At 39.0% G+C, this 57,671-nt stretch carries 54 protein-coding genes, 2 pseudogenes and 1 other annotated feature (1 of these 57 running past the window's edge); of the genes and pseudogenes, 44 read left to right on the forward strand and 12 right to left on the reverse strand.

Annotated elements, in window-relative coordinates:
• Positions 1-19 precede the first annotated feature (19 nt).
• The 3 genes from AX662_RS01430 to AX662_RS01440 all read left to right on the forward strand — a co-directional run bounded on the left by AX662_RS01430 (position 20) and on the right by AX662_RS01440 (position 2,199).
• A complete protein-coding gene (locus tag AX662_RS01430) occupies positions 20-499 on the forward strand; it encodes a hypothetical protein (protein ID WP_002885961.1) in 480 nt (159 codons plus the stop codon).
• A 320-nt stretch (positions 500-819) separates the two neighbouring features.
• On the forward strand, positions 820-1,722 hold the full coding sequence (locus AX662_RS01435) for an HAD family hydrolase (RefSeq protein ID WP_060971412.1): 903 nt from the start codon (positions 820-822) through the stop codon (positions 1,720-1,722).
• A gap of 57 nt (positions 1,723-1,779) precedes the next feature.
• Positions 1,780-2,199, forward strand: coding sequence for a hypothetical protein (locus tag AX662_RS01440; protein WP_060971413.1), 420 nt, complete (start codon positions 1,780-1,782; stop codon positions 2,197-2,199).
• 99 nt (positions 2,200-2,298) lie between these two features.
• Here AX662_RS01440 and AX662_RS01445 read toward each other — a convergent pair whose 3' ends face one another.
• From AX662_RS01445 to AX662_RS01460, 4 genes are all read right to left on the reverse strand, one after another.
• Entirely contained in the window at positions 2,299-2,937 is a 639-nt protein-coding gene (locus AX662_RS01445) for a histidine phosphatase family protein (RefSeq protein WP_002890596.1), read from the reverse strand.
• Positions 2,938-2,939: 2 nt separating this feature from the next.
• On the reverse strand, positions 2,940-3,413 hold the full coding sequence (locus AX662_RS01450; protein WP_022495771.1) for an aminoacyl-tRNA deacylase: 474 nt from the start codon (positions 3,411-3,413) through the stop codon (positions 2,940-2,942).
• Positions 3,414-3,525: 112 nt separating this feature from the next.
• Positions 3,526-4,428 (reverse strand): glycoside hydrolase family 25 protein, encoded by a 903-nt coding sequence (locus AX662_RS01455; RefSeq protein ID WP_060971414.1) that lies wholly within the window; start codon positions 4,426-4,428, stop codon positions 3,526-3,528.
• A gap of 190 nt (positions 4,429-4,618) precedes the next feature.
• Positions 4,619-5,008 carry a hypothetical protein gene (locus AX662_RS01460; RefSeq protein WP_060971415.1) on the reverse strand — a complete coding sequence of 130 codons (390 nt, stop codon included), beginning with the start codon at positions 5,006-5,008 and terminating at the stop codon, positions 4,619-4,621.
• Between the two features lie 151 nt (positions 5,009-5,159).
• Here AX662_RS01460 and AX662_RS01465 point away from each other — a divergent pair, with 151 nt between their 5' ends.
• Positions 5,160-6,002 carry a Cof-type HAD-IIB family hydrolase gene (locus AX662_RS01465; protein ID WP_060971416.1) on the forward strand — a complete coding sequence of 281 codons (843 nt, stop codon included), beginning with the start codon at positions 5,160-5,162 and terminating at the stop codon, positions 6,000-6,002.
• 35 nt (positions 6,003-6,037) lie between these two features.
• On the opposite strand, the gene AX662_RS01470 is transcribed toward AX662_RS01465, so the two are convergent.
• Positions 6,038-6,664 (reverse strand): Pr6Pr family membrane protein, encoded by a 627-nt coding sequence (locus tag AX662_RS01470; RefSeq protein ID WP_021144400.1) that lies wholly within the window; start codon positions 6,662-6,664, stop codon positions 6,038-6,040.
• 110 nt (positions 6,665-6,774) lie between these two features.
• Between AX662_RS01470 and AX662_RS01475 the strand changes: the two genes are divergently transcribed.
• The 16 genes from AX662_RS01475 (at position 6,775) to htpX (ending at position 25,454) form a co-directional block, all read left to right on the forward strand.
• Positions 6,775-7,932, forward strand: a complete 1,158-nt coding sequence (locus AX662_RS01475) for an Mbeg1-like protein (protein WP_060971417.1) — start codon at positions 6,775-6,777, stop codon at positions 7,930-7,932.
• A gap of 31 nt (positions 7,933-7,963) precedes the next feature.
• Positions 7,964-8,728, forward strand: coding sequence for an SDR family NAD(P)-dependent oxidoreductase (locus tag AX662_RS01480; protein WP_060971418.1), 765 nt, complete (start codon positions 7,964-7,966; stop codon positions 8,726-8,728).
• Positions 8,729-8,744: 16 nt separating this feature from the next.
• Positions 8,745-8,876: a hypothetical protein gene (locus AX662_RS11030; protein WP_267472008.1), complete on the forward strand. Its 132-nt coding sequence runs from the start codon at positions 8,745-8,747 to the stop codon at positions 8,874-8,876.
• A 117-nt stretch (positions 8,877-8,993) separates the two neighbouring features.
• Complete coding sequence (locus AX662_RS01485; RefSeq protein ID WP_060971419.1) at positions 8,994-11,984, forward strand: type I restriction endonuclease subunit R; 2,991 nt, start codon at positions 8,994-8,996, stop codon at positions 11,982-11,984.
• 67 nt (positions 11,985-12,051) lie between these two features.
• On the forward strand, positions 12,052-12,474 hold the full coding sequence (locus tag AX662_RS01490; RefSeq protein WP_060971420.1) for a hypothetical protein: 423 nt from the start codon (positions 12,052-12,054) through the stop codon (positions 12,472-12,474).
• 10 nt (positions 12,475-12,484) lie between these two features.
• On the forward strand, positions 12,485-12,973 hold the full coding sequence (locus tag AX662_RS01495) for an ImmA/IrrE family metallo-endopeptidase (RefSeq protein ID WP_060971421.1): 489 nt from the start codon (positions 12,485-12,487) through the stop codon (positions 12,971-12,973).
• Entirely contained in the window at positions 12,964-14,310 is a 1,347-nt protein-coding gene (locus tag AX662_RS01500; protein WP_060971422.1) for a hypothetical protein, read from the forward strand. The genes AX662_RS01495 and AX662_RS01500 overlap by 10 nt, the downstream gene beginning before the upstream one ends.
• Before the next feature lie 60 nt (positions 14,311-14,370).
• Complete coding sequence (locus AX662_RS01505; RefSeq protein ID WP_060971423.1) at positions 14,371-15,594, forward strand: restriction endonuclease subunit S; 1,224 nt, start codon at positions 14,371-14,373, stop codon at positions 15,592-15,594.
• 164 nt (positions 15,595-15,758) lie between these two features.
• Positions 15,759-16,124, forward strand: coding sequence for a type II toxin-antitoxin system RelE/ParE family toxin (locus AX662_RS01510; protein ID WP_060971424.1), 366 nt, complete (start codon positions 15,759-15,761; stop codon positions 16,122-16,124).
• Positions 16,114-16,407 (forward strand): helix-turn-helix domain-containing protein, encoded by a 294-nt coding sequence (locus AX662_RS01515; protein ID WP_021144391.1) that lies wholly within the window; start codon positions 16,114-16,116, stop codon positions 16,405-16,407. Before AX662_RS01510 ends, AX662_RS01515 begins: the two co-directional genes overlap by 11 nt.
• A 21-nt stretch (positions 16,408-16,428) precedes the next feature.
• A complete protein-coding gene (locus tag AX662_RS01520; RefSeq protein WP_060971425.1) occupies positions 16,429-18,030 on the forward strand; it encodes a type I restriction-modification system subunit M in 1,602 nt (533 codons plus the stop codon).
• Positions 18,031-18,107: 77 nt separating this feature from the next.
• The gene (locus AX662_RS01525; RefSeq protein ID WP_060971426.1) at positions 18,108-19,007 is read left to right on the forward strand and encodes an Rpn family recombination-promoting nuclease/putative transposase; all 900 of its coding nucleotides are present in this window, start codon (positions 18,108-18,110) and stop codon (positions 19,005-19,007) included.
• 532 nt (positions 19,008-19,539) lie between these two features.
• Positions 19,540-22,695 (forward strand): YSIRK-type signal peptide-containing protein, encoded by a 3,156-nt coding sequence (locus AX662_RS01530; protein ID WP_060971427.1) that lies wholly within the window; start codon positions 19,540-19,542, stop codon positions 22,693-22,695.
• A 147-nt stretch (positions 22,696-22,842) separates the two neighbouring features.
• A complete protein-coding gene (locus AX662_RS01535; protein ID WP_060971428.1) occupies positions 22,843-23,844 on the forward strand; it encodes a DNA/RNA non-specific endonuclease in 1,002 nt (333 codons plus the stop codon).
• Positions 23,845-23,992: 148 nt separating this feature from the next.
• Positions 23,993-24,553, forward strand: a complete 561-nt coding sequence (locus AX662_RS01540) for a LemA family protein (protein ID WP_060971429.1) — start codon at positions 23,993-23,995, stop codon at positions 24,551-24,553.
• A gap of 1 nt (position 24,554) precedes the next feature.
• Positions 24,555-25,454, forward strand: coding sequence for a zinc metalloprotease HtpX (gene htpX, locus AX662_RS01545; protein WP_048790736.1), 900 nt, complete (start codon positions 24,555-24,557; stop codon positions 25,452-25,454).
• A gap of 50 nt (positions 25,455-25,504) precedes the next feature.
• On the opposite strand, the gene AX662_RS01550 is transcribed toward htpX, so the two are convergent.
• The 4 genes from AX662_RS01550 to AX662_RS01565 form a co-directional block, all read right to left on the reverse strand.
• Positions 25,505-26,152 (reverse strand): metal-dependent transcriptional regulator, encoded by a 648-nt coding sequence (locus AX662_RS01550; protein WP_048790737.1) that lies wholly within the window; start codon positions 26,150-26,152, stop codon positions 25,505-25,507.
• A gap of 79 nt (positions 26,153-26,231) precedes the next feature.
• Positions 26,232-27,158, reverse strand: a complete 927-nt coding sequence (locus AX662_RS01555; protein ID WP_048790738.1) for a metal ABC transporter substrate-binding protein — start codon at positions 27,156-27,158, stop codon at positions 26,232-26,234.
• A gap of 19 nt (positions 27,159-27,177) precedes the next feature.
• The gene (locus AX662_RS01560) at positions 27,178-28,017 is read right to left on the reverse strand and encodes a metal ABC transporter permease (RefSeq protein WP_021147014.1); all 840 of its coding nucleotides are present in this window, start codon (positions 28,015-28,017) and stop codon (positions 27,178-27,180) included.
• Complete coding sequence (locus AX662_RS01565) at positions 28,007-28,735, reverse strand: metal ABC transporter ATP-binding protein (RefSeq protein WP_002890643.1); 729 nt, start codon at positions 28,733-28,735, stop codon at positions 28,007-28,009. The genes AX662_RS01560 and AX662_RS01565 overlap by 11 nt, the downstream gene beginning before the upstream one ends.
• Positions 28,736-29,023: 288 nt before the next feature.
• Here AX662_RS01565 and AX662_RS01570 point away from each other — a divergent pair, with 288 nt between their 5' ends.
• The 6 genes from AX662_RS01570 (at position 29,024) to AX662_RS01595 (ending at position 36,179) form a co-directional block, all read left to right on the forward strand.
• Entirely contained in the window at positions 29,024-29,497 is a 474-nt protein-coding gene (locus AX662_RS01570) for a substrate-specific component CbrT of cobalamin ECF transporter (protein WP_021147012.1), read from the forward strand.
• Positions 29,494-29,889, forward strand: coding sequence for a DUF4430 domain-containing protein (locus AX662_RS01575; protein ID WP_048790740.1), 396 nt, complete (start codon positions 29,494-29,496; stop codon positions 29,887-29,889). The genes AX662_RS01570 and AX662_RS01575 overlap by 4 nt, the downstream gene beginning before the upstream one ends.
• Positions 29,890-30,063: 174 nt before the next feature.
• Positions 30,064-32,886: a phosphoenolpyruvate carboxylase gene (gene ppc, locus AX662_RS01580; RefSeq protein WP_002890650.1), complete on the forward strand. Its 2,823-nt coding sequence runs from the start codon at positions 30,064-30,066 to the stop codon at positions 32,884-32,886.
• Positions 32,887-32,953: 67 nt separating this feature from the next.
• Positions 32,954-33,988, forward strand: coding sequence for a DNA polymerase III subunit delta (holA, locus tag AX662_RS01585; protein WP_037597662.1), 1,035 nt, complete (start codon positions 32,954-32,956; stop codon positions 33,986-33,988).
• 95 nt (positions 33,989-34,083) lie between these two features.
• The gene (gene sodA, locus AX662_RS01590; RefSeq protein ID WP_049545964.1) at positions 34,084-34,689 is read left to right on the forward strand and encodes a superoxide dismutase SodA; all 606 of its coding nucleotides are present in this window, start codon (positions 34,084-34,086) and stop codon (positions 34,687-34,689) included.
• Positions 34,690-34,787: 98 nt separating this feature from the next.
• Positions 34,788-36,179 (forward strand): serine hydrolase, encoded by a 1,392-nt coding sequence (locus AX662_RS01595; protein WP_082757383.1) that lies wholly within the window; start codon positions 34,788-34,790, stop codon positions 36,177-36,179.
• Between the two features lie 29 nt (positions 36,180-36,208).
• Here AX662_RS01595 and AX662_RS01600 read toward each other — a convergent pair whose 3' ends face one another.
• Complete coding sequence (locus AX662_RS01600) at positions 36,209-36,865, reverse strand: prepilin peptidase (RefSeq protein WP_060971430.1); 657 nt, start codon at positions 36,863-36,865, stop codon at positions 36,209-36,211.
• Positions 36,866-36,974: 109 nt separating this feature from the next.
• On the opposite strand from AX662_RS01600, the gene AX662_RS01605 reads away from it, so the two are divergent.
• The 18 genes and pseudogenes from AX662_RS01605 to ileS all read left to right on the forward strand — a co-directional run bounded on the left by AX662_RS01605 (position 36,975) and on the right by ileS (position 54,464).
• A complete protein-coding gene (locus tag AX662_RS01605) occupies positions 36,975-37,496 on the forward strand; it encodes a Dps family protein (RefSeq protein WP_002890656.1) in 522 nt (173 codons plus the stop codon).
• Between the two features lie 88 nt (positions 37,497-37,584).
• On the forward strand, positions 37,585-38,022 hold the full coding sequence (locus AX662_RS01610) for a Fur family transcriptional regulator (protein ID WP_060971431.1): 438 nt from the start codon (positions 37,585-37,587) through the stop codon (positions 38,020-38,022).
• A gap of 107 nt (positions 38,023-38,129) precedes the next feature.
• Positions 38,130-38,336 (forward strand): YqgQ family protein, encoded by a 207-nt coding sequence (locus AX662_RS01615; RefSeq protein WP_002890657.1) that lies wholly within the window; start codon positions 38,130-38,132, stop codon positions 38,334-38,336.
• On the forward strand, positions 38,329-39,297 hold the full coding sequence (locus AX662_RS01620; protein WP_037600464.1) for an ROK family glucokinase: 969 nt from the start codon (positions 38,329-38,331) through the stop codon (positions 39,295-39,297). Before AX662_RS01615 ends, AX662_RS01620 begins: the two co-directional genes overlap by 8 nt.
• A 140-nt stretch (positions 39,298-39,437) precedes the next feature.
• Positions 39,438-41,288, forward strand: coding sequence for a translational GTPase TypA (gene typA / locus AX662_RS01625; protein WP_060971432.1), 1,851 nt, complete (start codon positions 39,438-39,440; stop codon positions 41,286-41,288).
• Positions 41,289-41,307: 19 nt separating this feature from the next.
• Complete coding sequence (locus tag AX662_RS01630; RefSeq protein WP_002890660.1) at positions 41,308-41,577, forward strand: DUF3165 family protein; 270 nt, start codon at positions 41,308-41,310, stop codon at positions 41,575-41,577.
• 127 nt (positions 41,578-41,704) lie between these two features.
• The gene (murD, locus tag AX662_RS01635) at positions 41,705-43,057 is read left to right on the forward strand and encodes a UDP-N-acetylmuramoyl-L-alanine--D-glutamate ligase (RefSeq protein ID WP_060971433.1); all 1,353 of its coding nucleotides are present in this window, start codon (positions 41,705-41,707) and stop codon (positions 43,055-43,057) included.
• A 3-nt stretch (positions 43,058-43,060) separates the two neighbouring features.
• Complete coding sequence (locus AX662_RS01640) at positions 43,061-44,131, forward strand: UDP-N-acetylglucosamine--N-acetylmuramyl-(pentapeptide) pyrophosphoryl-undecaprenol N-acetylglucosamine transferase (RefSeq protein WP_060971434.1); 1,071 nt, start codon at positions 43,061-43,063, stop codon at positions 44,129-44,131.
• 9 nt (positions 44,132-44,140) lie between these two features.
• Positions 44,141-45,283 (forward strand): cell division protein FtsQ/DivIB, encoded by a 1,143-nt coding sequence (locus AX662_RS01645; protein ID WP_060971435.1) that lies wholly within the window; start codon positions 44,141-44,143, stop codon positions 45,281-45,283.
• A 126-nt stretch (positions 45,284-45,409) separates the two neighbouring features.
• Positions 45,410-46,786, forward strand: a complete 1,377-nt coding sequence (gene ftsA, locus AX662_RS01650; RefSeq protein ID WP_060971436.1) for a cell division protein FtsA — start codon at positions 45,410-45,412, stop codon at positions 46,784-46,786.
• A gap of 28 nt (positions 46,787-46,814) precedes the next feature.
• Positions 46,815-47,904, forward strand: a pseudogene (gene ftsZ, locus AX662_RS01655) (cell division protein FtsZ); the annotation flags it as partial.
• Between the two features lie 74 nt (positions 47,905-47,978).
• A pseudogene (locus AX662_RS11105) lies at positions 47,979-48,137 on the forward strand (cell division protein FtsZ); the annotation flags it as partial.
• Between the two features lie 2 nt (positions 48,138-48,139).
• A complete protein-coding gene (locus tag AX662_RS01660; RefSeq protein WP_002890668.1) occupies positions 48,140-48,823 on the forward strand; it encodes a YggS family pyridoxal phosphate-dependent enzyme in 684 nt (227 codons plus the stop codon).
• 4 nt (positions 48,824-48,827) lie between these two features.
• Complete coding sequence (locus tag AX662_RS01665) at positions 48,828-49,427, forward strand: cell division protein SepF (RefSeq protein ID WP_060971438.1); 600 nt, start codon at positions 48,828-48,830, stop codon at positions 49,425-49,427.
• 3 nt (positions 49,428-49,430) lie between these two features.
• Positions 49,431-49,688 (forward strand): YggT family protein, encoded by a 258-nt coding sequence (locus tag AX662_RS01670; RefSeq protein WP_002890670.1) that lies wholly within the window; start codon positions 49,431-49,433, stop codon positions 49,686-49,688.
• Positions 49,688-50,491: a YlmH family RNA-binding protein gene (locus AX662_RS01675; RefSeq protein ID WP_060971439.1), complete on the forward strand. Its 804-nt coding sequence runs from the start codon at positions 49,688-49,690 to the stop codon at positions 50,489-50,491. Before AX662_RS01670 ends, AX662_RS01675 begins: the two co-directional genes overlap by 1 nt.
• Positions 50,492-50,543: 52 nt before the next feature.
• Positions 50,544-51,419: a DivIVA domain-containing protein gene (locus AX662_RS01680; RefSeq protein WP_060971440.1), complete on the forward strand. Its 876-nt coding sequence runs from the start codon at positions 50,544-50,546 to the stop codon at positions 51,417-51,419.
• Positions 51,406-51,618, forward strand: a binding site (T-box leader). Its footprint overlaps the gene before it by 14 nt.
• Positions 51,619-51,665: 47 nt before the next feature.
• The gene (gene ileS / locus AX662_RS01685; protein ID WP_060971441.1) at positions 51,666-54,464 is read left to right on the forward strand and encodes an isoleucine--tRNA ligase; all 2,799 of its coding nucleotides are present in this window, start codon (positions 51,666-51,668) and stop codon (positions 54,462-54,464) included.
• A gap of 91 nt (positions 54,465-54,555) precedes the next feature.
• On the opposite strand, the gene nrdF is transcribed toward ileS, so the two are convergent.
• Together nrdF and nrdE are read right to left on the reverse strand one after the other, a co-directional pair.
• A complete protein-coding gene (gene nrdF / locus AX662_RS01690) occupies positions 54,556-55,515 on the reverse strand; it encodes a class 1b ribonucleoside-diphosphate reductase subunit beta (protein WP_014633295.1) in 960 nt (319 codons plus the stop codon).
• A 157-nt stretch (positions 55,516-55,672) separates the two neighbouring features.
• Positions 55,673-57,671, reverse strand: partial view of a class 1b ribonucleoside-diphosphate reductase subunit alpha gene (gene nrdE / locus AX662_RS01695; RefSeq protein WP_002890676.1) — the 3' portion only. The gene runs 161 nt beyond the window's last position; only the last 1,999 of its 2,160 coding nucleotides appear in the window; its start codon lies beyond the right edge, outside the window; the stop codon is at positions 55,673-55,675.

Here is a 57,671-nt window from a genome sequence, read left to right on the forward strand (position 1 = left end):
GAATAGAGAGGGGCAAGACATGTCAAAGAGAAATATCATTATTAGTGTTGTTCTTGCTTGTCTCTTGGTTACGGGAGCTGGATTTGGTGCCTTCTATTACTGGGGAACACACCATTTAGATAGTGTTGTACCTGGTAAGGTTTACCAATACTCAAGTACACTAAACGGTGAGGTCAATAATCGTGTCATGTATGTAGCCTTCCAAGAAGGTGGGAACAAGGCACTTGTGAGTCAAGATCGTACGACAGTGGTTAATGCCGCTAAGAGCCAGACTGATTTTGACAAGGCCTATAATGACCAAACAGCTAAGTGGGAATACAGTGTGACAAAAACAACATTGACTCTTGGTAAAAAAGAGGATGATCAATTGTCACAATGGCAGTACAACAAGGTCTTTGCTTATGGTGACCACTTCACTTCAAAGGATTTCTATTACCAGATTGCTAAAGGTGGTCAGGGTGAAGTCAAACAAAAAATGACCTTTAAAGAAATTAAATAAGCGTCTAAATATGACAAGATGCATTAGGTTTGGGACAAATTGTTCCAAACCTTTTTTCTATCTTCAAAACGCGAATAATCTTTCCTTAAGTGGGGTCGAAAATTGAAAAGAAAGGGTAAAAACGGTATAATAAGACTGTTTGGGCAATTGCATCTTAGTTAAAAAACAGACGAGTAAGATTGCCCTAGACAGTTGACTAAAAGCTTACTTTTGCAAGACTGAAGATTAAATTAAGAGCTGACTCATGTAGTAGTTTAGTTGTTAGTTTCCTAATTTATTTAAGTCTCTGACAAGAGAATGATATAAGAAAGAACGGACAGATGATTACTTCTATTGTTTTTGACGTTGACGATACTATTTATGACCAACAGGCACCTTATCGTATTGCCATGGAAAAATGTTTCCCTGACTTTGATATGAGCCACCTGAATCAAGCCTACATTCGTTTCCGCCACTATTCTGATGTTGGTTTTCCACGTGTAATGGCCGGTGAGTGGACAACTGAGTATTTCCGTTTTTGGCGCTGTAAAGAGACTCTTTTGGAGTTTGGCTACCGTGAAATTGATGAAGAAACGGGTAACCATTTCCAAGAGGTTTACGAGCATGAGTTGGAGAATATCACCATGCTTGATGAGATGCGCATGACCCTTGATTTTCTCAAGGAAAAAAATGTTCCTATGGGTATTATTACCAATGGACCAACAGAGCACCAACTTAAGAAAGTCAAGAAATTGGGGCTTTATGATTATGTGGACCCTAAGCGTGTCATCGTCAGTCAGGCAACAGGTTTCCAAAAGCCTGAGAAGGAAATCTTCAACCTCGCAGCTGAGCAATTTGATATGAATCCATCGACGACGCTCTACGTTGGAGATTCTTATGACAATGATGTCATGGGTGCCTTCAATGGTGGCTGGCATTCTATGTGGTTTAACCACCGTGGACGTAGCCTCAAACCAGGTACTAAGCCAGTCTTCGACTTGGAAATCGACAATTTTGAGCAACTCTTTGGAGCGGTAAAAGTCCTTTTCGATCTTCCAAATAATAAATATATCTTTGATATCAATGATAATGAAAATCCAGTCCTTCAACTAGGTATCAATAATGGTCTTATGATGGCGGCTGAACGTCTTCTTGAGAGCAATATGAGTATTGATAAAGTGGTTATCCTTCTTCGTTTGAATGCGAACCAGGAAAAAATCCTTCGTATGAAATATGGAAGATAATAGAGCGGCCTCGTATGGCCGTTTTATTGTCTAGAACGTGAGATAAGGAGTTTGAAAATGGTAGAAATCAACAACTTAAAACATGATATTGAAGCACTGAGTGCTGAACGTGATGCTTTGAGAAAAGAGTTAGAAGCACTCGAAGCCAAACGTGACGATCTCTTCGAAGGTATTAGAGATGCAGAGCAGATGAAGGGCGTTGCTTGGGATTCCTATTATGCATTAGCGGACCACCTTAATGCTGAGGAAAAGCAAAGAGGGTTTGCTAACAACTATTGGGAACATGTCCATAGAACTGCCAAAATAGACGTGGAATTTATCTTGAGTCGTGGTCTCCGTTTTAAGCGTTTATTGTCTGAAGGACAGTATGATCTTGTCTCACAGGAACTAGACGATTTTGAAAATGAACTAGAGGACTTGGCCCGAGACTTTGGTGTCGAATTAAATCGTTTGCCAGATGAACCGAAGTGGAAATAATGGAAGTGAAGCTCTTAAAGTAATAGATTTAAGGGCTTTTTGACTGCTAAAAAGCGACCCTTTTTAAGGATCGCTTGTCTTATGAAGTCAGTCGCTGATTTAGCTGATCTTGTTTTGTTCATCCATATAGGACGTATCATTCCAACATTTAAGAGTGAAGTGCTCGAAATCATTGGTTTCGAGAATAGTGACAGAAGCATTGTCAAGACCGCCTGCCTTACGAAGAAGACCAGGTTCAAAACCAAGGAGTGTACGGATAGAAGCCGTTAAGTTAGCTCCGTGACCGACGATGAGGACATTTTTAGCATCACTATCTTTAAGTGTTTTAACAAATTCGGCCACACGTTTGGTTGTCTGGTAGACAGACTCAGCTTGGAAGTCATTAGCACGGAAGTTGGCTAGGTTATGACGGAATGCATCCATTTCTTTTGGATAGATGGCCTGAACGAGTGCAATTTTTTGCCCTTCCAGTTTACCAAGTTGCCATTCACGCAGAGCTTTAGTGTAGGTAACTTTAGCTTTAGGCTTTTGAGACTCCATGATGAGTTCAGTGGTTTTTTTAGCACGTGGTAGGTCACTTGAGAAGATCAAGTCAAAATGTGTGTCACTGAGATAGTGACCTAACTCACGTACTTGTTCGATAGATTCTTTAAGCAAAGGCGAGTCTCCCTTGGCGCCTTGAAGTCGGCCTTCCAAGTTCCACTCAGTTTTACCGTGACGTACAAAATACAGTTTCATGATTACTCCTTAATATCAGCAAATTCAGCATTAACAAAATCAGCAAGATCTTGACTATTGATACGGATAGAACGCCCAATTTCCCCCGCTGAGACAATAAGGAAGCCAGCTTCTTGGGCAGATTGATCGATATAAATAGGGAAATTGTGCTTTTGGCGAATTCCCACTGGGTTGTTAGCTCCGTGAACATAGCCAGTTGTTTTTTGGAGATCCTTTTGTGGAATCATTTGAACTTTCTTGTTCCCTGAAATTTTAGCTAATTTCTTTTCAGACAGGTGTTCGGTGATAGGGACGATGCCGATGACCGGTCCTGTCTTATCTCCCTTAAGGGCGAGGGTTTTATAAATGCTCTCACGCGCCACATCTTCTGGAAGCTCCCCTTCTAAACCATTGAAGGATAAGCTATCATGGTCAATATTAGCTTTATCAAGAATTTGGTCAACCAAGGTCTTCTTGACTTTGCCTTTCTTAGCCATTGTCATATCTCCTTTTAAAGTTATACATTTCTACCATCCATTATAACACATTCATCCGAGCACGCCTAAGCCAATTTGACAAGAAGAAAACCAGTGTCTAAGGCACTGGTTTTTACTGACTACTAGATGAACTTGTCGAAGTAGTCTTCTTATTTTTAGTTGGTTTTTGCTTAATCTTACCAAAGAGTTTTTCAAAGGTTTTACGTTTGTTTTTCTCAGGATTGATTTGGTTAAGATCTAGGATATTATCGAAACCAGGCAGGCTTCCTTGTGATGTATACTGGTGAAGGTCATAGTCGATTTCAGTATTTGGTAGAGCCTCATAATAACCAGAATCGGTACCGTAGGCTGGAATCCAAACAGCATCAAAGTTTTTAGTTGAAACTTCTTGCTCAAGCATGAAATAAGCACCAATATAGAGACCAACGTTTTCAGCTCCTAGACGTTTGAGCTCAGCGAGAAAGGCTTGGACACCTTGCTCCATGTTGGACATGGTTTCTTCTTCAACGTCGATCCAGTAATAAGTAGGTTTGTATGGAGAAGCATTTTTGTAGAAAATACGAGCTTCTTCCTTCATCTCTTTAACAGAAGTACCTTGAGCGTAGGAATAGACGGCAACTGGAATATCACGTTTTTTGAGTTCTTTGATATGTGTTTTAAAAGATTTGTCGACCCCATTCGAACTAGCGGCATTGCTATCCTTACTAATCTGTGATCCACCGAAGACGCGGATAATAGCACCAGAAATATGATTTGACAAGACATCGTAATCGATATCCTGAGGTAGTTGCCACCCCGAAAGGTCGATAATGGGATTGAGTATCAGCTCCTCGTCGGAACTGCTAGATGTACTACTGGTTGTTGTTTTTGGTGTAGTAGCATAAGGAAGAGCAGATTTCACGTTTTGGAGATGCGCCTGCTGTTTGGACGTATTGTGAATATTTGCAATAACTAATGCTAATCCTAAAAGAGCTAGAACCACGTAAACAACGATCGGTTTTATTCTTTTTCTCATTACTCCCATTTTACCTTAAATAGTGCAAAAATGCAAAATAGAGTGTTTATAAATTCTGTGAGAGATATTAAAGTGACTGATTTCCAAAAAGCCTTTGTAGTACTGACTTAGGCACATTTTATGAATAAGGGTGTTCTGAGCTAGTCTTGAATTAAGTGAATTTTTCATTTATTAAAGTAAGAAATTTAGCTTAAAAGTCAGTTTCCTCCTTGAAACTAGCGCCACTAGTGGCATCCGACCAGGCTACAAGAGCTTGAGCAGAGTTATCTAGATAGGTTTTGAGAGGCTGCTTCAAATCATAGATGGTCTCCCAAAATCCCAAGACATTTCCATCTTTGTCTATAGCAGCTTGGTAGGTTTGGATGAGGACTTGATCAAAACTGTCTGTTGGAATCTGATAACTTCTTTCTTTGGTAGGAGAGGCTAGCACTTCAGACATGATCCAATCAGGCAGATTTTCAGACTCACGGGAGAAGAAACTACCGTCAGCGCCACCATTGTCATAGAGAAAGTTTCCTTGAGCATCATAGGCTGCTAATTTATAGGGCAGGTGATTCAGTAGTGTTTTTAAATCATTCATACTTTCATCATAGCTTCTTTCATGCAAAATGGCAATGCATTGGATTGAGAAGCATACTATCGTAGGATAGTATCAGTTTGTCCAAGGATAGTAGTATCTCTTGTCGCATTATCAGGGTATAATAAAGTAAAAGAAGACTCGAGGTGAAAACATGTCAAAACTTATTTTTCTAGATGTTGATGGGACCTTGGTGGATTATCATAATCGCATTCCAGAATCAGCAGTAAAGGCTATTCGTCAGGCCCGTAAAAAGGGTCATCTGGTCTATGTTTGTACTGGTCGTAGCAAGGCAGAAATGCAACCAGAATTATGGGAAATTGGCTTGGATGGGATGATTGGTGGTAATGGCTCTTATGTAGAGCATCATGGCCAAGTCCTCATGCATGAGCTGATTTCTAAGGAAGATGCGGCTAAGATTGTGGATTGGTTGACCCAACGTCATCTAGCTTTTTATCTTGAGAGCAATAATGGTCTCTTTGCCAGTCCTGATTTTCGGGAGCGGGCACGTGAGATGCTTAAGACTTACGCTATTCAAAAGGGGCAGTCAGAAGAGTCTGTCGCTGGTAAGGAACCAGAAGATTTTCTTCATGGCCTTCAGTATGGTGGGGAACTCTACCGTGATGACCTAAACAAGGTCAGTTTCGTTTTAGAATCCTATCAGGACCATCTAGATTCAAAAGAAGCTTTTTCACAGCTTGAAGCCCATACTTGGGGAGGTCGAGGTGAAACAGCCTTGTTTGGTGATCTAGGTGTTAAGGATATTAACAAGGCCCATGCCATCGATGTCCTTTTGGAACATTTGGGGGCTGAGCGTTCGGAGACCATTGCTTTTGGCGATGCCAAGATTGATATCCCTATGTTGGAATACTGTGAGGTTGGGGTTGCCATGGGAAATGGTGGGCCAGAAATCTTAGCTATGGCAGACCTAATCACAGACGATGTTGAAGCAGATGGCCTCTACAAGGCTTTTGATAAATTAGGCTTGTTGAAATAGAAAAACTGAGTTCCTTTTGGAGCTCAGTTTGTGTTTTATGCTGGTTTACGACCGATAAATTTTTTCAAGAGGTACAAGAGATAGCCAACAGCGATATACCCGACACTGATGACTAGGACATTTACCAAGACCTTGTTCCAACCAAATTTATTGACATTGATAAAGAAGTAGGCGAAGGGGCTATCTTTGGCACCTGGGATTGGGAGTTTTAGAACCAAGCCATTTAGAAGGGCAAAGGCAAAGTAAGACAGAGGGACCACTGACCAGTAAATTGGTTCACGGAGACGGTAGGCTTTCTTAGCATCGAAAATGAGGGTATCAAGCACCAATCCCCAAGGGACAATATAGTGAACCAAGAAATTGCGGAGGGTCCAGAATTTCTCAGGTTCTGTAATAGGAGCCAAGAGGATGTGATAGATGACTCCAGTGATGAGGATGGCCATGGTTACGCCCCCCTTGTAACGCAAGAGTTTTGTGTTAGTCGTCGCATCCCCTTTTTTGAAGTCATAGATGATAAAGAAAATCAAACTAGAAAAGACGAGGATATTGGACAAAACGGTGTAGTAGAGCAACATGCCCCAACCATCGTCATGGATTTGGATAGAGACTCCTACCAGTCCACAAAGAGCTAGTAAGATACGGTAAAATCGTGAAATAGTCATAAGCTTCCTTTTCCTAATAAATAATCTCTCTTATCATATCACATTTTTCACTAACAATTTTTTGAAAATTCTAGTAAAATCAAAGTAAGAAAGACTTCAAGGAGATTACTATGTCCAATCTAATCGATTATCTTGAAAAGGTTAAGGATATGCCTTTTGACCAAGAGCCACTTAATATCTTGGATAAGGTTTGCATCAATGAAATTGGCTACCTGACTTATGAAAAATGCCTCACAGCAAGTGATTTACAGAAAACCATCAATTTACATGACTATGCCGAGGGTAAAGAGCTAAATCCTGAGTATACCTTCATGGTGACTAAGGAACGGGTAGATTTGGCTGAAGCCATGGTCAGGTCGAAGCGTTTCGCTGGACTTAATCTAAGTGACTACTGTAGTGTCTTGGACAAGGAAGTCGAAAAGCAGTTTGCAGCCATGATTTTTAGCCTACCTGAACTGGACTACCAGCAGATTGTTTTTCGTGGGACAGATGATAGTGTTATTGGCTGGAAGGAGGATTTTCAGCTGACCTACAGTAGGGAAATTCCAGCCCATCGCTCAGCTATTGCCTTTCTGTCTGAGCACTTGCCAAAACTCAGTGGCCATATCGCTGTTTCCGGACATTCCAAGGGTGGTAATCTTGCCCTCTATGCGGCTGTCCAAGGCTCAACTGCTCTACGTGAGCAAATAGCAGAGCTCTTGCTCCTGGATTCACCAGGCTTGATGAAGTCCCTCTTAGAGAAGCCTTCTTACCAAGAGTTAAAAGCCAGGATGACAGTTATTAGACCTCAAGATTCTGTTGTGGGGGTTATGCTCTATTGGGATAGGCCTGCCCAGCTAGTCGCAGCAGAAGGCATTGGATTTGCTCAACATAACGCCTTGACTTGGGAGGTTGATTTAGTGGCAAATGATTTTGTTTATGAGGACCAGCCAACAGAGTTGAGTCAACGTTTGGAAGAAACCTTCCAAGAGTGGATTGAGACTTTGCCCAATCAAGAACTCAAGCAAGTTTGCGATTTGGTTTTTGATACCATCCTTGATTCAGGTATTGAAAGCCTCGATGATATTGGCATCCAAGCCTTGCCACAGATAGGTCAGATGCTGCAAGAATTTGGCAATCTCTCGGACAAACAAAAGAAGGTCTTGCAAGATGGTTTCAACCAATTACTCTGGATATTTTGGAAGTCAGGGGACAAGAAATCTAGCCTGCCCAAGCTAGAACTTCCTGATTTTATCAAGAAGTTGGGTGAATTGACAAATAACGATTAGGGGCAGCTGGACTATAGGAGTGGAGGATATCATGCCTAAAAACGTACTTATTACAGGAGCAACATCAGGAATTGGTGAAGCAACGGCGCGTGCCTTTGCTAAAGAGGGAGAAAATCTCATCCTAACAGGTCGCCGTGTGGAGCGTCTTCAAGCCTTGAAAGAAGAGCTCCAAGCAACCTATCCCAATCAAAAAGTTTGGACTTTTGCACTGGATGTTACCGATATGGATATGGTCAAGGATGTTTGCCAAGCCATTCTCAAAGATGTGGGTCAAGTCCATGTTTTAGTCAATAATGCAGGTCTAGCACTAGGTCTAACAGCTTATCAAGACTATGAGGAGTGGGACATTCTGACTATGCTCGACACCAATGTCAAGGGCTTGATGATGGTGACACGTCAGATTTTGCCAAGCATGGTAGCTGCCAATGAGGGCCATATCATCAATATGGGCTCTACGGCGGGTATCTATGCCTATGCAGGTGCAGCTGTGTATTCAGCTACAAAAGCCGCAGTGAAAACTTTCAGCGATGGTTTGCGTATTGATACCATTGCCACAGATATCAAGGTGACAACCATTCAGCCCGGTATCGTTGAGACGGATTTTTCTCAAGTTCGCTTTCACGGTGACAAGGACAAGGCAGCCAAGGTTTATCAAGGTTTGGAAGCCCTCCAAGCCCAAGATATTGCGGAGGCAGTCCTCTACGTTACCAAGCAACCACGACGCGTTCAGATTTCAGACATGACCATCATGGCAAACCAACAAGCCACAGGGTTTACGATTCATAGGGGGGAATAAAAAGAGAAACTAACTTATGAAGAATCAAACTAATCCAGCCATCGGCAGTAGCTGGGAAGACTTGCAATCAACACTCTTTAGCAAGGAAGAAATTGAAGCCACTCACCAAAGAGTAGAAAAACTCATTAAGGAAAAAATGAGTAAATAGATGATAAAAACATGACCTTCGGGCCGTGTTTTTTTGTTTGAATTTTCCCAAAACTATGAAAGAAACCGTGAAAATGCTATAATGTAAGGGATTACGACAATGTTGAAAGGATAAGTCATGCCAGCAGTTACTCCAGAACTTGAGATAGAACGTCAATTAATCGAGCAATTAACCTCTGGTGAGAGCCAGTGGACCTATCGCTCAGACTTAAAAAATGAAGGTCAATTATGGGATAACTTTTTTGAGAAGTTAGCGCAAAATAACGTTGCTCTACTAGCTGACCATCCCTTGACAGACCAAGAGAAGCGCCAAATCAAGAACCAGCTTAACTTCGTTAACTATTATGAAGCTGCTAAGTGGTTGGCTGGTGAAAATGGTATTACTAAAGTCGAGGTACAGCGTGAAGATGCTAGCCTTGGGACTATCCGACTTTCTGTCATCTGGCGTGATAATATCGCTGCTGGAAAATCCAGTTACGAAGTGGTCAATCAAGTTGAACGTGACAAGGCCTATCCACAAGATCAGGACCGTCGTTTAGATACAACCCTGATGATTAATGGACTTCCTCTTATCCATATCGAGCTCAAGAGTCCTCGTGTGGCCTTTTTGGATGCCTTTCATCAAATCAAAAAGTATGACCGTGAAGGAAAGTTACGTGGTATCTATTCTGCCCTTCAGATGTTTGTTGTGACTAATAAAGTAGACACACGTTATATCGCAGCCGCACGAGAGGATAAGCTTAATAAACAATTCTTGACATCTTGGGTGGATAAAGATAATAAACCCATGACCAGTCTCATGGACTTTGCCCACGAAGTCCTGTCTATTCCACGTGCCCATCAGATGGTGATGCAGTACTCCGTTATTGATGATAGTAAGAAAGCTCTCATCCTCTTACGTCCTTATCAAATCCATGCCATCGAGTCTGTTCAGGATGCCTCTCGTCGTCAGGAATCCGGCTACATCTGGCATACCACGGGTTCTGGTAAGACTCTGACCTCCTACAAGGTGGCTCGCAACCTCTTGCAGATTCCAGCCATTCAAAAGACAATCTTCGTCGTGGACCGTAGGGACCTTGACCAGCAGACGACCTCGTCCTTTCTCTCTTATGCGGCCAATGATGTCATTGACATCGACGAAACAGACAATACCCATGATTTGGTCAAGCGTTTGGCCGGAAATGATAAGCGTGTAATTGTGACGACTATCCAGAAAATCACAACCATGATGCGTAAGTTTGGAGAAGGTAAATACCAAAAGGATTCGGGAAAAATCAAGGACCTTCGTGTAGCTTTCGTTGTGGATGAGTGTCACCGTGCGGTCACACCTCAGACCCAAAAAGACATCAAAGGCTTTTTCCACAATTCGCTCTGGTATGGCTTTACAGGCACACCGATTTTCAAGGAAAATAAACGCAAGCAATTAGGCGATTTGGCACAAACCACCCACCAACAATATGGCGAACGCCTACACGAGTATACGGTCAAAGAAGCCATCCATGACGGAGCAGTTCTGGGATTCAAGGTAGACTATCGGAATACCATTATTTCGCCGATTCTTGAAAAAGATCTTCCTGACTCTGTCTATGAAGATAAAGAGCACATGCTAGAAGTCTTGGATGCTATCCTAAACAAAAGTTATCAACAGTTGGGCTTTCCAAATGGTGTGGGCAAGACCTACGAGGCTATCTTAACCGTTAAGTCTATTCCACAAGCTCAGGCCTATTACAATCTGCTCAAGAGTATCAAGGCAGGACAAGAACGTGTCAAGGTTTCAGAGCGAGTTAAGCGAGTGCTACCTGATTTTCCAAAGGTGACGGTCACTTACTCAGTGTCGGAAAATGAAGAAGAGTCTATCGGCTACCAAGACCACATGAAGCAGGTCATGGACGACTACAATCAAGAGTTCGGTACCCATTTCAATATGGCTGATTTGCGTGGCTTTAACACGGATATCAATAATCGTTTAGCTAGAAAGTTAGACAAATACATTCCTCGTGAAGAGCAGTTGGATTTGGTCATCGTCGTTGACCGTCTTTTGACCGGTTTTGATGCCCCATGTCTATCCACTCTCTTTATTGACCGTAAGCCCATGCGTCCACAGGATTTGATTCAAGCCTTTAGTCGCACCAACCGCATCTTTGACAGTAAAAAGCGCTATGGCCATATCATCACCTTCCAAAGACCAGAAGCCTTTAAAGAGGCTGTGGATAACGCCCTCAAACTCTACTCAAACGGTGGTGAAAATGATGTTACTGCCCCAGACTGGGCAGAAGAAAAAGCCAATTTCATCCAAGCCTGGATAGACTTCCAAGTAAAAGTGGAAGATGTGGAAAACTATGTCATCACGATTGAGCAGGCTACTAGCCCACAACTCCGTCGCATTGCCAAGGGTTATCAAACTTTTGACAAGTATCTGGCGTCTATCCGTGTCTATAGTGAATATGATGAAGCGGCTATCTATGCGGAAACAGGACTATCAGATGAAAAGCTCGAAACCTATCTAGGAATCTATCAAAATATCCTAGCAGAGCTCAAAAGCAGAGCAGAAGACGATGGTGATGATAATCTCTTTGATATCCACTACGAACTGGAATCCGTCCAAGTCGATGAGATTAACTATGCTTACATCCTGACCCTGATTCAAAGTATGATTCAGCAGGAAGAAGATAATCCACATGCCCTCAGTGACAAGGATATCGAAACTGTTGATAACTATATCAAGAGTCTGGAACGTACCAATCCTAAACTAGCCGAAATCATCCGAAACCTGTGGAAAGAAGTCCAATCCAATCCTAAAGATTACCAAGGACAATCTATCACTGGTGTCTTGGACACTATGATTGAAGCCATTATCGACGACCATCTCAAACGCTTTGCCAGAGAATGGTATGTCGGACTCGATGAACTTCGTTACTATGTCCAACACTATCGTAAGGGTGCAAAGAAGCAATCTGGCGAAAGTCAGCTCACCAAGAGCCAACGCTACAAAGACTACAAAGCAGAAACAGCTGATGCCCTCAACCCGCTCAGCTACAAAAAACACATCAAAGAAGCCTACACCAAACTCATTGAAGAGGTCATTGAACCGCTGAGAGTGGGGAGGTAGTCTGAATTAAATATTTTCAAATTTAACAATTTTAAATAAAAAAATGATATAATAGGGGTTAATAGATTTGACAAAAGAACAATTTGAATTTTTGTATAAAGATGTTTGTGATTGGTTGAAATTTATCGAGACAAAAATCACTGTATTATTGACTTTTGAAACAGGGTTATTTTATTTTGTTTTAAAAGAGTTTGTTAGTAGTAGAAAGAATTGTTTATATTATTTAGGTATTTTTGGAACTGTAATTTCGTTAGCCTTCCTTATATATACTTTAATTCCAAGAATTAATAAATCTAATACTAACCCATTTTACTTTATGAACTGGGCAGATAAAAACTTTAATCCGACTAATAAGATTGATATTTCGAAATGTTATGAAAATCAAATAAGAGATTTAGCAATTGTTGCGAAACGAAAATCTGATATGATGACTAAATCTATTGTCATATTTATTTTATCAATAATTGTTACTATAATTAGTATTTTATAGAGGGGAAATTATGGAACGTGATAAAATAGAGGCAATTGTAAGTAATTTACAACGTAGCCTAGAATTAGAAGTACCAATTGATTTTAATAAATTTGATAATATTTTATCTGATTTAACAATTCAATATAATTGTAAAGATTTAGATGTCGACGGTCGAATCTCTAAAGATGAAATTGGAAATTATGTAGTTCAATTAAAAAATGATGGTCAGAGTCCGCGTGATAGATTTACTCTAGCTCATGAATTGGGACATCTTTTTTTAGGACATGTTGACCAGTATGAAACTTTATATCGTAGAGGGGCTAACGAACTTGAGTATGCTGCAAATGAGTTTGCAGCAGATTTGTTGATGCCGAAAGATATCTTTAATACAAAGGTGGATGAATATACAAATTCTGATAATATTTGTAATATTACGGAAGTTAGTAATTTCTTTGGGGTTTCGGAGTCGGCAATATTAACTCGAGGCAGATTTTTAGGGCGTTTTCCATGGAAATAAAAACTCAAGATTTAATTAATAATTCAATTGATACTAAAGAAACAAAGTCTTTCGTATACCTTTTTTGTTCATTTGATATTGTAGAGTCAACTTATTTGAAATCTATTAATCCACAATGGGCAAAGCTTTTCAATCAGTTTTATGACAGTAGTGTAAGGGACCTAGAGAAGCAAGGATTTGAGTTTTGGAAGTATGTAGGGGATGAAGTTCTTTTTTATAAAAAGTTAGAAAATAAGGATTTGAAAGATTTTCATTTAATTCCAAACAATGTATTTAATTCCATGAATGCAATCCAGAACGAACTACATAAAGAATATCCGAATACGAAAATGTTTTTAGCACTAAAAGGTACACTATGGATTTCAAAAGTTAATGAACCTAATCTACAAGACTTAAATAATAGTTCTTTTGTCAACGATAATATTGTGATAAAAAAAATGCCTAAACTTTCATATTCAGATTTACCTCAAATTTTTATTGATTTTTTAGGACCCGAAATTGATTTAGGTTTTAGAATAAGTAAATATTCAATGAAAAATCAACTCATTGTAAGTGCTGAATTTGTTCAATTACACATTGAAATTGGTAGAATTTTGGATAAACATTCTGCTGTGCTTAATGAGGGTAACTACAGGTTGTTAACACAAACTAAGTTAAAGGGAATTTGGCATAAAAGAGAGTATCCGATTATACTTTATAGACCATCTTGGGATGGAAAAGTTTTTGAGTATGATGAAAAAGAATATAAAGAAGAAAATTTGGATGAAGATGTATTTGAATATTTAAAGTATGTGTTTTCTAGTATTGGAAAAATAGATGAGATTAAAGATTATTATCAAATAATAGAAAGTACAGAAATTAAAATTGAAACACAGCTGAAGATAGAATCTCCAGTTGATATACACTTAGCCGCAATTTTCTTTAATGATAGTAAAGTTCTTTTAATGAAGCGTGGTTTACATAAATCGTCTCCCAATAAATGGGATTTTGGGTGTACGAATCTAAAAATGAATCAAAGAGTTGAAGATGCCTTAAAAGACTATTATAATTTTCAAAACGCAGAGATAGAAATTATACTTAATGACAAGACAAATAAACCTATACCAGTAGCACTTTATGAATACGAAAAAACACAAGGAAAAGTTATAAATGGATTACTTTTTGTAGGGAAAATTATTCCAAATGAAGAATTTGAAGATAATTTCAATGGTTATGAAAAAACTGAATTCTTTGATATGGATGAATTATTTACACAAGGAGGAATCGAACTATTTCCGGATAGTGAACCTAATATAAAGCGAGCATATGAGATATTGAACGATGAAATTAAAAAGTGATTTAGTTATTAAATCACTTTTTAACTGTTTTAATTATTCGTGAATAAAAGAGAGAATGATATGAATAAGAAACCTAAAGTTGTGTTTTCTAATTTCAAAAACAATTGGAAAATTTTTTCATTTTATAATCTGGCTAACATGTTTCTAAGTGGAGGAACTCCGAGTACAAAAGAGCCAACTTTTTGGGGTGGCTCTATACCGTGGATTCAGTCATCTGATATCCAAAAGGATATACTATCTGGTGTTATACCGCAAAAATTTATTTCAGAGGAAGGATTACAAAATTCGTCAGCGAAATTAATTCCTAAAAATTCTATTGCTATTGTTACCAGAGTTGGTGTTGGTAAATTAGCTATCATAGATCAAGATTATGCAACAAGCCAAGATTTTTTGTCTCTCTCAGATATTAATGGAGATACTCAATTTATAGTCTATAGTATCTATAGAATGCTCCAAAAAGAAAGTACACAACTACAAGGAACTTCTATTAAAGGAATTACCAAAGAAGACATACTTTCGAAGAAAATAAGTCTCCCAGAGATTGAAGAACAATCCGCCATTGGCTCCCTTTTCCGTACCCTCGACGACCTTTTGGCTAGTTACAAGGACAATCTCGTCAACTACCAATCACTCAAGACGACCATGCTCTCTAAGATGTTCCCTAAAGCTGGAGAGGCAGTTCCTGAAATTCGTTTAGATGGGTTTAAAAGTGAGTGGGAAATAAATAAACTAAATAAATATTTGACTGTTTCTAAGCAGAAAAATACTCAGCTGAAATTTGACAAAGAAGACGTTTTATCTGTATCTGGGGAGTTTGGAATTATCAATCAAATACAATTTCAAGGACGATCTTTTGCAGGTGCATCCGTAGAGATGTATTCAATTGTTGATACGGGAAATATTGTGTATACAAAAAGTCCTTTAAAAGCTAATCCGTATGGAATCATAAAAACAAATTATGGAATACCAGGAATAGTATCTACTTTGTACGCTGTTTATTTACCTAATGAAAATGTATTTCCAGGATTTGTTGAGAGATATTTTGAAAATGATTTAAGATTGAACTCATATTTGAAACCATTAGTTAATAAAGGTGCTAAGAATGATATGAAGGTTTCTGACGAAAATGCATTGTTAGGAGCTGTCATTTTTCCTCAATTAGAGGAACAGGTAGCTATTTCAGATTATTTTACAAATCTTGATAAATTTATTCAATCACACAAGGATAAAATTTCTCAGCTAGAAACACTTAAAAAGAAACTCTTGCAAGATATGTTTATCTAATCTTCAAAAATTCCCTTATCACCACCCATAAGCACACCATTTTTCGAATAGTATTAGCGAGCCCCTTTTATCCTTTCAAAGGGTGCTTCTTGGTATTTAATAACTTAAAAGTATTTACTTTTAATAACTTTAGAGTTATAATTAATTCGAAAAGAGGTTGCTTTGTGCACGCTATTTATTTTTATAAGGACAAACAGGGGAATCAACCGGTCTTGGACTACATGAGAGAGCTAGCTCGTCACGATAGCAAGGACAGCAGGATTAAACTCAACAAGCTCAATGACTATATCGAACTGTTGAGCCAGCATGGAACCCGTGCTGGCCAACCCTACATCAAGCATCTGGATGCAGAGATCTGGGAGTTGAGACCCTTGCGGGATCGGATTTTATTCGTGGCTTGGTGGGATGGGAGCTTTGTCTTACTGCATCATTTTGTCAAAAAGACGCAAAAGACACCTAGACGAGAAATCGAGAAAGCCAAGCGGGAGTTGCAAGATTTGAAGGAAAGAGGGCTAAGAGATGAAGAATAGTGCCATCGGCAGCAATTGGAAAGATGTGAGAGCAGAGCTCTTCACCAAGGAAGAAATCCTGGAAAGTGATCTGCGGGTCGCGATTATGACAGAGCTGATCGAAGCCCGGCATGAAAAGGGCATTAGCCAAAAGAAACTAGAAGAACTCAGTGGGGTCAGTCAACCGGTCATCGCTCGGATGGAGACGGGCAAGACCAGTCCTCAATTGGACACGGTCTTGAAAGTCTTAGCCAGTCTGGGCAAGACCCTCGCTGTCGTCCCACTGGAACAAGAAAAGGTCTAAACGAAATCAGAAAGAATTACTATGGATACAACACAAACCTCCCAGTCGCTCTACCAAGCCCTGTGGAACTCAGCGGATGTGCTCCGCTCTAAGATGGATGCCAATGACTATAAGTCCTATCTATTGGGGATGATCTTTTACAAGTACCTCTCAGATAAGTTGCTCTTCTTCGTGGCAGAGACCATGGAGGAGGATACAGAGAGCTTGGAAGAGGCACTAGCGGTCTATCGCAAATACTACGAAGATGAGGAGACTCACGAAGACCTCTTGGCGGTCATCACTGATGAGATGAGCTATGCCATTCATCCTGACTTGACCTTTACAGCCTTGGTAGAGCGAGTGAATGATGGAAGCTTCCAGCTAGAGGACTTGGCTCAGGGTTTCCGTGATATTGAGCAGAGTGACGAGCTTTATGAAAATCTTTTTGAAGACATTGACCTCTACTCTAAGAAACTTGGGGCGACTCCTCAAAAGCAAAACCAGACGGTTGCGGCTGTGATGAAAGAGTTGGCTGTCCTAGATGTGGCAGGTCATGCTGGTGATATGCTTGGTGATGCTTATGAGTACCTGATTGGTCAGTTTGCGACGGATTCGGGTAAAAAAGCTGGTGAGTTCTATACGCCGCAACCTGTTGCCAAACTTATGACTCAGATTGCCTTTTTAGGTCGTGAGGACAAGCAAGGCTTTACCCTCTACGATGCGACTATGGGGTCAGGCTCGCTCTTGCTTAATGCCAAACGCTATTCACGTCAACCACAGACAGTGGTTTACTTTGGTCAAGAGTTGAACACCTCAACTTATAACCTGGCACGTATGAACATGATTCTGCATGGGGTGCCGATTGAAAACCAGTTTTTACACAATGCTGATACCTTGGATGAGGATTGGCCAACTCAAGAGCCGACTAACTTTGACGGTGTTCTCATGAACCCACCTTATTCAGCCAAGTGGTCTGCTAGCTCAGGTTTCATGGATGACCCTCGTTTCTCACCATTTGGAAAACTGGCACCTAAGTCTAAGGCTGATTTTGCCTTTCTCTTGCATGGTTACTATCACTTGAAGCAAGACAATGGTGTTATGGCCATCGTCCTACCTCATGGGGTGCTCTTCCGTGGTAATGCTGAAGGGACCATTCGTAAGGCTTTGTTGGAAGAAGGTGCTATTGATACGGTAATCGGACTGCCTGCTAATATTTTCTTTAACACCAGTATTCCGACGACGGTTATCATTCTCAAAAAGAACCGCACTAATCGTGATGTTTACTTTATCGATGCCTCTAAGGAGTTTGATAAGGGGAAAAATCAGAACATCATGACAGATGCCCATATTGAAAAGATTCTCAATGCCTATAAGAGCCGTGAGGATATGGACAAGTTTGCCCATCTGGCTAGTTTTGAAGAGATTGTGGAAAATGACTACAACCTTAATATTCCTCGCTATGTAGATACCTTTGAGGAAGAGGAAGTGGGGCCCTTGACCGAGATTGTGGCTAAGATTAATCAGACCAATGCGACGATTGAAAGTCAGACAGCATCCCTTCTCGACATGCTTGGTCAGCTTCATGGAACGACCAAAGAAGCAGACGAAGAACTCAAGGCTTTTGTGAAAGCATTTAAGGGGTAGTTGCAAGCTTTCATTTATTTTTTCCGAATAATAGAAGTAGAGGGGCCAACCCTCTATTTTTTCTTAAGGAGAGGTAAATGGAAAAAAGACACAAGCATGTCTCACCGACCTTGGATATCATGGCTAAGAAGATTTTTAGCCTGCCTGAGGTGACGGTGGCTTTCATTCGAGATATTTTGAATTTGGATGTTGTGGATGCCCAGATTTTGGAGGGGACACAGCTTCATAAAAAGGACTTTGACGAGGATGAGCTCTTTTCAACCTCGGTGGATGTTCGGGCTAAGTTGAATGATGGAACTGAGGTCATTATTGAGATTCAGGTGCGTAAGCAGCATTATTTTCTCAATCGTTTTCATTATTATTTGGCTAACCAGCTGGTGGAAAATGTGCAACAATTACGTCAACAAGGACAGACGCATAAGATGTATGAGCAGATGGAGCCGGTCTATGGTATAGCTATCTTGGAGAAGACCTTGTTGCCAGATGAGGAGTCTCCGATTAATACTTATTGGATGGCCAATAGTCGGACGGGCAAGCCTTTGTATTCTTTCTATAAGGATGGGAAACGGCAAAACCTTCTTCAGATTGCCTTTTTAGAGTTGGATAAGTATAATAAAGGTAAACATATTACGGATGAAGGGCGGCAGTGGCTAGAGTTTTTTGGAAATCTCCCATTTTCTAAGGAACCTAGTCAAGCGGTCACGCATGCCGATTCATTACTGGATTCATCCAGCTGGACACAGGAGGAAAAGGCGATGATTGATGAACGCATACGTATTCAAGAAAATTATGACATGACTATGGAAACAGCTATCGATGAAGCACGTGAAGAAGGGTTAGAGAAAGGGTTGGAACGAGGCCGTCATGAGGGACAATTAGAACTGATTCGCAAGATGCTCTCAAAAGGCCTGTCACTAGAGGTAGTATCAGATGTGACTGGTTTATCGGTTGAAGAATTAGAGACCTTGTTATCGTAAGAATCAGTTAGGAATAAACATTTATTTGAAAAGTCAGAGGCAGTTTTTGTCTCTGTTTTTATTTTTAGTCGTTTAACATTTGTAATACTTAAACATTCGGAAAATAATACTTTGAATCGTAAAATTAAAAAAGACTATCAAACGTTTGACATAAATCTGAGAAAACAGATTTAATACAATTTGATTGTTTTAGCCGATAAATCTTGCTAAATAAGCCTTTATGGAAATTTAGAGTTTTCTCTTTCTTACACGTGAAAGAAATTACCTTTTTGTGCGACATTTTTAGACTATAATTTAGAAATGAATGACTGAACTTTCTAATATGACAATTTTGTTAAGGCCTTGTTAAACTAGATTACTTAGCCTTTTATTTTGTTTTCTCATCCCTTATAATTTACTTTGGTTTGTTTTTAATAAGAAAAACAACAGAATTATTAACAATTTTTAATATGAGGGAATCTTTATTTTCTTTCAAAGGACGGCTTGGTCCTAAGATAGAGAGATTGTGAAAAAAAGTATCAGGAGAATAGACTTGTTTAAAGAAAGAAAAACGAAACCAAAGTACAGTATCCGTAAATATTCCATTGGGGCAGCATCAGCCTTGATTGGGTTCATGGCTCTTGCCAATGGGCAAGCAGCTCAGGCTGATGAGGCGCAATCGATTAGTGAGTTGACTGATGCCTCAAATCAGGCACAGACACCTCAAATAGCCTCAACGGCCCAATTGGCGACTTCAGAGCCAGCGTCAGCAGAGACAGTGCAAGTGTTGCAACCTGCCAATATTGCTCCAGTTCAACCTCAGGTTACCACTGTTCAAGCAGCTGAACAGACTCCGACCATTGATCAATTGGTTGAGGCAAGCAACCCAGAAACTCAAGAAACCTCAGCAAACGTTTTAACCAATGCGACTGATGATCAAACTCAAGGCAAGGAGTATAGCACAGATACCTACGGTGCCAAAATGCCTTACACGACTCATGAAGCAGAAAATGCAACTGTTGAAAATGGCGCTATAATCCAACAGTCAACGGATATGGAATCTACGGCTGTGGAAGCGACTAATCAAACTTATGTCGAGCTTCCTAAAAAGGATGCGGCAGTGACTTTCAATGTTACTGAGCCAGCCAATGCTTTGAATGTGCGTTATACAATACCTGATGGTGCGTCAGGTCAGTTGGATGTCCAGGTTAATGGATCAAGCGTTGGTAATCTTGATTTGTCATCTCATTCAGCATGGCAGTACCTTAAAGGTGACCATGAGTATGATCAAGCTATTGATGGGTCAAGTGCACGTTTTCGTTTTGATGAGACACGTCTCCTCCTCAAGGATATCCAATTAAAATCTGGTGATAAGATTTCTCTCGTTAAGAAGAAGGATGACAATGTCCCTTATGGTATTGACTTTATCGAGTTAGAACATGCTCCAGCGCCAGTTGCCCAAAGTGAAAATAGTATCAGTATAGTGGATAAGGGGGCATCTGCTAATGATGATAGTGACGACACAGCTGCCCTACTTGAGGCTGTTGAAGAAGCTAAAGCCAGTGGAAAATCTGTCTATATTCCAGAGGGACGTTTCAATTTTGATAAACAAGTTAATATCGAAGCGGATAATCTAAAAATTTCAGGTGCCGGTGTTTGGCATACGCAACTACAGTTCACAAGTGACAAACGCTATGGTGGTGGTATTGTCTTTGGTCATAACAGTAATGGTATTGAGTTGAGCAATCTCTATATGGATTCCAACTTGACTTCTCGTTACAATGAGGATGCACAATACAAGGCTATTTCGGGAACATTTGGTAAGGATTCTAAAATTCACGACATCTGGGTTCAGCATTTTGAAGTTGGTATGTGGATTGGAGATTACGACCAGACGGGAAATATGAAGTACACGGATGGTCTTGTTGTTGAAAACGCTCGTATCCGTAATAACTTGGCTGATGGTATTAACTTTGCTCAAGGAACCAAGAATTCAATGGTTAAAAACTCTAACATCCGTGGGAATGGTGATGATGGTTTGGCTATCTGGTCAAGTATTTCAGATGGGACAAATGCCACAGCCGAGGAAAATAATAAATTCCTCAACAACACCATTGAATCAGGCTGGCGTGCGGCTGGTATCGGTATTTTTGGTGGTAAGGGTCATGAAATCTCAGGAAACCTCATCAAGGACGTCTTTGCTGGAGCAGGTATCCGTGTAAACACAGTCTTTGCAGGCCACAATTTTGACCTCAATGATTCTGGAATTAAGATTCATGACAATACCATTCTACGTTCAGGGACAACTAATGACCTCTATAACCTCCATCGTGGTGCCATTGATTTCCAACAAGTTCGTGGAACAATCAAGAATGTTGATATCTACGATAATAAGCTATTAAATACCTTGGCTGAGCCGGTGATTACCAAAAACTTTGAGATGGGTGACAATGGTAATGGAGAAATCCGTTTATCAAATAATACGATTGACAATAAGGCGACGATTGTTGGAGCTGTTTCAACAGTTTCTCCAACAAAGCCTGAGCCAAAGCCAGTCAATAATCCAGTATCTGAGACTTCAGTATCAGAAACAGCAGAGAGTGAAGCAGTATCAAGCACCGCAGTTTCCGAAGCATCAAACAGTGAAGTGGTCTCTGAGACTTCAGCATCAGAAACACCGAAGAGTGAAGCAGATTCAAGTACTCCAGTTTCCGAAGCATCAAACAGTGAAGTGGTCTCTGAGACTTCAGTTTCTGAGTCACCAAAGAGTGAAGTAGATTCAAGTACTCCAGTCTCCGAAGCATCAATTAGTGAAGTAGTTTCCGAGACTTCAGCATCAGAAACACCGAAGAGTGAAGTAGATTCAAGTACTCCAGTTTCCGAAGCATCAAACAGTGAAGTGATATCTGAGACTTCAGTATCAGAAACACCAAAGAGTGAAGCAGATTCAAGTACTCCAGTCTCCGAAGCATCTAATAGTGAAGTAGTTTCCGAAACGCCAAAGAGTGAAGCCAGCTCGACTGCTCCAGCCTCTGAGTCACCAAAGAGTGAGGAAACACCAGTAGCTTCATCTACCAGTCAGGTTGACGTAGTAATTACTTCTGACAGCCCAGAGAAATCTCCAACTTCAGAAAGTACACAAAAAGATCCGATAAGCGAGGTTTCTTCAGAAGTTATTGAAAAAGGTTCAACAAGTCAGGTTGACGTCAAAGTTTCCGAAGCACCAACAACAGCAAGTACATCTGAAGTTGTCAGCATTTCGCCAAATAGTCAGATCGCTTATAACAACGACCTAAAAACCCCTGTAACAAGCAGTCAGTTTGCCTCAGAAGCTATTCGCTTTAATTCTCTGTTGAATGAGAAATCTGTGGATGTGATTGCAAGTAAAGTCATGGCGGTTATGGCATCTGAAACATTAGCCTCAGAAGCGGCATCACTTACAAGCTCTGAAGGTGTAGCCAAAGAGATTAGCAATGATTTGTTAGAATGGGCGGAGAGCAAGAAGGATGAGACACCTAAGAATGTCGCCCGTATTGATAAAACAACTGAGGCAAATCAGGTTGCTAAGGGTTCTGAAAGTCAAGCTAGCACCTCAAAAGAAAAAGGTAAGTCTAATACTACAACGGTCTTCCTTCTTGTCGGAGTTGCTGCGGCACTAAGTATATCTACAGTTTATCTTACAAAACAAGGTAAAAAAGCAGGTAAATAATAGGTAAGAAGCATCCAATAAAATGGATGTTTCTTGTTTTTTTAAGCAAGTTCTAAGATGGCTAATATCATTATTCTTTATTTTTAATCATCCACTTTGATTTGGTCCTGTATAATTAAAGTGATAAAAAATTAAGGAGTTAAGATAATGAAAGAAAAAAGAAATAGTAGGATTCGTTTATTTGCTCTTCTTGTTTTAGTATTTACTTTAGGTTTCGGATTTTCAGTAGATACTAGCAAACAATCGTTGACTGTAAGCTCTCCAGTAGCTCAAGCGGATGAGAACAATGGTATATTAGCTTTTAATGGTCAAAAGCAGTTTGTCATGGAGGAAAAGGACCAGTTAGGACGTGCCCACAGTGCTCATATACAGTTACAAGATAAGGACGAGCCAAAGAATAAACGCCCCGGTAAAATAAAATATGATCCTGTAGGATGGCATAACTATAAGTTTTATTATGGTGATGGTAAATCAAAATCTTGGTTAATGAATCGAGGACATTTGATTGGCTATCAGTTTTCTGGTGTCAATGACGAGGGCAAGAATTTAGTACCTATGACTGCCTGGTTGAACTCTGGAAATTATAAAGGAACCGACGAAGGTAATCAGTCAGGCATGCTTTATTACGAGAATCGCTTGGATAACTGGCTGGCACTCCACCCTAACTATTGGTTAGATTATAAGGTAACAGCTATCTACAGTGGAGACGAGTTGTTGCCTCGTCAAGTGGAACTTCAGTATGTCGGTATTGATAGTTCTGGAAATCTCTTAGAAATTAAACTTGGTGGAGATAAGGAGACTCTTGACAGTCAGGGAGTTACGCATGTTATCTTGGATAACCAATCACCAAATGCAGAAATCAATTATGCAGATGGGACAGCGACAAATACGGTTACTGAATTTACTGAAGCACCATCTGAGCCTAGTTCTGAGAGTTCACAGGTGACTGAACAACCGAGTTCTGAGCTAGAGCCTGTGCAACCTACACAAGAAGAAAGTAGAACAGTTTATGTGGCGCGTCATGGAACAGCAGATGTTTATTGGTATGACATCAACAGTATGCCTAGCAATACCAACAAAGCAAATGTCGTTACTATGACAGAAGCAGATGCCCTAGCCCAAGGTAAACGACACACGTCTAAAGAGTAGTACAAAAGCTGGACATCTTGTCCAGTTTTTTTGTAAAACGGCTCACATTTTACCACTTTTATCTGAAAATTTGATATACTGAGACTATCAAAATACTTGTAAGAGAAGTCGTACCGACTCTTTTTAAGTATAAGAAAGGAAACTAAATATGATTTGGATTATTATTGCCATTATTGTTGTTCTTGTGATTTTTGTTATTACAAGTTATAACGGCTTGGTTAAAAGCCGTATGCAAACCAAGGAGGCTTGGAGTCAAATTGATGTTCAATTGAAACGTCGTAATGATCTCCTTCCTAACTTGATTGAAACAGTTAAAGGTTACGCTAAATATGAAGGTTCAACGCTTGAAAAAGTAGCAGAACTTCGTAATCAAGTAGCAGCTGCGACTTCTCCTGCAGCAGCTATGCGTGCCAGTGATGAATTGACTCGTCAGGTTTCTGGAATCTTTGCCGTAGCTGAAAGTTACCCTGATCTTAAGGCTAGTGCCAACTTCAGCCAGCTTCAAGAAGAGTTGACGAACACTGAAAATAAAATTGCCTATTCGCGCCAACTCTATAACAGTGTGACAAGTAACTACAATGTGAAATTGGAAACTTTCCCAAGCAATGTTATTGCTAAAATGTTTAGCTTTAAGACTGCTGAATTCCTTGAAACACCAGAAGAAGAAAAAGCTGTTCCTAAGGTTGATTTCAGTGGACTAGGTAACTAATATGTTATTTGATCAGATTGCTCGAAATAAGAGAAAGACTTGGCTTTTGCTCCTGGTCTTTTTCCTCTTGTTGGGTCTTGTTGGTTACGGTGTCGGCTATCTTTGGTTAGGTTCAGGCTTCGGTGGTCTGATTCTTGCTCTAGTTATCGGTTTTATCTATGCTGTTACCATGATTTTCCAATCAACCAATGTCGTTATGGCTATGAATGGTGCACGAGAGGTTGATGAACAAACCGCTCCGAACCTTTATCATGTGGTCGAGGACATGGCTATGGTGGCTCAAATCCCAATGCCACGTGTCTTTATTGTCAATGATCCTTCAATGAATGCTTTTGCAACGGGATCTAGCCCTAAAAATGCTGCTGTAGCTGCTACAACAGGTCTTCTTGCGGTTATGAATCGTGAGGAACTTGAAGGAGTTATTGGACATGAAGTGAGTCATATTCGCAACTACGATATCCGAATCTCTACCATAGCAGTTGCCTTAGCATCTGCCATTACCATGCTAGCTGGGATGGCTCGTAATATGATGTTCTGGGGTGGAGGCCGTCGTAGAAATGATGATGACCGTAATGGAAGCAGCGGTTTGGAAATTATTCTTCTCATTATTTCCTTGATTGCCATTATTCTTGCGCCTTTGGCAGCTACCTTGGTTCAGTTGGCTATTTCACGCCAGCGTGAATTTTTAGCTGATGCTTCTAGCGTCGAATTGACACGTAACCCACAAGGTATGATTAATGCTCTGCTTAAACTTGATAATAGTGCGCCAATGCAACATCATGTGGATGATGCTAGCGCAGCCCTCTTTATCAATGACCCTAAAAAAGAATCTGGTTTGCAGAAGCTCTTTTATACCCACCCCCCAATTTCAGAACGGGTGGAACGCTTGAAACAAATGTAAAAAAAGTGAGGCTGATGACACTTCTAAGTGTGTTCATCAGCCTCGCTTTTTTAGTTTGATTCAATATAAAGGTTGCTAGCAACAGTTTCTGGAATTTGAATTTCTTTTCCATCAATATTCAGGCGGTATAGTAGTGTAAAAGGGTCAAAGCCTTCAAAGGTAAAAGGTGTTCCAATTTTAAGACCGACAGTCTTCAAATAATGGAGTAGATCAATTTGATCTTGAACTCGACGAAGGACATAGTCTCCAGGAGCAAGGTCTTGTGTAAAAGTCTGGTTGTAGATTTCCTCTATGAGCTGACCTGATTTAGGAATCTGCCCACCGTGTGGACAGGTTTTGGGGTAATTGAGTAGGCGGTCAAGGGCATTGATAAAGTGATCAGAGACAGTATGCTCTAAAATTTCTGCCTCTTGATGAATTTGATCACAAGTGTATTGCAAGTGGTCCACCAAAAAGGCTTCGATGAGGCGATGTTTCCGATAGAGTTCAGCAACGTTGATTGTACCTGTTTCCGTTAGGAGGTAGCCCTTGGCTTTATCTTTGATGATAAGGCCTTCTGAAATCAATTTCTTAATCATTTCTGTCACAGCAGGTGGAGACACCTGCATGCGGTTCGCAATTTCCTTATTACTAATTTTGCCTTCTTCAGTACCAATCTCATAGATACATTTGAGGTAGTCTTCTTTATTAGGTGTCATTTCTCTTCCTTTGAAAATAGTCTCATCTTAGTATAACAGATTTATCAGAAGAATACAGAACATATCTTAGATAAGATTTTTACTGATTCAAGCCTTGGGTGATTTTATCCAGATTATATTTCATCATGTTGTAGTAGCTGTCACCGTTTTGCCCTTTTTCAGCAATAGAATCTGTAAAGATCTTTGCATAGATAGGAATATTGGTATCCTTAGATACTGTTTTCATAGGGCGTTCATCGACACTAGATTCGACAAAGAGAGCTGGTACCTTTGTTTGACGTAGTTTTTCCACGAGTGTTTTGATTTGGTCTGGTGTGCCTTCTTCTTCTGTATTGATTTCCCAGATGTAGGCAGATGGTACGCCATAGGCTTTTGAGAAGTATTTGAAGCATCCTTCACTAGTGACAATCAGTTTTTTCTCATCGGGAATCTTGTTAAATGTTTCTTTAGCTTCTTGGTCCAGTTTACTAAGTTTGTCAGTATAGGATTTTAGATTCTTTTCGTAGTAGGTCTTGTTTTTAGGGTCCTTAGCAATCAGTTGCTTGGCAATATTTTGAGCATAAATAATCCCATTTTCCAGATTAAGCCAAGCGTGGGGATCCTCTTTACCTTTTTCTGACTGACCTTCAAGATAAATCACCTCAACACCATCACTAACTGCAAAATAATCTTTATTTTCTGTCTTATGAGCATTCTTGACTAACTTAGTAAACCAAGCATTTCCACCAGTTTCTAAATTGATACCGTTGTAAAAAATCAAGTCAGCTTGCGATGTCTTCTTTACATCATCAGGAAGGGGTTCGTATTCGTGAGGATCCTTACCAACGGGGACAATACTGTGGAGAGTGATTTTATCTCCGGCAATATTTTTGGTGATATCAGCAATAATGGAATTGGTCGTAACGACTCGTAATTTATCCTTGTTACTGCCTTGTTTATTGGTACAAGCTGTTAGAGTAACTACCGCTAAAAGTAGTAGTACTATTGTTGATAGTATTTTTTTCATATTATTTTCATCCTATTTTTTATTGTTTAGAAGTTTTATTCATGCCACTTTGTTTTGGGGCGATGAAAAAGCTGATGAGAAAGAGTAGAGCAGACGTTAATACAATGCTCGAACCAGCTGCAATATTAAAACTATAGCCGATAAAAAGACCTAGAACAGATGCCAGAGCCCCCAATCCTGATGAGAGAAGAATCATTGTTTTTAGGCTATGAACATAAAGGTAGGCAGTGGCAGCCGGTGTAATTAAAAGTGCCACAATAAGAATAGTGCCAACACTCTGCATGGCAGTTACAGAAACCAAAGTTAGAATAACCATAAGTAAGTAGTGGTAGAAGGTGACCTTAACTCCCATAGACTTGGCCAAAATTGGATCAAAGGATGTTAGGAGTAGAGGGCGAAAGAAGATTGTAATAGTTGCTAGTACGAGAAGTGAAACGATAATCGTTATCCACATATCCATGTCTTGTACAGCTAGAATATTCCCGAAGAGAATATGAAAGAGATCTGTGGAACTATTAGCAACACCGATGAGAATAATACCGAGAGCTAGAAAGCTCGAAAAGGTAATCCCAATTGCCGTGTCACTCTTAATAATGGAATTGCTTTTGATATAGGTAATCATTGTAGAAGCTAAAAGTCCAAAGATGATGGCTCCTATGAAAAAGTTAATACCCAAGATAAAGGAAGTAGCTACGCCGGGTAAAACCGCATGTGAAATCGCATCACCCATAAGCGACATGCCTCTTAGAATAATAAAACAACCAACAGCCCCTCCGACAATTCCAATAACTAAAGCCGTTATAAGAGCATTTTGTAAGTAGTGGAAATTTAGCAAACCATCAATAAATTCAGAAATCATTTACATCTCCTTTATAAAATAAACTGTTACCGTAGGTTTTACGGAGATTATCCTCATTAAAAACAAGATTAGTAGGCCCACTAGCAATCAGTTTACGATTTAGGAGGATAACTTGGTCAAAATAATGAGGAACTTTGCTCAAATCATGGTGGACAATAAGAATAAGCTTACCTTTGTCCCTAAGTTCTCTCAAGGTGTTCATGATAATATCTTCGCTAACAGAGTCAATCCCTACAAAGGGTTCATCTAATAAAATAATATCAGCCTCTTGTACAAGACAACGAGCGATTAGAACACGTTGAAATTGCCCTCCTGATAATTGGCTTATTTGTCGATGGGCCAAATCATTTAGACCAAGTAGTGTTAAAGCATCTGTGACCTTAGACCAATCACTCTTAGATAGACGTTTAAAGAACTTGGTTTTGGGATAGAGTCCTAGAGAGATGCACTCTCTGACAGTAATCGGAAAGTTAAAATCAATATCAGCCTTCTGTGCAACATAGGAAATACGATTCAATTGCTGACGAATAGGTTGTTTATTGAAAAGGATTTTTCCAGAGTGAGGAATAATACCAATTAATGCTTTAATTAGAGTTGATTTACCAGCACCATTTGGTCCAATAATCCCAGTAATACTAGGTCCCTCCAAGTTTAAGGTGATATTATCCAGAGCCAATGTCTGTTGGTAAGACACATTAATATTTTCAATTTGAATCATTAGCTACCTCCTTGAGTTTAATATACTTTAAAATAAAAAATAAGTCAAGTTAACTTTTATAATTAATCAAACTTAATTATTTACTGTTGTCAAGATGACAGAGGATAGTGAATGAGAGTACATTTTTATATCAAATATTTAGCCTAATCAAACTGTTTGACATTTGGGAGAGGCAACAAGGAATATTACTTTCTTCAATTTGTACAATCTTACTCTGTATTTCAAGAAATCTTTAGTTTTTATTTTTAAAAACTAGTCATATTTCCTTATTTCTGGCATAATATATGTATGAAACTAACGATTCAACGAATGGCTCGAATAGCCATTTTGTCAGCTCTGGCAGTAGGATTGCGGTCGGCATTTATAGGATTGCCAAATATTCAGCCTATTACAGCTATGTTTTTTGTGGCTGTTCTTTACTTGGGTTTGGTAGATGGTCTCTTGATTATGGCTTTAACCATGTCCATCTCAGGATTCATCTTTGGTTTTGGTCCTTGGGTCTTTAATCAGATTCTTGCCTTCGGCGTCTTGATGGCTCTTTGGAGTTTGATTGCACCTAGGTTGTCACTTGTTTGGCAGATTGCTTTGGTAACTCTCTTGTCCTTTCTCTATGGGGTTCTCATGGATTATAGCTATGGCCTCCTATTTAGAAGTGGGATTACCTTTGTTATTTCTGGTCTGCTTTACGACACCTATCATGCAGTATCGACGCTTCTATTCTATCCATTCATCCAGTCTATTTTTAGGAGGTTTTTGAAATGAAAAAATTATTGACATATATTTTTCTTGCTTTATCACTTGTTACTCTAGCAGCCTGTGGAAAAAATGAGGCAGCTAAACTTACTAGCAGCACAAATAATCATCAGTCTAAGGTTCAAGGTCAAGTGACTTTGATTTTGAAAACAGATAAGGAAAGTAAGAAAAAATCAGTAGAAATCCAAAAAGGTGATACAGTGCTTGATGTATTGGAAGAGGTATATCCTGTTCAAGAAAACGATGGCTTCATCACTGAGATTGATGGTATTTCTCAAGATAAAGATAAGGGGATCTATTGGATGTTTGATGTCAATGGTAAACTAGGTGAAAAAGCAGCCAACCAACTTAAGGTTGAAGATGGCGATGAAATCAAATTCTATCAAGAAAAGTATAATTAAGATTCTGAACTCTGTTTCAGAGTCTTTTTTAATAAAGTTCGGAAATAGCCTTGAAAATTTATTTGAAAAAGTCGGAAAATTGCAAAATAACTGACGATTTAAAGGAAAATAGTTTACTTTTGTTTTAAAAGTGATATGATAAGAGGGTACTACATAAAGTAAGGAGAATAAGGTTTGGCTTTTAATAAATTGGAAAGCAGTAACAACCAGGAAATCATCTCTGAAGAAGTTGGTATCTTGAAAGAATTGTTGGATGATGCAACACGAGGCATGGCTGGAGAGCAAGGTCTCACAACTATCCAACATTTGGTTGAACTTTATGATGAAGGTGACTATGTGGCCCTTACACAAGCCATTTCAGAAATGACAAATGACGATATGGTCGTTGCATCACGTTATTTCTCTTTGTTACCTCTTTTGATTAATATCTCTGAAGACGTGGATTTGGCTTATGAAGTCAACCACAAGAACAATATTGATGAATCTTATCTAGGTAAGTTGTCTGAAACCTTTGATGTTGTCGCTGAAAGTGAAAATGCACGTGACATTCTTGAACATGTCAATGTCGTGCCAGTATTGACAGCCCACCCAACTCAGGTTCAACGTAAAACCATGCTTGAATTGACTAACCACATTCACGAACTTCTCCGTAAGCATCGTGATGTTAAGGCTGGTCTTATCAACAAGGATAAATGGTATGCGGATTTGCGTCGTTATGTAGAAATTATGATGCAAACAGATATCATTCGTGAGAAAAAACTTAAGGTTAAAAACGAAATCACTAACGTTATGGAGTATTATAACTCCTCATTGATTAAGGCGATTACGAACTTATCGCATGAATTCAAACGTTTAGCGGTTGAAAAAGGTATCAAACTTGACAATCCAACACCTATTACTATGGGGATGTGGATTGGTGGTGACCGTGACGGGAACCCATTTGTAACAGCAGAAACTCTTAAACTTTCTGCAACAGTACAAAGTGAAGTTATCCTCAATTACTATATCGAAAAAGTTGATAATCTTTACCGTTCATTCTCCCTCTCATCACGCTTGACTGAGGTTTCAGATACAGTAGCAGAGATGGCGAAACATTCTCCGGATACATCTGTTTATCGTGAAAATGAACCTTACCGTCGTGCTTTCAGTTACATCCAGTCTAAGTTGATTCAGACACTTCTTTTCTTTAAAGAAGGAAACTTTAGCAAGGAAAGAGTTGCCAAACGTCTTTCTGAAAATGTTCGTCTAGGCTCAGCTTCAACGGGTGAAGTAGTAGCTGATTACGTGCAACAACGTCTCAGCCAAAGTCTTCAAGCTGTCTCACAACAAACGACTGAATTTTATGAAACAGCTGAGGATTTCCATGATGATCTTTTGGCAATCAAAAATTCACTTCTTGAAAACGACGATGCTGTCTTAATTTCAGGTGATTTTGAAGAGCTTCTCCAAGCTGTAGAAGTCTTTGGTTTCTATCTTGCTACAATCGATATGCGTCAGGATTCAAGCGTTCATGAAACTTGTGTGGCAGAATTGCTTAAGTCTGCTAATATTGTTGATAACTATAGTGAATTGACTGAGGTTGAAAAGGTTGCGGTTCTTCTCAAAGAATTGCAAGAAGATCCTCGTACTTTGTCATCAACTAATGTGCCTAAGTCAGAAATTCTTGAAAAAGAATTGGCAATCTTCCGTACAGCTCGTCTCTTGAAAGACTATATTGGTGAAGATGTCATCAAACAACATATTATCTCTCACACTGAGAGCGTTTCTGATATGTTTGAGTTGGCTATCCTTCTTAAAGAAGTTGGCTTGGTTGATACAGAACGTGCGCGTGTCCAAATCGTTCCACTTTTTGAAACTATCGAAGACTTGGAAAACTCTAATGATATCATGAAACAATACCTTGGTTATGATATCGTTAAACGTTGGATTAAGAATAGCAATAACTACCAAGAAATCATGTTGGGTTACTCAGACTCTAACAAAGATGGTGGTTACTTGTCATCTGGTTGGACCCTCTACAAGGCTCAAAATGAATTGACTAAGATTGGGGAAGAGCGTGGTATTAAGATTACCTTCTTCCATGGTCGTGGTGGTACTGTTGGTCGTGGTGGTGGCCCATCATATGATGCCATTACTTCTCAACCATTTGGTACAATCAAAGACCGTATCCGCTTGACTGAACAAGGTGAGGTTATCGGTAATAAATATGGCAACAAGGATGCTGCTTACTACAATCTTGAAATGCTTGTTTCAGCTGCTCTTGACCGTATGGTGACACGTCAAATTGCCGATCCAGAAGAATTGGTTGATTTCCGTGAGGTTATGGACGGAATTGTTCACGATTCAAATGTTATTTATCGTGACCTTGTCTTTGGAAATGAACATTTCTACGATTACTTCTTTGAAGCTAGTCCTATCAAAGAAGTGTCAAGTTTGAATATTGGTTCTCGTCCAGCTGCTCGTAAGACTATTACTGAAATTTCTGGTCTTCGTGCGATTCCTTGGGTATTCTCATGGTCACAAAACCGTATCATGTTCCCAGGTTGGTATGGTGTGGGTTCTGCCTTTAATCGCTTTATCCAAGCTGAAGAAGGCAACCTCGAGAAACTTCAACATATGTTTGAAACATGGCCATTCTTCCGTTCACTTTTGTCAAACGTAGACATGGTGCTTTCAAAATCAGATATGAATATCGCCTTCCACTATGCACAATTGGCAGAAAGTGAAGAAGTTCGTAGTGTCTTCAATATTATTTTGGATGAGTGGCAGTTGACTAAAGATGTCATTCTTGCGATTGAAAAACATGATGGCTTCCTAGATGAGAGTCCGTCACTTAAAGCAAGTTTGGACTTCCGTTTGCCATACTTCAATGTCTTGAACTACATCCAAATTGAATTGATTAAACGTCTTCGTAACAATGATTTGACCGATGACGAAATTAGCCTTATTCACATTACCATCAATGGTATTGCAACAGGTCTTCGTAACTCTGGTTAATCAAGTAAAGTTCATCACTTTAGTGGTGGGCTTTTTGTTATGGGAAAATTTCTGTTATAATAGGACCATGATTGCTATGGAAACGATTGAAAAGCTGTCCAAAGAAAAGCTTCCCATGATAACTGTCTTGGCTGGTGAGGATTTAGGGCAGTATAGTCAAGCTAAAGAAAAATTTTTAAAACAAATTGGTTTCGATCCCAGTGACTTGACCTATTCTTATTTTGATATGTCAGAGACTGATTATCAAGATGCTGAGCTCGATTTAGAAAGTATGCCTTTTTTTGCAGATGAGAAGGTGGTCATTTTTGATCATTTCGCAGATATGACTACTGCTAAAAAGTCGTATCTGGATGAGAAAGAGTTGAAGCGTCTTGAAAATTATCTTGAGTCTCCTGTTGAAACAACTCGTCTTGTCTTAATGTCTGCAGGAAAGCTAGATGGAAAGCGTCGTTTAGTCAAACTTCTCAAACGTGATGCCATGGTGCTTGAAGCTAGTCCTTTAAAAGATGCAGAACTTAGAACCTATTTTCAAAAGCAGGCGCATCAAGAGGGGCTTACTTTTGATACAGGAGTTTTTGAGGAACTTTTGATCAAGTCGAATTTTGATTTTTCAGATGTTCAAAAAAACTTAGCTTTTCTAAAGGGATATAAAACTGAAGGGAATATCTCATCACAGGACATTGCGGAGGCCATTCCGAAAAGTTTGCAAGATAACATTTTTGATATGACGCAACTTCTTATACGAGGACAGATTCAGAGCGTTCGTGAATTGGTTCATGATTTACGGCTGCAGGGTGAAGATGAGATTAAGTTGATTGCTGTTATGTTGGGACAGTTTCGTACCTATTTACAGGTTAAACTTTTATCTGCTCAAGGTAAAAGTGAGCAGCAAATTGTTTCAAGTCTCTCAGATTATCTAGGGCGTAAAGTTAATCAGTTTCAGGTTCGTTTTGCACTGAGAGATAGCCGTCCCTTATCAGTAGCATTCTTAAAGATGACGATTAAGATTTTAGTAGAGACAGATTACCAGATAAAAACAGGAACTTTAGATAAAGACTACTTGTTTGATTTAGCACTTTTAAAAATTCTATCAAACCGCTAGAGATTTAGAGTTTTCTATGATTTTGTAAGCAAAATTTTTGAAAGCTCTACCACTTTGCGGTAAAATGAATAAAAAATGAAAAGAGGACCTTTACTATGGCAATTATTCTTCCAGACCTTCCTTACGCATATGATGCTTTGGAACCATACATTGATGCTGAAACAATGACTCTTCACCACGATAAACACCATGCAACTTATGTAGCAAATGCTAATGCTGCTCTTGAAAAACACCCAGAAATTGGTGAAGACCTTGAAGCACTTTTGGCTGACGTGGAACAAATTCCAGCAGATATCCGTCAAGCACTTATTAACAATGGTGGTGGACACCTTAACCACGCACTTTTCTGGGAACTCTTGTCTCCTGAAAAACAAGAACCAACTGCAGAAGTAGCAGCTGCTATTAACGAAGCTTTCGGCTCATTTGAAGCCTTCCAAGAAGCTTTCACAGCAGCAGCAACAACTCGTTTTGGTTCAGGTTGGGCATGGCTTGTTGTTAACGATGAAGGTAAACTTGAAGTTGTTTCAACTGCTAACCAAGACACTCCTATCTCAGACGGTAAGAAACCAATCTTGGCGCTTGATGTTTGGGAGCATGCTTACTACCTAAACTACCGTAACGTACGTCCAAACTACATCAAAGCTTTCTTTGAAATCATTAACTGGAATAAAGTTGCTGAGCTTTATGCAGCAGCTAAATAAGTTTAAAATTATCCTCAATAAAAGAGGATAATTTTTTTGTAATATGATTGTAAAATCTCCTTGCTTTTTAGTGAATTATAGCTTAAACTATTATTGTTATGAAAAAAAAGAAAAAACATTCAAGCAAGAAGTACAGTGGAAGTCGCCGAAAAACTAAAGATAAAAAGAAAGATTCGGTAAAACAAGACCTTCAACAAGACGTCAAGAAAGACACTAAAGATACTAAAAAAGATGTCAAAAAAGGCGCTAAAAAGGCCAACAAAAAAGAAGCGAAAAAAGATACAAAAAAGGTTTCTAAAAAATCAGCAGACAAAAAAGTAGCTGAAGAAACAGTAGTACCAGTTGAGCACAAGGAAAAAGAAACAAAAACTGAAACCTTGGCACTTAGAAGTAGACGCTCTAAGAAATCTAAATCAAAATCATCTCGTGATGATAAAAAAGCATATCTTATCTTAGCCTTCCTAGGTGTTCTGGTAATACTTTTGTTTGTTGCCATGCTTGCTTTAGCAGGACGTGGTAAACAAGCTGGTCACACCGGTAGCCTTGGAAATATCTTCGGCTCTAGTTCTAAAGTCACTAAAAAAGAAGACAAAGAAAAAGAGGAAAAGGTAACTCCAACTAATAAATCAGCCGAAGCTAAACAAGCAGTCATGGAAGCAGATGCAGATACCATGTATGGTAATGGATTGTATTATGATTATGCTAACATGACATTGAACCAAGTGGTTGAAGCTTTTATGGCTGACCAAGGTATCGAGTCTAGCCAAATTGCCTTTTCATATAAAAATACCAAGACAAATGAGCAATTCTCTATGAATGATACTCAGCCAATGACTGCAGGATCAACTTATAAATTGCCACTAAACATGCTTGTCATGGATGAAGTTAATAAAGGTAAACTTTCTTTAACTGAACGTTTTGATATTACTAATACTGAGTATGAGTATCAAGGCGAACATGATAATTATGTTGCTGCTTTCGGCGGTTCAATGACTATTCCAGAAATGCAAGAGTATTCTCTTGTTTACTCTGAGAATACTCCAGCCTATGCTTTGGCGGAACGCCTTGGTGGTATGGAAAAATTCTATGGTATGCTTGATAAATATGGTAAATCAAAAGGTGAAGTGAAAACTATCCAAATGCATGGTAATAAGACAACGACGGATTATTACATCCAAGTTTTGGATTACCTTTGGAAACACCAAGATAATTACAAGGATATTCTCCACTACATTGGTGAGTCATTCCCTAATGAGTACTACAAGACATATCTTCCTAATCTGACAATTTATCAAAAACCAGGTTATGTCCGTGAAGCACTTAACGTTGATGCTATCGTTATGGAAGATACACCTTATATGGTTGCAATCTATACACGTTATCTTGGTGGATCAACTGAAAATTCAGATGAAATCAGCGGTTGGGGTCTCCAACAATTAGGAATGCTCTCTTATGTTATTAATGAGTGGCACCGTGTTAATATGAACTAATAAAGAAAGCCGAGTTTATCGGCTTTTTTCTATACAATTGAATAAAAGGTAAGAAGTACAATCCCTAGAAAAAGAAATGGGACAAATGCGATACATTCCTTAAGATTTCTTCGTATAAGGAAGTACGCTAGTCCTAATAGGCACGCAAGCTCGATAGTTAGAAGTATTTTTGAAAATGGGAAAATAAGTGAGGCACTTGCTAAGTAGAGAAAATCACCTTCCCCAATATTTAGATGTTTTATAAAAGAAAGGAAAGCGAGGATTATCCCTATGGCAAATGTGAGGTAATAGTTGCCCATGAATAGAAGTGGGACTGTTCCAACTATCCAGATTAGAAGTGGATAGGATTTCTGTTTCAAATCAAAAATAGATAAACAAAGGCTGAAGTAAAGAAAGTAGGTTACTTCCAGACTTAAAAAGTCATAGAAATATAGAAGACATATCACCCCACAAAATATTTCCATAAAGAGGTAACGAAAAGGGATAGGAGACTGACATGAACGACATCTAGATCTTAAGAAAAGTTGTGAGAGGATAGGAATCATCTCGGAAAAACGCAACTGATGCTTGCAATGGCTACAGTGACTACTAGGAATAATAATCGAGTTCTCAGGAAAACGATCACAAACTAGTCCGATAAATGAGCCTAAAGAGGCTCCTAGAAAAAAATAAATAATGCTTAACATACCTAATTATTCGAAAAAGAATGAGAAAAAGCATTTCACTTGCATATTATTTAGAAATATTCTAAAATAAAAGTGTAAATAATAGTAATTCTAAATAAGGAGAATTAATATGGTAGATTCAATTAAAGAAACAATCAATGAAACAGTTAACCAACAAGCTGAAACTCCAACAAATACAAAAACTAAAGCAGTTTTGAATCAAGCAGTTGCTGATTTGTCTGTAGCAGCTTCAATTGTTCACCAAGTTCATTGGTATATGCGTGGTCCTGGTTTCCTCTATCTTCATCCAAAAATGGATGAATTGATGGATAGTTTGAATGCTCATCTTGATGTTATTAGTGAACGTTTAATTACTATCGGTGGGGAGCCATACTCAACTTTGGTAGAATTTTCATCTAACTCAGGCTTGACTGAAACTACTGGCACATTTGATAAACCGATGTCTGATCAAATTCAATTATTGGTTGATACATACAAATATTTGTCAGTATTGTTCCAAGTTGGTTTGGATATCACAGATGAAGAAGGAGATGCTCCTTCAAATGATATCTTCACTGCAGCTAAATCTGAAATTGATAAGACAATCTGGATGTTGACTGCTGAACTTGGACAAGCACCAGGCTTGAAATAATCAAATTTTGAGTTAAGATGATTGTCAAGAGTTCCTCTAAAAGTGTATAATAATCGTAAAATACTTTTAGAAGAAGGGAGGCGGCGATATGTCTGAGCATCGACGTAGTCTAGGCGTTTATGAAGATGTCCTAAATCAGTTAAAAGCTAAAGGAATTCGGTTGACGGAATCTCGTAAAACTGTTATTCGCTATTTGATGATGTCTGATCAACACCCTAGTGCAGATGTGATATATTATGACCTTCTCCCTGACAATCCTGGGATGAGTTTGGCGACAGTCTATAACAACCTGAAGGTATTGGTTGAAGAAGGAATTGTCTCTGAAATTAAGGTTAATAATGATAATACAACCTATTATGATTTTATGGGACATGATCACTTAAATATTGTTTGTGAAAAATGCGGTCACATTACCGACTTAGACCTACCGATTCCGTCTTTCAAGGAAGAGGTAGAATCACAAACTGGTTTTCGCATTACTCGTGAACAGATGATATTACATGGGATTTGCCCAAACTGCCAATAACCTGAGTCTTAATGACTTAGGTTTTTTAAGTCTTGAAGTATACAATAATCTGTAAAGGTTTTCAAAACTATCTTGTCATGGCAGAAGCTTTTTGCTAAAATATTGCTATGAAAACTTTATATGACGTTCAACAGTTGTTGAAACAGTTTGGCATAGTGGTTTACCTAGGGAAAAGGCTCTATGATATCGAAATGATGAAGATTGAATTGGAAGCCCTCTACCAGAATGGTTTAGTGGACAAGGACAACTATCTTACTGCTGAAATGATTTTACGACGTGAACATCGCATTGAAATGGAGAAAGAAAATGGCTAAAAAACTCTTAGGAATTGACCTTGGTGGAACAACTGTTAAGTTTGGTATTTTGACTTCGGAAGGTGAAGTGCAAGAAAAATGGGCTATTGAGACAAATACGCTTGAAAATGGTCGCCACATCGTTCCTAACATTGTAGAATCTTTGAAACACCGTCTGGAAATGTATGGACTTACTGCTGAAGACTTTATTGGAATTGGTATGGGATCTCCAGGTGCAGTTGACCGTGAAAATAAAACAGTAACGGGTGCTTTTAACTTGAACTGGGCAGAAACTCAAGAAGTTGGCTCTGTCATTGAAAAAGAACTTGGTATTCCATTCGCTATTGATAATGATGCTAATGTGGCTGCACTGGGGGAACGTTGGGTTGGTGCGGGTGCTAACAATCCAGATGTTGTCTTTGTAACATTGGGTACAGGTGTTGGTGGCGGTGTTATCGCTGATGGTAATTTAATTCATGGTGTTGCCGGTGCTGGTGGTGAAATTGGTCACATTATTGTTGAACCTGAAACAGGATTTGAATGTACATGCGGAAACAAGGGGTGTTTGGAAACTGTAGCTTCAGCAACAGGTGTTGTACGTTTAGCACGTCATTTGGCAGAAGGATACGAAGGGAACTCTTCTATTAAAGCTGCTGTAGATAATGGTGAGCAAGTGACAAGTAAAGATATCTTCGTAGCTGCTGCTGAAGGTGATAAGTTTGCTAATAGCATTGTTGATAAAGTCTCTCAATACCTCGGACTTGCAACAGCGAACATTTCAAACATTCTTAACCCAGATTCAGTTGTAATCGGTGGTGGTGTTTCGGCAGCTGGTGAATTCTTGCGTAGCCGTGTTGAAGGATACTTTACACGTTATGCATTCCCACAAGTTCGCCGTACAACAAAAGTGAAATTAGCAGAGCTTGGAAATGATGCTGGAATCATTGGAGCTGCTAGTCTTGCACTTACAATTGATAACTAATGACAGAAGGTGTGTCTGACCAATTATAGGTGGACAGCACCTTTTTCTTGTTGAAAAACGTTTACAATCAGCTGAGCTCTGCCATTTTGTTGAAAATGTGGTATACTTTAAAAGTTGAAATAAAAATTAAAGAGGAAAAAATGACTAAACTTAGAGAAGATATCCGTAACGTAGCCATCATTGCCCACGTTGACCACGGTAAAACAACACTTGTTGATGAATTGTTGAAACAATCACACACTCTTGATGAGCGTAAAGAGCTTGATGAGCGTGCAATGGACTCAAACGATCTTGAAAAAGAACGTGGAATTACAATTCTTGCCAAAAATACAGCCGTTGCTTATAACGGTACACGTATCAACATCATGGATACACCAGGTCACGCGGACTTCGGTGGAGAAGTTGAACGTATCATGAAAATGGTTGATGGGGTTGTCCTTGTTGTCGATGCCTACGAAGGTACAATGCCTCAAACACGTTTTGTGCTGAAAAAAGCGCTTGAGCAAAACTTGACACCTATCGTTGTTGTTAACAAGATTGATAAACCATCAGCACGTCCTGAAGAAGTTGTTGATGAAGTTCTTGAACTCTTCATCGAGCTTGGTGCCGATGATGATCAGTTGGAATTCCCAGTTGTGTATGCGTCAGCGATTAATGGGACATCATCATTGTCAGATAACCCTGCTGATCAAGAGCACACTATGGCTCCAATCTTTGACACTATTATTGATCACATCCCAGCTCCTGTAGATAACTCAGATGAGCCTCTTCAATTCCAAGTGTCGCTTCTTGACTACAATGATTTCGTTGGTCGTATCGGTATTGGACGTATCTTCCGTGGAACTGTAAAAGTTGGTGACCAAGTTACCCTTTCAAAACTTGACGGAACAACAAAGAACTTCCGTGTTACTAAACTTTTCGGTTTCTTTGGTTTGGAACGTCGTGAAATTGAAGAAGCAAAAGCTGGTGATTTGATTGCCATCTCAGGTATGGAAGACATCTTCGTTGGTGAAACAATTACACCAACTGATGCTGTTGAACCATTGCCAGTTCTTCGTATTGACGAACCAACACTTCAAATGACTTTCTTGGCGAATAACTCACCATTTGCCGGCCGTGAAGGTAAACACGTGACATCACGTAAGGTTGAAGAGCGTCTTTTGGCAGAGTTGCAAACAGACGTTTCTCTTCGTGTTGATCCAACTGATTCTCCAGATAAATGGACTGTATCAGGTCGTGGTGAATTGCACTTGTCTATCCTTATTGAAACAATGCGTCGTGAAGGATACGAACTTCAAGTGTCTCGTCCAGAAGTTATCATCAAAGAAATTGATGGCGTGAAATGTGAGCCATTTGAACGTGTTCAAATTGATACTCCAGAAGAGTACCAAGGTTCTATCATCCAAGCCCTTTCAGAACGTAAAGGTGACATGCTTGATATGCAAATGGTTGGTAACGGTCAAACTCGCCTTATCTTCCTTGTATCAGCTCGTGGACTTATCGGATTCTCTACTGAATTCTTGTCTATGACACGTGGTTACGGTATCATGAACCATACCTTCGACCAATACTTGCCAGTTGTTGCTGGTGAAATTGGTGGACGTCACCGTGGTGCTCTCGTTTCTATCGATACAGGTAAAGCGACAACTTACTCAATTATGCGTATTGAAGAACGTGGTACAATCTTTGTTAACCCAGGTACTGAAGTTTATGAAGGTATGATTGTTGGTGAAAATGCTCGTGAAAATGACCTTGGTGTCAATATCACTACAGCAAAACAAATGACAAACGTGCGTTCAGCAACTAAGGACCAAACGGCTGTTATCAAAACTCCACGTATCTTGACTCTTGAAGAATCACTTGAATTCTTGGATGATGATGAATACATGGAAGTAACGCCTGAATCTATCCGCTTGCGTAAACAAATTTTGAATAAAGCAGAGCGTGATAAAGCCAATAAACGTAAGAAAAAAGCAGCAGAAGCTGAATAATATATAGAGAGGAGAAGAGATGTTTTATCTGATTGTTGCTGTATTGATTGCATCATTCTATTTCTTTATTGCACCAAAGTCGGTAAAAAACACCATGAATCTTCTCTTTGTCATGGCTACCTTAGCATTGCTCCTACTTTTAGCAGTGCTATCAATCATTAAATTCTTCAGTTTACCTGGTGAGTTCTTTGTTACAGTTGGAATGCTTGTATTGAGCTATTTCACCTTGAAAGATTTTTTCGCCATGTCGGAGCTTAATCATGAAAAAGCTGAACATGAAGATAAATAAGTAGCATGAGATTAAAAGTCAGTCTGATAGATTGGCTTTTTCTTTTACCAAGAAGAGGTAACTCCTTGAAATAGCTTGGGATAAAGGGTAAAATGATTATGATACAATTTGAGAGAATGGACGAATTATGAAATCAGTAACACAATTTGAAAATAAAAAAGTTTTGGTCCTTGGCTTGGCTAAATCTGGTGAAGCAGCTGCCCGCCTATTGGCTAAGTTGGGTGCTATTGTCACAGTAAATGATGGTAAACCATTTGAGGAAAATCCATCGGCTCAAGCCCTTCTTGAAGAAGGCATTAAGGTTGTTTGCGGCGGACATCCTCTTGAACTTTTGGATGAAAATTTTGAATTAATGGTGAAAAATCCTGGAATTCGTTATGACAATCCAATGGTAGCTCGTGCTCTAGAAAAAGGTATTCCTGTTTGGACTGAAGTGGAATTGGCCTATCTAGTATCTGAAGCACCTATTATCGGTATTACAGGGTCAAATGGTAAGACAACAACGACAACTATGATTGCTGATGTCCTAAATCATGGTGGTAAATCAGGTGTCTTGTCTGGGAATATTGGTTTCCCTGCGTCAGAAGTTGCACAGTCAGTAACTAATCAAGATACCTTAGTTATGGAATTGTCTTCTTTCCAATTGATGGGGATTGACAGCTTTCATCCACATATTGCTGTGATTACTAACTTGATGCCGACACATATTGACTATCATGGTAGTTTTGAAGCATATGTGGCTGCCAAGTGGAATATTCAAAATCAAATGACTGTGGATGACTTTGTTGTTTTGAACTTCAATCAAGATTTAGCTAAGGAATTAGCTACACAAACTAAGGCACAAGTAGTTCCATTCTCAACAGTGGAAAAAGTAGATGGTGCCTATCTTGAAAATGGTGCTCTTTACTTCAAAGGTGAATTAGTGATGCAAGCTGATGAAATTGGCGTTCCTGGTAGTCACAATGTTGAAAATGCCTTGGCAACTATAGCTGTAGCAAAATTGTCAGGTATTTCAAACCAAGCTATAAAGGAAACCCTCGCAAGTTTTGGTGGTGTTAAGCACCGTCTCCAATTCGTTGATACTATCGATGAAGTGAAATTCTATAATGATAGTAAGTCAACTAATATTTTAGCGACACAAAAAGCACTTTCTGGTTTTGATAATAGTAAAGTCATTTTGATTGCTGGTGGTTTGGACCGTGGTAATGAATTTGATGAACTCATTCCTGACATTACCGGTCTTAAGAAAATGGTGATTTTAGGGGAATCAGCTCCTCGTGTCAAGCGTGCTGCTGATAAAGCAGGAGTAACTTATCTTGATGCCAAAGATGTGGCAGATGCGACACGTATTGCTTTTGATCAAGCCAGTGCAGGAGATGTTGTCTTGTTGAGCCCTGCAAATGCAAGCTGGGATATGTACAAGAATTTCGAAGTGCGTGGTGACGAATTTATCACAACTGTTGAACAATTGAAGGGATAGGCTATGGCAAAAGCGAAAAAAATTGTTTTTACCGGTGGTGGAACTGTTGGACATGTGACTTTAAATCTTATCTTAATTCCAAAATTTCTAAAAGATGGATGGGAAGTGCACTATATTGGTGATAAGCACGGAATTGAACACGAGCAAATTGATAAATCTGGCTTGGATGTGACATTCCATAGTATTGCTACAGGTAAACTACGTCGTTATTTCTCTTGGAAAAATATGTTAGATGTCTTTAAAGTTGGTTGGGGGATTCTACAGTCAATTGCAATTATTGCCAAGATTCGTCCTCAAGCACTCTTTTCAAAAGGTGGATTTGTCTCAGTGCCACCGGTAATTGCTTCTAAATTATTAGGGGTTCCTGTATATGTGCATGAGTCTGACCTCTCTATGGGCTTGGCCAATAAAATTGCCTACAAATTTGCGACTACTATGTTTACGACTTTTGAACAATCTAAAGGATTGGCGAAGACAAAACATGTAGGTGCTATTACAAAGGTAGGGATGGCAACGTCCAATCAGTCTGATGCTCTGGATAAGATTAAAGTACAGTTTGATGACAAGTTAAAAACTGTACTTTTCATAGGTGGATCAGCTGGTGCAAAGGTATTTAATGATTTTATTAGTAATACCCCACAACTGACTGAAAAATATAATGTCATTAATATTTCTGGGGACTCTTCATTGAATACCTTAGAACGTCATCTTTATAGAGTTGATTATGTGACAGATTTGTATCAACCTCTTATGGATGCGGCAGATTTAGTTGTCACTCGTGGTGGTTCAAATACGATTTTTGAATTGTTAGCTATGAAAAAACTTCATTTAATTATTCCTTTAGGGAAAGAAGCTAGCCGAGGAGACCAACTTGAAAATGCTGCCTATTTTGAACGAAAAGGTTACGCACGTCAATTACAGGAAGCAGAGTTAAGTTGGGAAACCTTAAATCATGAGCTTGAACAACTTGTTGAACATGCAGAGACTTACAAAGAAGCTATGGCTAAATCTGAGGAAATTACTTCTCCTGATGATTTTTATAACCTATTAGTGACTAGTATTTCAAAAAAATAAAGGAATTTCATGGCAAAAAAGGATCAAGAATCACAAGAAAAACAAGTTCTCACAGAGTGGCAGAAGAGAAACCTCGAATTTTTGAGAAAAAAAGAAACCGAAGATTCTGAAGAATTTGCGAATGGAAAGGTCGTTCATTCAGAAGGAGCGACTTCAAATGAGAGCCAACCACCAGTGAAAAAGAAGGTTAGAAAGAAAAAAAAGACCAAAAAGAAGAAACGAAAAAAAGGGAATACGAGTAGTAATATTCCAATTGCACAACAAAATCTTGCGGGACTAGTTATTTTTATCGCTGCAATCCTAATCGTATTTTCACTTTTCTTTATTTCACCTTGGTCAAAACAAAAGGTTCTCACTGTATCAGGAACAAAAAATGCTCTACCAGAAGATGTGAAAGTTGCAAGTGGAATTCTTGATACAGACTATATCACTCATGTCTTTTTCAACCAAGGAAAGGTTGCATCAACTGTTGAAAAAACCAATGTTTGGGTTAAAAAGGCTACAGTAACTTATAGTTTTCCAAATCAATTTAATATTGCAGTAAAAGAATACCCAATTGTTGCTTATCGTCAAACTACAAATGGTTATGTTTCTATTCTTGAAAGTGGTAAGACAGGAGGAACGGTTTCAACTAGCAATCTACCTGATAAATTCATCACTTTAAAGATGGATGACGAGAAGAAAATCGAAGATTTAGTAAAAGAATTAAATAAACTTGATTCAAAAATCAAGAATAATATTCAAATTATTAATCTTACGCCAACTAAAGCAACTTCAGATTTACTAACAATTGAGCTGTATGATGGCAATTCCATTCGTGTTCCTCTTTCTCAATTAACGGTTAAGCTCCCTTACTACGAGAAAATTAAGAGCCAACTTTCAGATGGAAGTATTGTTGATATGGAAGTTGGACTTTATACAACGACTCCTGAGGTTGAATCATCAAAAACTGATGGGGATAAAAAGAAAGACAAAGATAAGACTGATAAAAAGGATGAAAATACAACTTCTGAAGAAGATCAAGATACTACAACATCAACTGAACATCATTCTGAGGAAGAGTCTAATTCTGAAAATCCGGGTATTCAAGGACAAGAAAATCCAACTGTTGGTCAAGAAACAACTCTTCGTCCTTCCCCTGCTCAAGGTTAATATTGAATAATAAAAAACGTAAAATGCTGACATTTTACGTTTTTTTATGGTACAATAGTATCCGAATAATTCTGTTTTTATACAGTTTACAAAGATATTGAATGGAAAGATTGAGAGGTCGAGTGAATGGCTAGAGATGGCTTTTTTACAGGATTAGATATAGGAACTAGCTCGATTAAGGTTCTTGTTGCTGAGTTTATTGATGGATCAATGAATGTCATCGGGGTAAGTAATGTTAAGAGTTCTGGTGTGAAAGATGGCATCATTGTTGACATTGACGCTGCAGCGAAAACAATCAAAACAGCTATTGAACAAGCAGAGGAAAAAGCTGGGATTGTTATTGAGCAAGTGAACGTTGGGCTTCCAGCTAATCTTCTTCAAATTGAGCCTACACAAGGTATGATTCCTGTAACAAGTGAATCAAAAGAAATCAAAGATGAAGATGTTGAAAGTGTTGTTCGCTCAGCCTTGACAAAGAGCATTACACCTGAGCGTGAGGTTATCTCACTAGTTCCTGAAGAGTTTATTGTTGATGGCTTCCAAGGAATTCGTGATCCTCGTGGAATGATGGGGATTCGTCTTGAAATGAGAGGTCTCATTTATACAGGACCAACAACAATTCTTCACAACCTTCGTAAGACAGTTGAACGTGCTGGTATTCAAGTAGAGAATATTATCATCTCTCCTCTTGCAATGACACGTGCTGTTCTGAATGAAGGTGAACGTGAGTTTGGTGCTACTGTTATTGATATGGGTGGCGGTCAAACAACTGTTGCAAGCATGCGTGCTCAAGAACTTCAATTTACCAATATTTATTCTGAAGGTGGCGAGTACATCACTAAGGATATTTCAAAAGTTTTGAAGACTTCAATGCAGATTGCTGAAGCGCTTAAATTCAATTTTGGTAATGCAGATATTGAAGAAGCAAGCGAAACAGAAACTGTCCAAGTAGAGGTTGTAGGTGAGAATTCACCTGTTGAAATTACAGAAAAATATCTTGCTGAGATCATCTCAGCTCGTGTGAAGCATATCCTTGATAGAGTTAAACAAGACTTGACTCGAGGACGTCTACTTGATTTGCCTGGTGGCATTGTCCTTGTAGGTGGAACAGCTATCATGCCAGGTGTGGTTGAAGTTGCTCAAGAGATTTTTGAAACAAATGTTAAACTTTACGTGCCAAACCAAGTTGGTATCCGTAATCCAATGTTTGCAAATGTGATTAGTCTTGTTGAGTATGTTGGTCTTCTTACAGAAGTTGACATCATTGCGCAACAGGCTGTGTCTGGTGAAGAGTATCTACGTCGTAAACCAATCGACAATGAGGCTCCTTCCTTGAGTTTTGATAGAACTCCTGTTCCAGCACCTCGAGTGGCTCCTCAACCAAATCCTATTCCTGTTGAGAACACTATTGAGGTACCTCTGCCAGTTGAAGAAGAAAATCATGAACAAAAACAAAAACTTGGTGATCGTGTTCGTGGAATTTTCGGCAGTATGTTTGATTAATTGAATCTAGTAAAAGCGAGGAAATAAAATGAGTTTTTCATTTGATAGCGCATCAGTTCAAGGTGCGGTAATTAAAGTTATCGGTGTCGGTGGAGGTGGCGGAAACGCTATCAACCGAATGATTGAAGAAGGTCTTGCTGGTGTTGAATTTATTGCAGCTAATACTGATATTCAAGCACTCAGTTCTTCTAAAGCAGAAACAGTAATCCAATTGGGTCCTAAATTGACTCGTGGTCTTGGTGCCGGAGGTCAACCTGAAGTTGGTCGTAAGGCAGCTGAAGAAAGTGAAGAAACACTTACAGAAGCACTTACAGGAGCTGATATGGTCTTTATCACTGCTGGTATGGGTGGTGGCTCTGGTACAGGGGCAGCACCAGTTATTGCACGTATTGCGAAAAGTTTGGGTGCATTGACAGTTGCAGTTGTGACACGTCCATTTGGATTTGAAGGTAACAAACGTGGTGCCTTTGCTGTCGAAGGGATTCAAGAGTTGCGTGAGCAAGTTGATACCCTTCTTATTATCTCTAACAATAACCTTCTTGAAATCGTTGATAAGAAAACACCTCTTCTTGAAGCTCTTAGTGAAGCAGATAATGTTCTTCGTCAAGGGGTTCAAGGTATTACTGACCTTATCACTAACCCAGGTTTGATTAACCTCGACTTTGCCGATGTGAAAACAGTTATGGCCAATAAAGGTAATGCACTTATGGGTATCGGTATTGGGTCTGGTGAAGAACGTATTGTTGAAGCTGCACGCAAAGCAATCTATTCACCACTTCTTGAAACTACTATTGATGGTGCAGAAGATGTTATCGTTAACGTAACTGGTGGTCTTGATATGACGCTTACAGAAGCAGAAGAAGCTTCTGAAATTGTTGGTCAAGCAGCTGGTAACGGTGTTAACATTTGGCTTGGTACATCAATCGATGATACATTGAAAGATGAAATCCGTGTAACAGTTGTTGCAACTGGTGTTCGCAAAGATCGTGCTGAAAAAGTATCTGGTATCAAAGCTCAACCACGTAAAGTGACTACAGCTCCTTCACAATCATCAGCTCCTACTCAACAAGTTGTTCAAGAAGAACAACGTCCAGTCTCTCAACCTTCATTTGAACGTCAACCAAATTTTGACTATAATGAAACACCTTCAATGCCACAACCAGGAGTTCGTCCTGCAGCGGCAGCTCCTCAACAGGAGCAGTCAGCTTTTGGTAATTGGGATTTGAGACGTGATAATATTTCTCGTCCTGAAACTGGTCAACTAGATAGTCAATTGACTATGTCTACATTCTCAAGTGATGTCGAAGATGATGATGAATTGGAGACACCACCATTCTTTAAAAATCGTTAATAATGACTGTAGAAGAGAATAAAAATAATGTTTATCAAGCGGTAAAAGAAGCATGTGAAAAGGCTAATCGCTCTAGTGATGAAGTCAATATTATTGCCGTAACCAAATATGTTTCAAGTGATGTCGCTGAGGAATTGGTTCAAACGGGAATTAAGCACATTGCTGAAAATCGCGTTGATAAATTCTTAGATAAGTATCAAGCTTTAAAAAATTATGATTTGACTTGGCACCTTATTGGTACCTTGCAACGTCGTAAAGTAAAGGATGTTATTAATTTAGTTGATTATTTTCATGCTTTGGATTCTGTTAAATTAGCAGAGGAAATTCAAAAGCGTGCCGACCATACTATTAATTGCTTCCTACAAGTTAACGTTTCAGGGGAGGAATCAAAACATGGTTTTTCAGCTGAAGAACTTGATACTGTTCTAAAACAAATTGAAAATCTTGATAACATTTGTATAGTTGGACTAATGACTATGGCTCCAATTGATGCAGATGCTCAAGAACTTGATAAGATTTTTTCTGAGACAAATGAGCTTAGACAATCAATTCAAGAGAAAAAACTAAAGAATGTTCCTTGTGATCAGTTAAGCATGGGGATGAGTCGAGACTATGACATGGCTATTCAGAATGGATCAACCTTTGTCAGAATAGGCAGTGCATTCTTTAAAGAGAACGGAGAATAACCTTATGGCATTAAAAGACGCAATTGATAAAATTGTTTCATATTTTGATACCGACGAAGTAACAGATTATGAAGATGCTGCTAAAGAAGAGGCTAAAGAACGTCCAGTAAAAGCACGTCCAGTAAAAGCACAGAGATCTGTGCAGACACCACCTCCTCGTCAGCAACGTCAACCTGAGCGTTCTCAGGCAACAGTCCCTCCTCGTCGCCAACATGTTAATTCAGACTTACAGGAAACTCAAGTCCTTCGTAGTTTACCTCTGAGTCGTTCACAAGCAAATCAGGGACCACAACAAATGAATACAACTAAAACAACAATTGCAATTAAATATCCTAAAAAGTATGAAGATGCTCAGGAAATTGTAGAACTATTGATTGAAAATGAATGTGTTCTAATCGATTTTCAATATATGTTGGAAGCGCAAGCTCGTCGTTGTCTTGACTTTATTGATGGTGCTAGCAAGGTACTTACGGGCAACTTGCAAAAAGTTGGCTCTTCAATGTATTTGCTTACGCCAATTAATGTCGTAGTTGACATTGAAGAGATTGGTTTGGCTCACGGCAACCAAGAAGCTAATTTCGACTTCGACATGAAGAGACGTTAAGTGATGTCTGTATTACTTTATGTTATTTGGGCACGTGTTGTTAACGTGATAGAGATTCTTCTTGTAGTCTATGCTTTGTTATCCTGGTTTCCAGGAGCTTATGATACTAGCCTTGGAAGAATCATTAGACAAATTGTTCAACCGATTCTCGCACCATTTCGTCGCCTGAATTTAGCTTTTGCTGGTATTGATTTTTCAATAATCGTAATTGTACTTCTACTAAACTTTTCACTTAGAATTCTTAGATTTATTCTACTCTGATGTCAGATATTAAAAAAATTGAACAGCATTACTCGTTAGATGAACGGCCTTTTCTAGAGAAGGTTAGGGGATTTTGTCATTTAGTTGATGAGAGGTACAGTCCTTACTTAACTGATTTCTTGAATCCTCGTGAAATTCAGATTGTTGAAGAGTTGGCTCATTATTACAATTTAAAATTTTTTGTGAGTTCAACTCTTGAATCTGAAGAGTATGGAAGAGTGATACTTGCTCCCGAATATTACGAGCTTGAAGAAGATGACTTTGAAATTAAACGATTAGAAATCTTATATGCGAGACAGTTCAATAAATTGACACACCCAAAAGTTTTGGGAGCGCTGCTTAATCAGCTTGGTCTTGATCGTCAAGTATTTGGAGATATTATTCTTGATGAAGAAGGACGCGTTCAATTTTACATTGCTTCTCATTTAGCAAGTTATGCGATAATGACTATTACTAAGATTGGTAATGTTTCGGTTACTCTAAAAGAAGTAAGTAAAGACGATTGGATTTCAAATCAAGAAAAGTACTCAAAAACTTTTGTCTTACTTTCCAGTATGCGTCTTGATAATGTGTTGTCGACGGTATTAAACTTATCTCGTTCTAACGCCTTAAAACTTATTGCTTCAGGAAAAGTAAAATTAAATTATAGACAAGTTGAGAAGGCTGATCAGGCAGTTATTATTGGTGATATGATTTCGATTAGAGGTTATGGTCGATTTCGACTAGCTCAACAAGACGGATTTTCAAAGTCCGGGAAAGCTAAAATCGTTATTGAAAGTCTGTTAAGACGGAGAAAAAAGTAGTTATTTAATTTAAACCATTAAATATGGTAATGAAAAATAAAGGAGGCCTGTAATGGCTATTACAGCACTTGATATTAAAGATAAACAGTTTACAACTAAATTTCGTGGATATAATGAGCAAGAAGTTGATGAATTTCTTGATATTATTGTAGACGATTATGAAGATTTAGTTCGTGACAATCGTGAACTTGCTGCTCGTGTAAAAGAGCTTGAAGAAAAATTGGCTTATTTTGATGAAATGAAAGAATCATTGAGTCAATCAGTTATTTTGGCTCAAGAAACAGCAGAAAAAGTTAAAGCTTCAGCGGCTGACGAATCAGCTAACTTAATTAATAAGGCTAACTTCAATGCTACTCATTTGGTTGAAGAAGCTAAATCTAAGGCATCTGAAATTCTTCGTGATGCAACAGATGAAGCCAAACGTGTTGCCATCGAAACAGAAGAACTTAAACGTCAAAGTCGTGTCTTCCACCAACGCCTATTGGCTGCAGTTGAAGGTCAGCTTAGCTTAGCAAGTGCTCCAGAATGGGGTGAATTGTTGCAACCAACAGCTATTTATCTTCAAAATTCAGATGCTGCCTTTAAAGAAGTTGTTGAAAAAGTTTTGGATGAGCATGTACCTGATTCAAATGATGCAGCTTCATTTGATGCAACTCGTCAATTCACTCCTGATGAAATGGCTGAACTTCAACGTCGCGTTGCTGAAAGTAATAAGCAAGTTGAAGATTTCTCTAGTCCAGAAGTTGATGAAGCAAACGAAGTTGTTTCAACTCCAGTTGAGTTTGGTATTCCAGACACTTTCGAGAGCGAAGTGGCAGATTTCCCAACTTCAGCACCAGTAGATGAAGATTTTGATTTGCAACCTGAGACAACAGGTGAAATTAATCTAAACGAAACACAAACGTTTAAATTGAATATTAGCGAATAAGAAAAATACAACTTACCAAGTATATTAACAGCGAGTGGGAGATGGTGTGAGTCCTACATTCCCTATTTGGATAGTTATCATTTTCAAGCATTCTAACTGAAATAAGTAAGTTAGAAGGATGGTCCTCCTTACGGACATATGAGGGAGCAAATTCTTTTTGCTCTGAATTAAGGTGGTACCACGAGCTTTCGTCCTTTTTGATGAAGGCTCTTTTTATTTAGTAAATTAAATTAAAGAGGAGATATAATGAAACTCAAAGAAACTTTAAATCTAGGTAAGACAGCCTTTCCAATGCGAGCTGGACTTCCTAACAAAGAACCAATCTGGCAAAAAGAGTGGGAAGAAGCCAAGATGTATCAACGTCGTCAAGAGTTGAACCAAGGTAAACCTCACTTCACTCTTCATGATGGTCCTCCTTATGCCAATGGTAATATTCACGTTGGTCATGCGATGAATAAAATTTCTAAGGATATCATTGTGCGTTCAAAATCAATGTCTGGTTTCTATGCTCCTTACGTTCCTGGTTGGGATACGCATGGTCTTCCAATTGAACAAGTGTTGGCAAAACAAGGTGTGAAACGTAAAGAACTTGATCGTGCTGACTATCTTAAGATGTGTCGCGATTATGCACTTTCACAAGTTGACAAACAACGTGAAGATTTCAAACGTCTTGGTGTTTCGGCTGATTGGGATAACCCATATGTTACTTTGACACCAGATTATGAAGCAGCTCAGATTCGTGTCTTTGGTGAGATGGCTAAAAAAGGTTACATCTATCAAGGTGCAAAACCAGTTTATTGGTCATGGTCATCAGAATCAGCGCTTGCTGAAGCCGAAATCGAGTACCATGATTTGGTTTCAACTTCACTTTACTATGCCAATAAGGTTAAGGATGGTAAAGGAGTACTAGACACAGATACATATATCGTAGTTTGGACAACAACACCATTTACAGTAACAGCTTCACGTGGTTTGACTGTTGGTGCTGATATCGAATACGTTCTCGTAAAACCTGCCGGAGAAGACCGCAAATTTGTTGTTGCTTCTGAATTACTTAATAGTCTTTCTGAGAAATTCGGTTGGACAGATGTGGAAGTACTTCAATCATACCGTGGTGAAGAATTAAATCAAATCGTTACAGAACACCCTTGGGACACTGAAGTGGATGAACTTGTAATTCTTGGTGATCATGTTACAACAGACTCTGGTACAGGTATCGTCCATACGGCTCCCGGTTTTGGTGAGGATGACTATAATGTAGGTGTTGCTAATGGTCTTGAGGTTGCCGTAACCGTTAATGAGCGTGGTATCATGATGGAGAATGCTGGACCTGATTTTGAAGGTCAGTTCTACGATAAAGTGGCTCCAATTGTTATGGAAAAACTCGGCGATTTACTCCTTGCCAAAGAAGAAATCTCACACTCATACCCATTCGACTGGCGTACGAAGAAACCAATCATCTGGCGTGCAGTACCACAATGGTTTGCATCTGTTTCTAAATTCCGTCAAGAGATTCTGGATGAGATTGAAAAAGTTAAATTCCATTCTGAGTGGGGTAAAGTTCGTCTCTACAACATGATTCGTGACCGTGGTGACTGGGTAATCTCTCGTCAGCGTGCTTGGGGTGTGCCACTCCCAATCTTCTATGCTGAAGATAAAACACCAATCATGACTGAAGAAACTATCGAACATGTGGCTAAACTTTTCGAAGAACACGGTTCAGTTATTTGGTGGGAACGTGATGCCAAAGATCTTCTTCCAGAAGGTTTTACACATCCTGGCTCACCAAACGGCGAGTTTACTAAAGAAACTGACATTATGGACGTATGGTTTGACTCAGGCTCATCATGGAACGGTGTTGTTGTTAACCGTCCTGAGTTAACTTATCCAGCTGACCTCTATCTCGAAGGTTCAGACCAATACCGTGGTTGGTTCAATTCATCACTCATCACATCTGTTGCCAATAATGGTGTTGCACCATATAAACAACTCTTGTCTCAAGGTTTTGCGCTTGATGGTAAGGGTGAGAAGATGTCTAAATCGCTTGGTAACACAATTGCTCCTAGTGATGTTGAGAAACAATTTGGTGCTGAAATTCTTCGTCTTTGGGTAACAAGTGTTGATACAACTAATGACGTTCGTATCTCAATGGATATCCTTAGTCAAGTATCAGAATCTTATCGTAAGATTCGTAACACACTCCGTTTCTTGATTGCCAATACTTCTGACTTCAATCCAACAACTGATGCAGTAGCCTTTGAAGACTTGCGTTCTGTAGATCAGTACATGACTATTCGATTTAACCAATTGGTTAAGACTATTCGTGATGCCTATGCAAACTTTGAGTTCTTGACTATCTACAAAGCCTTGGTTAACTTTATTAACGTTGAGTTGTCTGCATTCTATCTTGATTTTGCCAAAGATGTGGTTTATATTGAGAGTGCGGAATCACTTGAACGTCGTCAAATGCAAACAGTCTTCTACGATATTCTTGTCAAGATTACAAAACTATTGACACCAATCCTCCCTCACACTGCAGAAGAAATTTGGTCATATCTTGAATTTGAAACAGAAGACTATGTTCAATTGTCAGAGTTGCCAGAAGCAGAAGATTTTGTGGGTCAAGATGCACTTCTTGAAAGATGGAATGCCTTCATGGATTTCCGTGGCCAAGCTCAAAAAGCTTTGGAAGAAGCTCGTAATGAAAAAGTTATTGGTAAATCGCTTGAAGCTCATTTGACTATCTATCCTGATGATGAAGTCAAAGAACTTATTGAAGGTTTGAACACTAACCTTGCTCAACTTTTGATTGTTTCAGCATTGACTATTGCTGAAGGAGAAGCACCTGAATCTGCTGTAAGCTTTGAAGGCGTGGCATTCACAGTAGAACGTGCTACAGGTGATGTCTGTGACCGTTGTCGTCGTATCGATCCAACTACTAAAGAACGTAGCTACAACGCGACTATCTGTGATCACTGTGCTAGCATTGTTGAAGAAAACTTTGCTGAAGGTGTAGCAGAAGGTTTTGAAGTAAAAGCAAAATAAAACAAAAAGAGTTCAATTTGAACTCTTTTTCTATTTGTTTTTCGAATATAGTATAGAACACAATAAAAAAACTAGCTCAGCTAGTTTTTTCTTATAGTCCGTAGTTATAATCATCGTCTTGCATGGCTTCGACAGTTCCTAGAAGGTAACCATTACCAACTTGAGAGAAGAAGTCGTGGTTAGATGTTCCTGTAGAAATACCATTCATAACGATTGGGTTAACATCGTTCGCACTATCTGGGAAGAGTGGATCTTGTCCCAGGTTCATAAGAGCCTTGTTGGCGTTGTAACGAAGGAAAGTCATAACTTCCTCAGTCCATCCAACACCGTCATAAAGAGATTTAGTGTAGAGTTCTTCATTTTCATACAATTGATAGAGGAGATCATACATCCATTCACGGAAACTTTCTTGCTCTTCTTCAGGCAATTCGTTAAATCCAAGTTGGAATTTATAGCCAATATAGGTTCCGTGAACAGATTCGTCACGGATAATGAGCTTGATAATTTCAGCGACGTTAGCTAGCTTGTTATTACCAAGATAATAGAGTGGAGTGAAGAACCCTGAATAGAAAAGGAAAGTTTCAAGATATGTTGAAGCAACCTTTTTCTGAAGAGGCGTTCCATTTTCATAGATATCGTTAATGATTTTCGCCTTGGTTTGGAGGTATTCGTTACTGTTAGTCCACTCGAAAATTTCTTCAATTTCAGATTTAGTATTCAAAGTTGAGAAGATTGAAGAGTAAGATTTGGCGTGAACAGACTCCATGAACTGAATGTTGTTCAATACAGCTTCTTCATGAGGTGTACGGACGTCTGCACGAATGGCTTCAACACCCGTTTGAGATTGCATGGTATCTAGCAATGTTAAACCACCGAAAACTTTTCCAACCAAATCTTTTTCTTCAGCGGAAAGTTTACGCCAGTCATCAAGGTCATTTGAAAGTGGGATACGTGTATCTAGCCAAAATTGCTCGGTCAATTTTTCCCAGGTAGATTTATCAATCGCATCTTCGATTTCATTCCAGTTAATGGCTTTGTAGTAAGTTTCCATTAGAAACCTCTTTCTTTATTGATATCGTTACTATTTTATCATAATTCAAAATCATGATATAGTTTTTTGAGTTGATCTATTAAAAAAGTCGGCGAACCGACCTTTTAATGCATTTTGTAAATAAGAGTAGTGAAGTTGCTATCGTTAAATCACTATCTTAAATGACACAGCTTTCACATTGGTTAGAACCAACCTCTTCCCCATCATCTGTATAAGTACGGATGTAGTAGATTGATTTAATTCCTTTGTTAAAGGCGTAGTTACGAAGGATAGAAAGGTCACGAGTTGTTTGTTTATTTTCTGTTTTCCATTCGTAAATTTCTTTTGGTAACTCACTACGTAAGAATAGGGTTAATGACAAACCTTGATCAACGTGTTCAGTCGCAGCGGCATAGACGTCGATAACTTTACGCATATCCATGTCGTAGGCTGAAGTGTAGAAAGGAATTGTGTCTGTTGAAAGACCGTTGGCCGGATAGTAAATTTTTCCAATTTTCTTTTCTTGACGTTCTTCAATACGTTGTGTGATTGGATGGATAGAAGCAGAACAGTCATTAATATAAGAGATTGAGCCATTTGGTGCAACAGCCAAACGGTTTTGATGGTAGAGTCCATCTTTCTTAACGAGTTCACGTAGTTCTTCCCAATCTTTGGCTTGTGGGATGAAGTGACCATCGAAAAGTTCTTTGATACGGTCTGATTTAGGAACGTATTGGCCTGTAACGTATTTATCAAAGTAAGAACCATCAGCATATTTTGATTTTTCAAAACCGACAAAGGTTTCTTGACGTTCGCGGGCAATATTGTTAGATTCAACCAAAGTCCAGTAGTTCATAAGCATGAAGTAGATATTAGTGAATTCAACAGATTCGGGGCTACCATACTCGATATGGTGTTTAGCAAGGTAAGAGTGAAGCCCCATAGCTCCTAAACCAAAGGTATGAGCTTGTTGGTTACCATTTTTGATGGATGGTACAGCATCAATACTTGAACTATCTGTAACAAAGGTAAGTGCACGTGTCATAGCCTTAATCGAACGTCCGAAGTCAGGAGATGTCATCATGTTAAGGATATTAGTTGATCCAAGGTTACATGAAATATCTGTACCGAGTTTGACAAACTCTTGTGCATCGTTAAGTTCACTTGGTGTTTGAACTTGGAGAATTTCAGAACAGAGGTTGGACATGACAATCTTACCATCAATTGGGTTGTGTCGATTGGCTGTATCAACATTGACAATATATGGATAACCTGATTCTTGTTGGAGTTTAGAAATTTCAGTTTCTAGCTCACGTGCATTAATCTTGGTTTTTGTAATATTGGGATTGGCAACCAACTCATCATACATAGCTGTAATATCAATGTAGTTATATGGTTTACCATACTCTTTTTCGACTGAGTATGGGCTGAAGAGGTACATATCTTCATTATTACGTGCCAACTCGTAGAATTTATCTGGAACTGTAACACCAAGTGACAGTGTCTTAACACGCACCTTTTCATCAGCATTCTCTTTCTTAGTAGAAAGGAAGGCAAGGATATCTGGGTGGAAAACATCCAGGTAAACAACACCAGCACCTTGACGTTGGCCAAGTTGGTTTGAGTAAGAGAAGCTATCTTCGAAAAGCTTCATAACAGGTACGACACCAGAGGCTGCCCCAGCATAACCTTTGATAGGAGCACCAGCTTCACGTAGGTTAGATAGGCTAATACCTACCCCACCACCAATACGTGATAACTGGAGGGCCGAGTTGATAGAACGTCCGATAGAATTCATGTCATCCGTTACTTGAATAAGGAAACATGACACGAGTTCACCACGACGGCTACGTCCAGCATTTAGAAATGAAGGAGTAGCAGGCTGGTAACGTTGGTGAATCATTTCGTTAGCTAGGTCGCTAGCTAGGTTTTCATCACCATCAGCAAAGTAAAGGGCGTTGAAAAGAACGCGATCTTCAATACTTTCGAGGTAAGACTCGCCATCGTTTGTTTTGAGGGCATATTGTTGGTAGAACTTGTAGGCTGCCATGAAAGATTGGAAGCGGAATTTTTGAGAATGAATTTCTGCAGACAACTTTTCGATGAAAGCAGGTTCGTATTTACCGATGAATTCAGACTCGATATAATCGTTCTCAATCAAATAATTAATTTTATCT

It is taken from the genome of Streptococcus sp. CCH5-D3 (genome assembly GCF_001556435.1).
Classification (GTDB): Bacteria; Bacillota; Bacilli; order Lactobacillales; family Streptococcaceae; genus Streptococcus.

Coding starts and splice junctions, on each gene's coding strand:
- AX662_RS01430 (WP_002885961.1), top strand. CDS start 20: ATGTCAAAGAGAAATATCATTATTAGTGTTGTTCTTGCTTGTCTCTTG.
- AX662_RS01435 (WP_060971412.1), top strand. CDS start 820: ATGATTACTTCTATTGTTTTTGACGTTGACGATACTATTTATGACCAA.
- AX662_RS01440 (WP_060971413.1), top strand. CDS start 1,780: ATGGTAGAAATCAACAACTTAAAACATGATATTGAAGCACTGAGTGCT.
- AX662_RS01445 (WP_002890596.1), bottom strand. CDS start 2,937: ATGAAACTGTATTTTGTACGTCACGGTAAAACTGAGTGGAACTTGGAA.
- AX662_RS01450 (WP_022495771.1), bottom strand. CDS start 3,413: ATGGCTAAGAAAGGCAAAGTCAAGAAGACCTTGGTTGACCAAATTCTT.
- AX662_RS01455 (WP_060971414.1), bottom strand. CDS start 4,428: ATGAGAAAAAGAATAAAACCGATCGTTGTTTACGTGGTTCTAGCTCTT.
- AX662_RS01460 (WP_060971415.1), bottom strand. CDS start 5,008: ATGAATGATTTAAAAACACTACTGAATCACCTGCCCTATAAATTAGCA.
- AX662_RS01465 (WP_060971416.1), top strand. CDS start 5,160: ATGTCAAAACTTATTTTTCTAGATGTTGATGGGACCTTGGTGGATTAT.
- AX662_RS01470 (WP_021144400.1), bottom strand. CDS start 6,664: ATGACTATTTCACGATTTTACCGTATCTTACTAGCTCTTTGTGGACTG.
- AX662_RS01475 (WP_060971417.1), top strand. CDS start 6,775: ATGTCCAATCTAATCGATTATCTTGAAAAGGTTAAGGATATGCCTTTT.
- AX662_RS01480 (WP_060971418.1), top strand. CDS start 7,964: ATGCCTAAAAACGTACTTATTACAGGAGCAACATCAGGAATTGGTGAA.
- AX662_RS11030 (WP_267472008.1), top strand. CDS start 8,745: ATGAAGAATCAAACTAATCCAGCCATCGGCAGTAGCTGGGAAGACTTG.
- AX662_RS01485 (WP_060971419.1), top strand. CDS start 8,994: ATGCCAGCAGTTACTCCAGAACTTGAGATAGAACGTCAATTAATCGAG.
- AX662_RS01495 (WP_060971421.1), top strand. CDS start 12,485: ATGGAACGTGATAAAATAGAGGCAATTGTAAGTAATTTACAACGTAGC.
- AX662_RS01500 (WP_060971422.1), top strand. CDS start 12,964: ATGGAAATAAAAACTCAAGATTTAATTAATAATTCAATTGATACTAAA.
- AX662_RS01505 (WP_060971423.1), top strand. CDS start 14,371: ATGAATAAGAAACCTAAAGTTGTGTTTTCTAATTTCAAAAACAATTGG.
- AX662_RS01515 (WP_021144391.1), top strand. CDS start 16,114: ATGAAGAATAGTGCCATCGGCAGCAATTGGAAAGATGTGAGAGCAGAG.
- AX662_RS01520 (WP_060971425.1), top strand. CDS start 16,429: ATGGATACAACACAAACCTCCCAGTCGCTCTACCAAGCCCTGTGGAAC.
- AX662_RS01525 (WP_060971426.1), top strand. CDS start 18,108: ATGGAAAAAAGACACAAGCATGTCTCACCGACCTTGGATATCATGGCT.
- AX662_RS01535 (WP_060971428.1), top strand. CDS start 22,843: ATGAAAGAAAAAAGAAATAGTAGGATTCGTTTATTTGCTCTTCTTGTT.
- AX662_RS01540 (WP_060971429.1), top strand. CDS start 23,993: ATGATTTGGATTATTATTGCCATTATTGTTGTTCTTGTGATTTTTGTT.
- htpX (WP_048790736.1), top strand. CDS start 24,555: ATGTTATTTGATCAGATTGCTCGAAATAAGAGAAAGACTTGGCTTTTG.
- AX662_RS01550 (WP_048790737.1), bottom strand. CDS start 26,152: ATGACACCTAATAAAGAAGACTACCTCAAATGTATCTATGAGATTGGT.
- AX662_RS01555 (WP_048790738.1), bottom strand. CDS start 27,158: ATGAAAAAAATACTATCAACAATAGTACTACTACTTTTAGCGGTAGTT.
- AX662_RS01560 (WP_021147014.1), bottom strand. CDS start 28,017: ATGATTTCTGAATTTATTGATGGTTTGCTAAATTTCCACTACTTACAA.
- AX662_RS01565 (WP_002890643.1), bottom strand. CDS start 28,735: ATGATTCAAATTGAAAATATTAATGTGTCTTACCAACAGACATTGGCT.
- AX662_RS01570 (WP_021147012.1), top strand. CDS start 29,024: ATGAAACTAACGATTCAACGAATGGCTCGAATAGCCATTTTGTCAGCT.
- AX662_RS01575 (WP_048790740.1), top strand. CDS start 29,494: ATGAAAAAATTATTGACATATATTTTTCTTGCTTTATCACTTGTTACT.
- holA (WP_037597662.1), top strand. CDS start 32,954: ATGATTGCTATGGAAACGATTGAAAAGCTGTCCAAAGAAAAGCTTCCC.
- sodA (WP_049545964.1), top strand. CDS start 34,084: ATGGCAATTATTCTTCCAGACCTTCCTTACGCATATGATGCTTTGGAA.
- AX662_RS01595 (WP_082757383.1), top strand. CDS start 34,788: ATGAAAAAAAAGAAAAAACATTCAAGCAAGAAGTACAGTGGAAGTCGC.
- AX662_RS01600 (WP_060971430.1), bottom strand. CDS start 36,865: ATGTTAAGCATTATTTATTTTTTTCTAGGAGCCTCTTTAGGCTCATTT.
- AX662_RS01605 (WP_002890656.1), top strand. CDS start 36,975: ATGGTAGATTCAATTAAAGAAACAATCAATGAAACAGTTAACCAACAA.
- AX662_RS01610 (WP_060971431.1), top strand. CDS start 37,585: ATGTCTGAGCATCGACGTAGTCTAGGCGTTTATGAAGATGTCCTAAAT.
- AX662_RS01615 (WP_002890657.1), top strand. CDS start 38,130: ATGAAAACTTTATATGACGTTCAACAGTTGTTGAAACAGTTTGGCATA.
- AX662_RS01620 (WP_037600464.1), top strand. CDS start 38,329: ATGGCTAAAAAACTCTTAGGAATTGACCTTGGTGGAACAACTGTTAAG.
- typA (WP_060971432.1), top strand. CDS start 39,438: ATGACTAAACTTAGAGAAGATATCCGTAACGTAGCCATCATTGCCCAC.
- AX662_RS01630 (WP_002890660.1), top strand. CDS start 41,308: ATGTTTTATCTGATTGTTGCTGTATTGATTGCATCATTCTATTTCTTT.
- murD (WP_060971433.1), top strand. CDS start 41,705: ATGAAATCAGTAACACAATTTGAAAATAAAAAAGTTTTGGTCCTTGGC.
- AX662_RS01640 (WP_060971434.1), top strand. CDS start 43,061: ATGGCAAAAGCGAAAAAAATTGTTTTTACCGGTGGTGGAACTGTTGGA.
- AX662_RS01645 (WP_060971435.1), top strand. CDS start 44,141: ATGGCAAAAAAGGATCAAGAATCACAAGAAAAACAAGTTCTCACAGAG.
- ftsA (WP_060971436.1), top strand. CDS start 45,410: ATGGCTAGAGATGGCTTTTTTACAGGATTAGATATAGGAACTAGCTCG.
- AX662_RS01660 (WP_002890668.1), top strand. CDS start 48,140: ATGACTGTAGAAGAGAATAAAAATAATGTTTATCAAGCGGTAAAAGAA.
- AX662_RS01665 (WP_060971438.1), top strand. CDS start 48,828: ATGGCATTAAAAGACGCAATTGATAAAATTGTTTCATATTTTGATACC.
- AX662_RS01670 (WP_002890670.1), top strand. CDS start 49,431: ATGTCTGTATTACTTTATGTTATTTGGGCACGTGTTGTTAACGTGATA.
- AX662_RS01675 (WP_060971439.1), top strand. CDS start 49,688: ATGTCAGATATTAAAAAAATTGAACAGCATTACTCGTTAGATGAACGG.
- AX662_RS01680 (WP_060971440.1), top strand. CDS start 50,544: ATGGCTATTACAGCACTTGATATTAAAGATAAACAGTTTACAACTAAA.
- ileS (WP_060971441.1), top strand. CDS start 51,666: ATGAAACTCAAAGAAACTTTAAATCTAGGTAAGACAGCCTTTCCAATG.
- nrdF (WP_014633295.1), bottom strand. CDS start 55,515: ATGGAAACTTACTACAAAGCCATTAACTGGAATGAAATCGAAGATGCG.